At 61.5% G+C, this 57,671-nt stretch carries 48 protein-coding genes, 1 pseudogene and 1 other annotated feature (2 of these 50 running past the window's edge); of the genes and pseudogenes, 36 read left to right on the top strand and 13 right to left on the bottom strand.

Features of this window, described 5'->3' with window-relative positions:
* Positions 1-871: the 5' portion of a thioredoxin-disulfide reductase gene (trxB, locus tag IFO71_RS01755; RefSeq protein WP_192027798.1), read on the bottom strand. 89 nt of this gene lie to the left of the window's left edge; the window shows 871 of its 960 coding nt (coding positions 1-871); its start codon is at positions 869-871; its stop codon lies off the left edge, out of view.
* A gap of 184 nt (positions 872-1,055) precedes the next feature.
* Between trxB and IFO71_RS01750 the strand changes: the two genes are divergently transcribed.
* From IFO71_RS01750 to IFO71_RS01705, 10 genes and pseudogenes are all read left to right on the top strand, one after another.
* A complete protein-coding gene (locus IFO71_RS01750) occupies positions 1,056-3,374 on the top strand; it encodes a DNA translocase FtsK (RefSeq protein ID WP_192027797.1) in 2,319 nt (772 codons plus the stop codon).
* A gap of 135 nt (positions 3,375-3,509) precedes the next feature.
* On the top strand, positions 3,510-5,048 hold the full coding sequence (locus IFO71_RS01745; protein ID WP_192027796.1) for a carboxypeptidase-like regulatory domain-containing protein: 1,539 nt from the start codon (positions 3,510-3,512) through the stop codon (positions 5,046-5,048).
* A 114-nt stretch (positions 5,049-5,162) separates the two neighbouring features.
* Positions 5,163-5,810 carry an outer membrane lipoprotein periplasmic chaperone LolA gene (gene lolA / locus IFO71_RS01740; RefSeq protein WP_192027795.1) on the top strand — a complete coding sequence of 216 codons (648 nt, stop codon included), beginning with the start codon at positions 5,163-5,165 and terminating at the stop codon, positions 5,808-5,810.
* A 160-nt stretch (positions 5,811-5,970) separates the two neighbouring features.
* Positions 5,971-6,357, top strand: a pseudogene (locus IFO71_RS01735) (AAA family ATPase); the annotation flags it as partial.
* Between the two features lie 604 nt (positions 6,358-6,961).
* Positions 6,962-8,773 carry a hypothetical protein gene (locus IFO71_RS01730; protein WP_192027793.1) on the top strand — a complete coding sequence of 604 codons (1,812 nt, stop codon included), beginning with the start codon at positions 6,962-6,964 and terminating at the stop codon, positions 8,771-8,773.
* A 316-nt stretch (positions 8,774-9,089) separates the two neighbouring features.
* Positions 9,090-10,865, top strand: coding sequence for a hypothetical protein (locus tag IFO71_RS01725; RefSeq protein ID WP_192027792.1), 1,776 nt, complete (start codon positions 9,090-9,092; stop codon positions 10,863-10,865).
* 164 nt (positions 10,866-11,029) lie between these two features.
* Complete coding sequence (locus tag IFO71_RS01720; protein WP_192027791.1) at positions 11,030-11,428, top strand: hypothetical protein; 399 nt, start codon at positions 11,030-11,032, stop codon at positions 11,426-11,428.
* The gene (locus tag IFO71_RS01715) at positions 11,421-12,857 is read left to right on the top strand and encodes a tyrosine-type recombinase/integrase (RefSeq protein ID WP_192027790.1); all 1,437 of its coding nucleotides are present in this window, start codon (positions 11,421-11,423) and stop codon (positions 12,855-12,857) included. Before IFO71_RS01720 ends, IFO71_RS01715 begins: the two co-directional genes overlap by 8 nt.
* Positions 12,858-12,891: 34 nt before the next feature.
* Complete coding sequence (locus IFO71_RS01710) at positions 12,892-13,236, top strand: hypothetical protein (RefSeq protein ID WP_192027789.1); 345 nt, start codon at positions 12,892-12,894, stop codon at positions 13,234-13,236.
* A gap of 104 nt (positions 13,237-13,340) precedes the next feature.
* The gene (locus tag IFO71_RS01705; RefSeq protein WP_192027788.1) at positions 13,341-13,850 is read left to right on the top strand and encodes a hypothetical protein; all 510 of its coding nucleotides are present in this window, start codon (positions 13,341-13,343) and stop codon (positions 13,848-13,850) included.
* A 37-nt stretch (positions 13,851-13,887) separates the two neighbouring features.
* On the opposite strand, the gene IFO71_RS01700 is transcribed toward IFO71_RS01705, so the two are convergent.
* Complete coding sequence (locus IFO71_RS01700; RefSeq protein WP_192027787.1) at positions 13,888-14,562, bottom strand: hypothetical protein; 675 nt, start codon at positions 14,560-14,562, stop codon at positions 13,888-13,890.
* Between the two features lie 138 nt (positions 14,563-14,700).
* Here IFO71_RS01700 and IFO71_RS01695 point away from each other — a divergent pair.
* A protein-coding gene (locus IFO71_RS01695; RefSeq protein ID WP_192027786.1) for an IS3 family transposase occupies positions 14,701-15,812 on the top strand; the annotation gives its coding sequence in 2 pieces (ribosomal slippage) (positions 14,701-14,953 and positions 14,953-15,812; 1,113 coding nt in all).
* Here IFO71_RS01695 and IFO71_RS01690 read toward each other — a convergent pair.
* From IFO71_RS01690 to IFO71_RS01680, 3 genes are all read right to left on the bottom strand, one after another.
* A complete protein-coding gene (locus tag IFO71_RS01690; protein WP_192027785.1) occupies positions 15,773-16,408 on the bottom strand; it encodes a hypothetical protein in 636 nt (211 codons plus the stop codon). The genes IFO71_RS01695 and IFO71_RS01690 overlap by 40 nt on opposite strands.
* 96 nt (positions 16,409-16,504) lie before the next feature.
* Entirely contained in the window at positions 16,505-17,446 is a 942-nt protein-coding gene (locus IFO71_RS01685) for an HNH endonuclease (RefSeq protein ID WP_192027784.1), read from the bottom strand.
* 40 nt (positions 17,447-17,486) lie between these two features.
* Positions 17,487-17,915 (bottom strand): energy transducer TonB, encoded by a 429-nt coding sequence (locus tag IFO71_RS01680; RefSeq protein ID WP_192027783.1) that lies wholly within the window; start codon positions 17,913-17,915, stop codon positions 17,487-17,489.
* A gap of 215 nt (positions 17,916-18,130) precedes the next feature.
* Between IFO71_RS01680 and IFO71_RS01675 the strand changes: the two genes are divergently transcribed.
* Both IFO71_RS01675 and IFO71_RS01670 read left to right on the top strand, forming a co-directional pair.
* Positions 18,131-18,967: an exonuclease/endonuclease/phosphatase family protein gene (locus IFO71_RS01675; protein WP_225444289.1), complete on the top strand. Its 837-nt coding sequence runs from the start codon at positions 18,131-18,133 to the stop codon at positions 18,965-18,967.
* 91 nt (positions 18,968-19,058) lie between these two features.
* Entirely contained in the window at positions 19,059-20,645 is a 1,587-nt protein-coding gene (locus tag IFO71_RS01670; RefSeq protein ID WP_192027781.1) for a hypothetical protein, read from the top strand.
* A 49-nt stretch (positions 20,646-20,694) separates the two neighbouring features.
* Here the strand turns inward: IFO71_RS01670 and IFO71_RS01665 are convergent, their stop codons facing one another.
* Positions 20,695-20,967 carry a hypothetical protein gene (locus tag IFO71_RS01665; protein ID WP_192027780.1) on the bottom strand — a complete coding sequence of 91 codons (273 nt, stop codon included), beginning with the start codon at positions 20,965-20,967 and terminating at the stop codon, positions 20,695-20,697.
* Between the two features lie 890 nt (positions 20,968-21,857).
* Here IFO71_RS01665 and IFO71_RS01660 point away from each other — a divergent pair.
* The 3 genes from IFO71_RS01660 to IFO71_RS01650 all read left to right on the top strand — a co-directional run bounded on the left by IFO71_RS01660 (position 21,858) and on the right by IFO71_RS01650 (position 30,875).
* A protein-coding gene (locus IFO71_RS01660; protein ID WP_192027779.1) for an IS3 family transposase occupies positions 21,858-23,089 on the top strand; the annotation gives its coding sequence in 2 pieces (ribosomal slippage) (positions 21,858-22,146 and positions 22,146-23,089; 1,233 coding nt in all).
* Positions 22,136-22,252: a sequence feature (AL1L pseudoknot), on the top strand. Its footprint overlaps the gene before it by 117 nt.
* Before the next feature lie 296 nt (positions 23,090-23,385).
* The gene (locus tag IFO71_RS01655) at positions 23,386-29,958 is read left to right on the top strand and encodes an NACHT domain-containing protein (RefSeq protein ID WP_192027778.1); all 6,573 of its coding nucleotides are present in this window, start codon (positions 23,386-23,388) and stop codon (positions 29,956-29,958) included.
* 290 nt (positions 29,959-30,248) lie between these two features.
* Entirely contained in the window at positions 30,249-30,875 is a 627-nt protein-coding gene (locus IFO71_RS01650; protein ID WP_192027777.1) for a hypothetical protein, read from the top strand.
* A 4-nt stretch (positions 30,876-30,879) separates the two neighbouring features.
* On the opposite strand, the gene IFO71_RS01645 is transcribed toward IFO71_RS01650, so the two are convergent.
* Together IFO71_RS01645 and IFO71_RS22420 are read right to left on the bottom strand one after the other, a co-directional pair.
* Positions 30,880-31,491 (bottom strand): DUF6988 family protein, encoded by a 612-nt coding sequence (locus tag IFO71_RS01645; RefSeq protein ID WP_192027776.1) that lies wholly within the window; start codon positions 31,489-31,491, stop codon positions 30,880-30,882.
* Between the two features lie 8 nt (positions 31,492-31,499).
* A complete protein-coding gene (locus IFO71_RS22420; RefSeq protein ID WP_192027775.1) occupies positions 31,500-32,417 on the bottom strand; it encodes an endonuclease NucS domain-containing protein in 918 nt (305 codons plus the stop codon).
* Between the two features lie 209 nt (positions 32,418-32,626).
* On the opposite strand from IFO71_RS22420, the gene IFO71_RS01635 reads away from it, so the two are divergent.
* The 4 genes from IFO71_RS01635 to IFO71_RS01620 all read left to right on the top strand — a co-directional run bounded on the left by IFO71_RS01635 (position 32,627) and on the right by IFO71_RS01620 (position 35,339).
* On the top strand, positions 32,627-33,988 hold the full coding sequence (locus IFO71_RS01635; RefSeq protein ID WP_192027774.1) for a hypothetical protein: 1,362 nt from the start codon (positions 32,627-32,629) through the stop codon (positions 33,986-33,988).
* Positions 33,989-34,044: 56 nt separating this feature from the next.
* Positions 34,045-34,512 (top strand): hypothetical protein, encoded by a 468-nt coding sequence (locus IFO71_RS01630; RefSeq protein ID WP_192027773.1) that lies wholly within the window; start codon positions 34,045-34,047, stop codon positions 34,510-34,512.
* A gap of 420 nt (positions 34,513-34,932) precedes the next feature.
* Positions 34,933-35,100 carry a hypothetical protein gene (locus IFO71_RS01625; RefSeq protein ID WP_192027772.1) on the top strand — a complete coding sequence of 56 codons (168 nt, stop codon included), beginning with the start codon at positions 34,933-34,935 and terminating at the stop codon, positions 35,098-35,100.
* Positions 35,101-35,126: 26 nt separating this feature from the next.
* Complete coding sequence (locus IFO71_RS01620) at positions 35,127-35,339, top strand: hypothetical protein (RefSeq protein ID WP_192027771.1); 213 nt, start codon at positions 35,127-35,129, stop codon at positions 35,337-35,339.
* Positions 35,340-35,846: 507 nt separating this feature from the next.
* On the opposite strand, the gene IFO71_RS01615 is transcribed toward IFO71_RS01620, so the two are convergent.
* Positions 35,847-36,557: a hypothetical protein gene (locus IFO71_RS01615; RefSeq protein ID WP_192027770.1), complete on the bottom strand. Its 711-nt coding sequence runs from the start codon at positions 36,555-36,557 to the stop codon at positions 35,847-35,849.
* A 162-nt stretch (positions 36,558-36,719) separates the two neighbouring features.
* On the opposite strand from IFO71_RS01615, the gene IFO71_RS01610 reads away from it, so the two are divergent.
* From IFO71_RS01610 to IFO71_RS01595, 4 genes are all read left to right on the top strand, one after another.
* A complete protein-coding gene (locus IFO71_RS01610) occupies positions 36,720-36,995 on the top strand; it encodes a helix-turn-helix domain-containing protein (RefSeq protein ID WP_192027769.1) in 276 nt (91 codons plus the stop codon).
* A gap of 820 nt (positions 36,996-37,815) precedes the next feature.
* A complete protein-coding gene (locus IFO71_RS01605; protein ID WP_332309288.1) occupies positions 37,816-38,190 on the top strand; it encodes an antitoxin Xre/MbcA/ParS toxin-binding domain-containing protein in 375 nt (124 codons plus the stop codon).
* 423 nt (positions 38,191-38,613) lie between these two features.
* Positions 38,614-39,447, top strand: coding sequence for a WYL domain-containing protein (locus IFO71_RS01600; protein WP_192027768.1), 834 nt, complete (start codon positions 38,614-38,616; stop codon positions 39,445-39,447).
* Positions 39,448-39,628: 181 nt separating this feature from the next.
* Entirely contained in the window at positions 39,629-42,589 is a 2,961-nt protein-coding gene (locus IFO71_RS01595) for a Tn3 family transposase (RefSeq protein WP_192027767.1), read from the top strand.
* Between the two features lie 52 nt (positions 42,590-42,641).
* Here the strand turns inward: IFO71_RS01595 and IFO71_RS01590 are convergent, their stop codons facing one another.
* From IFO71_RS01590 to IFO71_RS22605, 3 genes are all read right to left on the bottom strand, one after another.
* Positions 42,642-42,974 carry a YnfA family protein gene (locus IFO71_RS01590; RefSeq protein ID WP_192027766.1) on the bottom strand — a complete coding sequence of 111 codons (333 nt, stop codon included), beginning with the start codon at positions 42,972-42,974 and terminating at the stop codon, positions 42,642-42,644.
* A 51-nt stretch (positions 42,975-43,025) separates the two neighbouring features.
* Positions 43,026-43,394: a MerR family DNA-binding protein gene (locus IFO71_RS01585; protein WP_192027834.1), complete on the bottom strand. Its 369-nt coding sequence runs from the start codon at positions 43,392-43,394 to the stop codon at positions 43,026-43,028.
* 192 nt (positions 43,395-43,586) lie between these two features.
* Positions 43,587-43,955, bottom strand: a complete 369-nt coding sequence (locus IFO71_RS22605; RefSeq protein WP_192027765.1) for a helix-turn-helix domain-containing protein — start codon at positions 43,953-43,955, stop codon at positions 43,587-43,589.
* A gap of 105 nt (positions 43,956-44,060) precedes the next feature.
* Between IFO71_RS22605 and IFO71_RS01575 the strand changes: the two genes are divergently transcribed.
* The 3 genes from IFO71_RS01575 to IFO71_RS01565 all read left to right on the top strand — a co-directional run bounded on the left by IFO71_RS01575 (position 44,061) and on the right by IFO71_RS01565 (position 47,108).
* Complete coding sequence (locus IFO71_RS01575; protein ID WP_192027764.1) at positions 44,061-44,801, top strand: DUF5131 family protein; 741 nt, start codon at positions 44,061-44,063, stop codon at positions 44,799-44,801.
* A gap of 14 nt (positions 44,802-44,815) precedes the next feature.
* Positions 44,816-46,102 carry a three-Cys-motif partner protein TcmP gene (locus IFO71_RS01570; RefSeq protein ID WP_192027763.1) on the top strand — a complete coding sequence of 429 codons (1,287 nt, stop codon included), beginning with the start codon at positions 44,816-44,818 and terminating at the stop codon, positions 46,100-46,102.
* Positions 46,103-46,682: 580 nt separating this feature from the next.
* Positions 46,683-47,108, top strand: coding sequence for a hypothetical protein (locus IFO71_RS01565; protein WP_192027762.1), 426 nt, complete (start codon positions 46,683-46,685; stop codon positions 47,106-47,108).
* Positions 47,109-47,207: 99 nt separating this feature from the next.
* Here the strand turns inward: IFO71_RS01565 and IFO71_RS01560 are convergent, their stop codons facing one another.
* Entirely contained in the window at positions 47,208-48,152 is a 945-nt protein-coding gene (locus tag IFO71_RS01560) for a tyrosine-type recombinase/integrase (RefSeq protein ID WP_192027761.1), read from the bottom strand.
* A gap of 1,118 nt (positions 48,153-49,270) precedes the next feature.
* Between IFO71_RS01560 and IFO71_RS01555 the strand changes: the two genes are divergently transcribed.
* The 9 genes from IFO71_RS01555 to IFO71_RS01515 all read left to right on the top strand — a co-directional run.
* Entirely contained in the window at positions 49,271-49,780 is a 510-nt protein-coding gene (locus IFO71_RS01555) for a MerR family DNA-binding protein (protein WP_332309287.1), read from the top strand.
* A gap of 58 nt (positions 49,781-49,838) precedes the next feature.
* Positions 49,839-50,111 (top strand): DUF2933 domain-containing protein, encoded by a 273-nt coding sequence (locus IFO71_RS01550; RefSeq protein WP_192027760.1) that lies wholly within the window; start codon positions 49,839-49,841, stop codon positions 50,109-50,111.
* Positions 50,112-50,121: 10 nt separating this feature from the next.
* On the top strand, positions 50,122-50,778 hold the full coding sequence (locus tag IFO71_RS01545) for a methyltransferase family protein (RefSeq protein ID WP_192027759.1): 657 nt from the start codon (positions 50,122-50,124) through the stop codon (positions 50,776-50,778).
* Positions 50,779-50,869: 91 nt separating this feature from the next.
* Positions 50,870-51,274 (top strand): hypothetical protein, encoded by a 405-nt coding sequence (locus tag IFO71_RS01540; protein WP_192027758.1) that lies wholly within the window; start codon positions 50,870-50,872, stop codon positions 51,272-51,274.
* A 105-nt stretch (positions 51,275-51,379) separates the two neighbouring features.
* Positions 51,380-51,634: a DUF5676 family membrane protein gene (locus IFO71_RS01535; protein WP_192027757.1), complete on the top strand. Its 255-nt coding sequence runs from the start codon at positions 51,380-51,382 to the stop codon at positions 51,632-51,634.
* Between the two features lie 236 nt (positions 51,635-51,870).
* On the top strand, positions 51,871-53,826 hold the full coding sequence (locus IFO71_RS01530) for a heavy metal translocating P-type ATPase (protein ID WP_225444288.1): 1,956 nt from the start codon (positions 51,871-51,873) through the stop codon (positions 53,824-53,826).
* Positions 53,827-53,845: 19 nt separating this feature from the next.
* A complete protein-coding gene (locus IFO71_RS01525) occupies positions 53,846-55,234 on the top strand; it encodes an MBL fold metallo-hydrolase RNA specificity domain-containing protein (RefSeq protein WP_192027755.1) in 1,389 nt (462 codons plus the stop codon).
* Complete coding sequence (locus IFO71_RS01520) at positions 55,231-56,742, top strand: thymidine phosphorylase family protein (RefSeq protein WP_192027754.1); 1,512 nt, start codon at positions 55,231-55,233, stop codon at positions 56,740-56,742. Before IFO71_RS01525 ends, IFO71_RS01520 begins: the two co-directional genes overlap by 4 nt.
* On the top strand, positions 56,739-57,671 hold the 5' portion of the coding sequence (locus IFO71_RS01515; RefSeq protein WP_192027753.1) for a ribose-phosphate pyrophosphokinase. 15 nt of this gene lie beyond the right edge of the window; only the first 933 of its 948 coding nucleotides appear in the window; it begins with the start codon at positions 56,739-56,741; the stop codon falls past the right edge of the window. The genes IFO71_RS01520 and IFO71_RS01515 overlap by 4 nt, the downstream gene beginning before the upstream one ends.

The following is a 57,671-nucleotide window of genomic DNA, read 5'->3' as shown; positions in this document are numbered from 1 at the left end:
CCTGATCGGCGACGTCGCCGGCGGCGAACACGCCGGGTACCGAGGTGGCGGTGGCGTTGCCTTCGAGGCCGCTCTTGATCGCGATGTAGCCGTTGCGCATGTCGAGCTGGCCTTCGAACAGGCTGGTGTTCGGGGTGTGGCCGATGGCGACGAAGAAGCCGGTGAGTGCGATCTCGCGGGTGCCTTGGCCATCGGTTTCGCGGATGCGCATGCCGGTCACTCCGGACTCATCGCCCAGCACTTCATCAACCACGTGATCCCAGATCATCTCGATCTTACCGGCTTGCACCTTAGCAAACAGTTTGTCCTGCATAATTTTCTCGGCGCGCAGGCGGTCGCGGCGATGCACCAGGTAGACCTTGCGGGCGATATTGGAGAGGTACAGCGCTTCTTCGACCGCAGTATTGCCGCCGCCAATCACGGCGACGTCCTGTTCGCGGAAGAAAAAGCCATCGCAGGTGGCGCAGGCCGACACACCCTTGCCCATATAGGTTTGCTCAGAGGGCAGGCCTAGATACTTGGCGGTGGCGCCGGTCGAAATGATCAGGGCATCGCAGGTGTATTCGCCGTTGTCACCCTTGAGCTGGAAGGGGCGGCGCGACAGGTCGGCCGAATGAATGTGGTCGAACACGATTTCAGTTTCGAAGCGTTCAGCATGCGACTGCATACGCGCCATCAGGTCGGGGCCCATCAGGCCGTGAGCATCACCGGGCCAGTTGTCGACTTCGGTGGTGGTCATCAATTGACCGCCTTGCTGCAAGCCGGTGATCAGCACGGGCTTGAGGTTTGCACGGGCGCCGTAGACGGCGGCGCTGTAGCCGGCCGGCCCCGAACCCAGAATCAGAAGTCGGCAGTGTTTGGTAGTGCTCATGTAGGATTGCCCGCGGCCCGCAAAATGGTGAGCTGCGAAGCATGCGGGCGCAGACCTTGGCTTTCAAGACGAGTATGCTGCCGGCTGGCATTTCGGTCGGCCTTGCGAGCTTCTCTGGGCTACTTTGCGAACTGCAGCCAAATTCCAATAGAATCAATTATTAGCATCACCTATTTAAAGTTGTTTGCCGGTGCCAAGATCCACTCCTGACAGCCCCACCGTTCCGTCAGCCCGACAGCGCCTGCTGCGTGAGGGCGCCATTCTGCTGATCGCTCCCTTGCTGGTGTACGTGGCCGCCTGCCTGTTCAGCTACGCACCGGAGGATCCGAGCTGGTCGCACTCTGGCAGCGTGACCGGCAAGGTGCAGAACCTTGGTGGTCTGGCCGGTGCCTGGTTCGCCGATCTGGCCCTGGTATTCGCTGGCGTTGCCGCCTACCTGCTGCCGCTGCTGCTCGGCTTGATTGCCTGGTACGGGGTGCGACCTCGGGCCGAGGGCCGGGAAGCGCCGTTCACCCCGGCTCTGCGCCTGACCGGCTCGGTCGGCGTGTTGTTGGCGGCGGCCGGTCTTGCCTTTATTCAGGCACCCGACCTGGGCAATGAGTTGCCGGCCCGTGCTGGCGGCCTGCTCGGGCTTTGGATCGGCGGCGGCTTGCAGCAGGTGGTCGGCGCGATGGGCGCCAGTCTGTTCCTGTTCGCGCTGCTGCTGGTGACGGTCACCCTGGCGACTGGGCTGTCCTGGTTCTGGCTGATGGATCGGCTGGGCGCTGCGGTGATGCGCCTGTGGCAATGGCTACAGCAGCGCGCACAGCGCAATGATGAGCAAAAGTTTGCCCGCGCGGCGATTGCCGAGCGCGAAGAAGTGCGCAAGGTCGAGAAGATCAAACGTGCCAAACGCGAGCCAGTGCGGATCGAGCCGCAGTTGCCGCCGCCGGAACGAAGCGATCGGGCTCGCCGTGAGCAGCAGATTCCACTGTTTACTGGAGTCACCACCGGCGAGGGCTTGCCGCCGCTGTCCTTGCTGGATGATCCCAAACCGCAGCCGGCTGGCTACTCGGAAGAAACCCTCACCACGCTGTCGCGGCAGATCGAATTCAAGCTGAAGGATTTCCGCATCGATGTGCAGGTGGTCGGGGTCTACCCAGGGCCGGTGATCACCCGTTTCGAGTTGGAGCCGGCGCCGGGCGTCAAGGGCAGCCAGATCAGTTCTCTGGACAAGGACATCGCCCGCGGTTTGAGCGTGAAGTCGGTGCGTGTTGTCGATGTGATCCCGGGCAAGTCGGTAATCGGCCTGGAAATTCCCAATGCCAATCGGGAGATGATCTTCCTTTCCGAGATCCTGCGCTCGAAGGAATACGACAAGGTCACCAGCCCGCTGGCGCTGGCCCTGGGCAAGGAGATCGGTGGCCGGCCGACCGTGGTCGATCTGGCCCGCATGCCGCACTTGCTGGTCGCGGGAACCACCGGTTCAGGTAAGTCGGTGGCATTGAACGCCATGGTGCTGAGCCTGTTGTACAAGGCACGCGCCGAAGACGTGCGCATGCTGATGATCGATCCGAAGATGCTGGAACTCTCGGTGTACGAGGGCATTCCGCATCTGTTGGCGCCGGTGGTCACCGATATGAAGGAGGCCGCCAATGGCCTGCGCTGGTGCGTTGCCGAAATGGAGCGGCGCTACAAGCTGATGTCGGTGGTCGGCGTGCGCAATCTGGCCGGCTTCAATCGCAAGGTGACCGAAGCCGAAGAAGCTGGCCATCCGCTGATGGATCCGCTGTTCACCCCGAACCCGGAGCTGGGTGAAGCGCCACGGCCACTGGAAACCCTGCCGTATCTGGTGGTGATCATCGACGAATTTGCCGACATGATGATGATCGTCGGCAAGAAGGTGGAAGAACTGATCGCCCGTCTGGCGCAGAAGGCGCGCGCCGCTGGTATCCATCTGATCCTGGCGACACAGCGGCCCTCGGTTGACGTGATCACCGGTCTGATCAAGGCCAATGTGCCGACCCGCATTGCCTTCCAGGTGAGCTCGAAGATCGATTCGCGCACCATTCTCGACCAGAGCGGCGCTGAGACCCTGCTCGGACACGGTGACATGCTGTATCTGCCGCCCGGTACCGCCATGCCCGAGCGTGTGCATGGTGCTTTCGTCAGCGATGAGGAAGTGCATCGTGTGGTTCAGCACCTGAAGGAGTCCAGTGGTGGTCCGGACTACTTTGATGGCGTGCTGGACGAAGTGCAGATGCTGGCCGATGGTCAGAGCGTGGGGCCGACCGGCCTGCCGGAAGCCGGTGGCGGGGGTGATGAGTCCGATGCACTGTACGACCAGGCCGTGGCGATCGTCACCGAGTCGCGGCGGGCGTCGATATCCGGTGTTCAGCGCCGGCTGAAGATCGGCTACAACCGCGCCGCGCGCCTGATCGAAGCGATGGAAGCTGCCGGCATCGTCAGTCCGCCGGAGCACAACGGCGATCGCAAGGTGATTGCTCCGCCGCCGCCGCGGTGAGCTCAATGGCAATCCCAACACCCGGCTTGAGCGAGCTGGGCTTGATTTGCGTATTGAAAGCGTGAAGACTTTCGCCGGCGCAAGCGGCTCGTCATGACGGCGTGCCCGGGCTGCGCACTTTGGAGGCATCTCGGAATGCGACGATTGAATGGGGCTTGGGCGATCGGAACCTGTCTTTGGGCGTTCGCCGGCGCGGCGCTGTGCAACACCGATCTGGAGCTTGAGCGCAGTTTTGAAACCGCCATTGCTGCGGCGGAGCGCCCCAGCGGCCGCATGCCGAACGCGGTACGCAAGGGGGCGGGCACGGGTGTCATCAGCGGCATCGTGCGCGATGCAGGGACCACGATGCCCATAGCCGGCACCACCGTCGTGTTGCACAAGTTTGCTGCAGGACAATCCAATCCTTCCGGATTCATCAGCCAGGCAACGGATCCTGATGGCCGGTTTGAGTACGCCGGTCTTGAGCCCGGCTATTACTTTGTCAGCGCCTTGGGGCGCGATGATCTGAGTCGGCAGCGCAATTTTCAGCCGCAGATATACCCCGGCGTGGCCTGCGATTCGGCCTGCGCCAACCTGGCTGACGGGCAGGTGCTGTCGATTGGCCTTGGCCAGGATCCAGCTGATCTGCAGATCAATCTGCAGCCGGGCGCGAGTATTGCCGGCCGACTCACGGCGCAAGGAGACGCGCGCATTCGGCATGCACTGATCGTCGCGTATGACACCGCCAAGCGGGCGGTAGCCAACGAAATCGTCAGCGCCGGCACGGTGGACGGGCAGCAGATCCTGGATTTCCATCTTGGCGGGCTGCCGGCTGGCAGCTACTACGTCGCCGTGCGTGCCCGTTCCGCCGGCAGCAACTATGTGTTCGCGGCGCGATCGCTTACCGATGACAGCTGCGGCCTCGGCACCTGCATGCAGCCGAGCGATGCCTTGGCCCTGGCCGACCAGGAACAGCGCAGTGGGGTTGATCTGACGCTGAGTGATTGGCCGACACCGGGGCCCGATTTGGGAGTGGCGGTGGCCGATGGCTCGGCCGAGGATCTAGCGGTCAATATCATCAGTCTGTTCGATGCTGATGGCGACCTGGTCGGTTGGACTCAGCAGCAGTTAGTACAGGGTGGAACACCCGGTTATGTGATGACTTGGCCTGCCTATCAGTTCTTCACTGTCCCGTCTGATTGGCGAGCATCGGTGGTCAGCCCGTTTCGCTTCACTATCGAAGGTGGGCGTAGCTATCGAAGTCGGGTCTTTCCCGACATCGATTGCGGCCCGGAAGACTGCGATGTCACGGCCGGTTCCACGCCCGGGCCGAGTTTTGTCGCCACGCTGACGCCGGCGGGCAGCATCCGCGGTAGCGTCAGTGATCACCTGTTGCGTCGGACCTTGCCCGGTGTTGATGTGGTGGTGTTCGACAGCAATGGTCTGCGGGTCGGGGCCGGGCGCACCACAGATGACGGGAGCTATCTGGTTACCGGGCTGGCAGACGGCGAGTATCGCGTGGCGACCCGCAATATCTACGGTTTGGATGACCGTGCCTGGCCGGATAAGCGTTGCCAGGGCGTCTGCACGGGTCTGGAAGGGCGTACCGTGACCGTGGACGGGGCCGAGGATGTACTCGGCATCGATCTGACACTGAACACCGGCTTCTTTGTCGACAGCTTCGAGAACGAGTGAGTTCGGTCGACGCTCCGGGCCGCCCCCGGAGCGTTGCGATTCAGCTGAGAACACTCACACTGTGCGCCATTCGCCGCAGCTCGCTGCGTTCGCCCTGACCCTGAGTGGCCGCACATGTCCCGAGTTCTTCTTGTCAGTTTGGCTGTCTTTCTCGCCGCGCCGGCTCAGGCCGAGCTTCCTTCTTCGCTGCAGTCCTTCAGTCAGGGGTTGAAGACCTTGCAGGGGCAGTTCGAGCAGCAGGTTTACGATACTGACGGACAGCTCAAGGAGCAGACACAGGGTACGGTAGCCCTGGCGGCGCCGCGCCAGTTTCGTTGGGATTACGTCGGTGAGTTTCCGCAAACCATCATCGCCGATGGCGATCGGGTATGGATCTATGACCCGGAGCTGGAGCAGGTTTCGGTGCGGCCGCAAAGTCACGAAGAACAGTCGAGTCCGCTGGCCGCCCTGATTGATCCGGGCGTGTTGGAGCAGCACTACTTCGTATCGGCTGTGCCCGATGGAACCGGAGGTGAGGAGATCGAGCTGTCGCCGAAACAGGAAGGTGAGGGTGGTTTTTCCAAGGCACGCCTGCGATTGAAGGAAGGCGCCTTGCTGGAGATGGAATTCAGTGACCAACTGCAGCAACGTTCTTTGATTCGATTCTCCGGCTGGAAGCGCAATCAGGCGTTCTCCACCGACCTGTTCCAGTTCACCCCGCCGGACGGAGTCGATGTGATCGGTGACATCGGCGAGGGTGCCGAGGTGTATCCGATCAATTAGCAGGCTGCCGTTTGGTCTGGCGATGGACGAGCGTTGCACGATTGATTCACAGCTGACCCCTCCCGACCCAGCGGAGGGGAGGGTTGGGGGTGCGCTCAGGTCCGTGTCACCCGGCCCCCGACCCGGGCCTGTGGCGAGGCACCCATCGTAGAATGCGTTGATGAACGCAGGAACCGGCCGTCGTTCTGGCGGCGCAACACCTTCTTTGTTTCAAGCCGATGCCAGCCAGCGGCCGCTGGCCGAACGGATGCGCCCGCGGGTCTTGCATGAGGTGGTGGGGCAAGCTCATCTGCTCGGCCCCCAGGGGGTGATCCGTCGCGCGTTCGAGAGCGGTCATCCGCATTCGATGGTGCTGTGGGGGCCGCCGGGGTGTGGCAAGACCACCCTGGCCCGACTGCTGGCGCAGAGTGCCAGCCTGCCCTTTGTCAGTCTTTCTGCGGTGCTGTCCGGGCTGCCGGACGTGCGCAAGGTTCTGGACAGCGCACGGCAGCGTTTTCCGCACGAAGGCGCGACCCTGCTGTTCGTCGACGAGGTGCACCGGTTTCACGGATTGTGATTGGTTATCAAATTGGCAAAAAGCTGTTTGCGCGTAGGCAGCTAGGTTCGACGAAGCGCCAATTTTCCCACAGAGTTTGTGGTTGGGTACGGAATGGATATGATCCGTCAACACGGAACGGATCTCCATTTTGATAATTGTCAAAAATATAAACCTTATCCTCGGTCATAAGTTCCTGAGGCTAGGGGAGGACTTGAGGCTGGCTCTCCACGAAGCCTCGAAGCCCCGCCACTCGACCGTTGCCTCATGGCTCCCCCTTGAAGCCCTACTGCAGGTCGCTCGGAGACCGCCTGCTGGACTTGCCGACTTGGAGTCCTCCGAGTTCCGACGGTCAATCGAGCTTTTTGTGGGGGCACTCCATTCCGATCGCTTCATGGCAGGGAAAGGCAGTGCGAACTATCAGAGGGCGCAACTCATCCTCAAGCCTCTCGCCGTACTTTGTCCGAGGGGTGGGTGGAATCAGATCCCTCTCTCCACCTCTCACACGTATGAGGAGGTGGCAGCGTGGCGTGACGAGTTTGTGGCGCTCGATCTCGATCCAGAAGCTGTGTGGCTTTGGAACGGATGGGGAGGAAACTCCAAGCACGGAGAGGGGGTGTCCTTTCCCCTCTATAGCTTCTATGAGCGTCTAGGAAGATCGTTCACAGAACGACTCAATTTTACCCTGCAGGGCCTCGTGTCCGGGCGAACACGAAACTACTTGAAAGGGCTCTCCTCGTTCGCCAGATTCGTTGCCGAGTATCCTGGGCCGATTAGCCCGTCGCACTTCGAAGATCCCTACTGGAACGGCATCTTCTTCAACGATTTCGCGCACTACTACTTCAAGCGTGTGGACGAGCGCGGAAAGAACATTCGACACGCGGCCCGCGCTTGGACGTCTCAGTTTTTGCCTGCCGTAGAGGCAATGATCGAGTCTCGTCTGATTGCGGCACCAGAGCCTCCCGTCGGGGTGCCAAGAGGCGGTGTCGTGGTTGGCGGCCGAGAAACGCGGATTACTAAAACCGAATGCGGTACAGAAGTTAAGTCGACCTGCCTAACTCCGATCCCGCTAAGCCTCAGCGATGGTGCAGCTAAGGAGATCCTCTTTCGTAACCTGATTGATGATTTCGCCGCAATCGTTACTTGGGCAGAGGCAGAGGTTGACGATATATGGAAGCGATATCGGACTGGGATCGATGCCGCTAAGACGGGGCGCATCCGGGAACCTATTGGCGTTGGGCAGTGGGGATCTCTCATCTCGATGACAGATCCGGGAAACCCCGAGGCCTTCGCAAATTGCGCCGCAACGTACTGGGCAAACGGCATAGATTCAACGCCGTTTGCGAATGTGGTCTATGGCAAATATGGATTGGTGAAGATCGCTCGCGACCTTGGCGTGCCAACACCAGACTCTCTTCTACCTCACGCGGCGCTTATCGTCGCGAATCACTGTGAAGTTACCACGCGATTTCTCAGCCGCCTCGAACTGTTCGACAAGGATGGGAAACGGGTTGGCTTTCAAGAGCTCGACGGCGGTTCGTATCTAGTCGGGTACAAGCCGCGAAAGGGTGACGTACTGGCAGAGCAGAGAATTCTCCTCAATAAGCGCACAGAGGCGGTAGTCCGACAAGTTGTCGAGTTAACTGCTCCGCTGCGCAAGTATCTTAAAGACCGAAATGACGACCGATGGCGGCTGCTTTTTCTCACCGTCTCGAGCATCAAAGCTAAGCCTAGGCCGCCAAGCTTCGACAACCTGTGCTCAAAGCCAGAGCGTTTCGGGGTCAATGGGCTGGATAGAAGCCTCGCGATGCGTTCACGTATGGCCCCAGATCACGCGGCCGCGCTCGTAAGAAACTTCAGTCTTCGCGCATTGAGGGCGAGCAGCGCACTTGTCGTATATTTAAACACAGGAAGTTCGCTCAAGATGTCTGAGGCGCTTGGGCACACGCACTATTCTCCAAAGCTGCTCGATCACTATTTGCCAGAGCCAATTCAAAGGTTCTTCAAAGAGCGATGGATACGGATATTCCAAACCGGACTTGTTTGCCAAGCAATGAAGGGCAGCTCCCTTCTTATCGAAGCGACTGGTTTTCAGTCGATGAAACAGTTGGACGATTTCCTTAACGAGCACGCGCTTAAGGATATTCCCACGCTCAGTCGGTCGACTGAGCGTCACAGACCGCAGCAGACTGCCGAGATCGCTATCGACGTGGGAGAGCAAATGCTTACTTTGCTCCTGTCTGTTACGCGCGCAGTAGCGAGCAATGCGGCAGTGAGCAATGGTCGTGCTGTTTACTGGGCCGAAATTGGTGCGCGCGTCGATAGCTACTTGCGGACGCTCACGGATAGGCCTGACCTCATCGCCTCCCTAGAGGCAGCTGAGCGCAATGCATCCTGCGAAGGAATTTTGGAGCTTATTAGTGAGTAATGCTGCGCTCGCGGATCTGTCCTTTCTCGATACCGTGTTTCCACGTCTCGATCGAGCGACGCACGATCGGTACACGTTCGCTCATTGGTTGCGGAACGAATTTGCCTCTACGGTCTGGAGGTGCCAGTTCGGCGATAGGTGCGTCACAGTCAACTGGGATGTCGCTGTCGGGTCTTCTGGCGAGCGGCTTACAAGTCCGAGCCAGGCCTCATTGCTGCGAACGTTCAAATGTTGGCTTGTGCTTTCAACTCACCCTGATGTCCATCGAGGTGCGCTCTGGAGTCCAAAAACCGAAAACTATCGGTTTTCAAGGACCTTGGATTGGATCGATTATTTCCTCGTCAGAGCCGACGAACTCAATCTGTCCACATCTGGGCTGGCATGCTTGTCGCGAGACGAGTTGGCGGCCGCATTGTTCACAATTGCTGCAGCTTGTCGAAAGAGCGAGAGTATCTACGATTTTAGTGCTCGCCTCAGCGCGTATTTGCGAATCTTAGGGCGAGAGATTAGTGCCACGGATTTACGGGAACTCGTCAAGAAATTTCCGTTCCTGGCTTGCGATATCCCACACTCCGATGTTCGGGTCACCGATTTAGCGGAAGAAGAGATAGTGCGCGCGCGTGCCGCACTGTGGCGGCAAGGGATGTATACAAACCGGTCTCGTAGCACAGAATATGAATGGCATGTGCCACTTACTTTGCTGACACCTCGACTGTACTCCGGCATGCTTCGCCCCCGCGGCGGCGGACGCTTGCCTGTCGAGCTGCACCTGGTCCCGGACGATAGGCTAAGTCGTGAGTATCAAGGCGTTCCGGTTAGGAATGTGTCCTCGATTGGCATAGATAAGTCCAACTTCCGCCAATACGTGCGCTCGTTGCGGGAGCTTGGACTCCTTCACAGCGTTGGCCTCCCTGTGCCGATCACGAGCTTGCGTACGTTGGACACCGAGCTCACGGTCCCAATGTCGTCATTGAGAGGTGTTGGGCGGTTCAAGACAGCGCCTCCAGACATTGTCTTTTTTGCCCTTCGGAGTGCGATTGAATTCGTACTGACAAAGGGCGACAAGATCATTGACGTCTTCCTTTCGACAGTGAAGGAGGCAGGAGATCGTGGCCTTGCGCCCGGCGCTGTGCTCACCGGCGGGCTTGGCAATTCAGAAGCTGCAGCGACTGCCAAGGACCTGGGTATCTGTAGGTGGACCATACGCTACACCGGTGCGGCGCGAGAACGCGGTCGAGGTCTGTCCCGGTCGGACTATCACCCCCAGCTGCGGGCCAATGTGGGGCTTTGGGACCTTTTGCGTGTGCTTTACGGAGCAGTGCAACTCGTCGTAGGTGCGGTAATGGCTCGCAGGGTAAGTGAGCTTGTTCACCTTCGCGCTTTGTCATGCATTGATGTATCGCGTACCTACTTGTTGTTTCACAATGCGAAATCAGGGGTGATGGGTAACAGGCAGGAGCTTGCCCGGCCGATTCCCCCGATTGCCGTTCGGGCCATTGGATTGATCCAGCGCCTCCAGCAATCCCTCCTTGATGCAGGTCTTATTGACGGTCAGCACCCTCTTACTGCTCATCCAACTTCGCGGGGAATCTCTTTCGCTAGAGCAAGCGGAGAAACGTTCGGGGACAACCTGGACTACTTCTTTGACTACATTGAGATGCCGCTGGATGACAGCGGATGCCGCTATTACCTGCGACAACACCAGTTGCGCAGGTTCTTCGCGATGACCTTTTTTTGGTCGAATTCCTTCGGCGGCATGGACACGCTGCGAGAGTTTCTCGGTCATACGGATGCAACGCATCTCTACCACTACATTACCGAATCGACGCCCGGAGAGGTGCTGCGCAGTGTTAAGGCCGAGTGGGCGGCAGAAGCGCTCCGCACACAGCTCTCTGCGGCCGATTCGCTGGCCGATCTCGTTGAGGAACATTTTGGCACCAGGCAATTTCGACTTCTCGACACTGAAGACCTCACCGAGTACATCGACAACCTTCTCGAAGCGGGTGGCGTCCAGATCGAACCAGAGTTCTTGGACACTCGCGGAGCGTACCGGATCGCGGTTCGCGTCCTTTCGACGGGGCATTACGCATGACTTCTCCCGCTGTTCTGACATCACGCCAGCGACGTGAGGGTTCTGTGAAAACGCTCGTTGCGACACTCGAGCGCATCGTGGCGAAGGATTCGGAGTTCTCTCCCACGCGGGAGCTAACTGAAGCGCTTCGCTCCCAAGGAGCACTCGCTAGGCACGCAGACGAAATGTTGGGCATTGTCGCAATGTCGCTAAACACCCAAAAGGTGATTGCCGACGAGTGCTGTGGTGGTTACGAAAAACTAGATGCCCTTCGCATAGCGGCAATTGACACTTTAGCGGCAATACAGGCCAAGGAGGCAGGGCCAAATAGAGGTACCAAGGAGGCGCTGCAGCAGGAAATCGATGAGCTGATTGTGCGAATTGCGTTGCTCGAGCAGGACCTCGGCCAACTGACTTGGGCTTTTGGCCGCATCGTTGCCTACGCTCGATCCCAAGCACAGGAAATGAATGATCCGCACGCGATGACGCGTTTCAAGAAGGAGTTGAGCGCAGTCGAATCTGGGCTCTCTTTACTCCGAAAGCCGCTCGGGACAAACGTCATCCACGGGGGGTTCGGTGGCTAAGAAGCTCTACAAATGCGCCCCAGGTTCATTTCGACTTCCACTCTTTGCCGATTCCAACGGCAAGTTGAAGTCACGCAAAGCTGATGGCGTTCCATTTGTACACTGGCCTGACGGAAGTTGGTGCCTGCCTGCCAACCTGTATATGCAGGAGCTGTATCGCCGAGGCCTTTCTACCAAAAATGGTGGTGGCACACTCGCGACGTATGCCGCAGGGATTAGTCATCTGATCCGATTTTGCTGGGATACGCGCAAGGATCCACGTGAACTATCGAACGATGATTTCGCTAAGTTCATCAAACAACTCTCGGATGAGCCGTGTCGGCGACATCTTGGGCAAAAGGCTAGAAATGCCAACCGTGTCGTCGACGTCGGGCGCGTGTGCCTAGATTTCCTTGATAGCTACGCGCGCCATCTGGGAGACGCGTCAATGGTGGGGCCGGACGGACGGATCCGCTGCGAGAGGAAAACGGCGCGCATAAGAACTCGCCGCAAGGATGGATCTGCAGGTGAAATCCAACGCCAGTACTGGCATCACCATGCATTCCCACAACGCGATCCTCTTCGAAAGCGCCTTCCAATCAGCGCGGCCTCGATCGCACTGCTGCAAGCGGCAACGATTGAGTGCAGCGTATCGCGCCATCAGCGCAAGCGCCGCCTGGTAATGCTCAAGCTTCTGGAGATGACAGGCGGCCGACGGGGGGAGGCTGGGCGCTTGACAGTCAAATCTGTTCGTGACGCCGCAGCAATGGAGCATCCAATGCTGCGGTTGCCAACGCTCAAGAAGCGGAAGGACGAAGACAGGCTAGTTCCGGTGCATGGTCATGATCTCCGGCTTGTGCTCGAGTACATTGACGTGAATCGGTCACGTGTTATCCGTGACAAGTTGGGTAAATCCAATGATCACGGGATCGTTCTCATAGGCGAAACGACTGGCCAGCCGCTGGATGTTGGAACTATTACGCGCGAGATTTCCACTCTTGCAAAACAAGCAGGCCTCACGGGCAAGGCCTGCGCCCACATGTTTCGTCATAGGTTCATCACGAAAGTTTTCGTTTCGCTCATTGAGTTGCACCGGTGCGCAAATACTGACGAGTTCCGTCGCTTCCTTCTGGATGGTGAAGCGATCAAGCGGAAGGTAATGGAATGGACTGGGCATGGAAGCATTGCGTCGCTTGAGCCTTATATACATCTGGCGTTCGACGAGTTCGCTAACATCAAGAAGACCTACTCGCAGATGAACACGTACCTGGTGATCGACTCGTTCGCATCAACGATCGAGCAGACGCTACTGGAGATCAAGAGTGCGGGCAGTCACCGAGAGCAGGCAGTTGCCATCTTGGCGACGTTCTCTTCGCAGCTCGCAGACCTCAAGCGAGAGCTTCTCGGGCTGGATCGAATGGCCGAGGATGCACATCTCGAGGCGGCTTAATCTCGAAGGGGCTTGAGGAGTACTCAGACCTCGGATGCGGCCCAAGTGGATGTTGAGTGCCTATGTGTCAGGAAAACCCCTGCTCATTCTGCCTCGCGGTGACCAGGACGAGTGGGCAGACCCCGAGCCGATCGTGTTGGACGGCACGCTCGCCGACCTCAGCGCCACGCCCGATATTCTGAAAGCCCTGATTGCTCAGTACCCCTCCCTGCAGTACGACGAGTCGGCGCAGCGCCTTACGATCGAACCGGTGAACGGACCGGCGCTCAGCGCCGTCAACGCGGTGCTGAGATCGCCGCTGTTCGAGATCCGCGAAGTGAGCCGCGACGAACTGTTTCGGATTCAACAGCAGGTGCTCGGGGATCCGGCCGCTGCGTAGGACGCGCATGCCCCCGGCGCGGCGCCGTCCAAGTGACCTAGTTCACTGCCGCGGCGTCCCGCGCGGCGCGTATGCTGACGCCGTCGATTGTCTTGGAGGTAGGCATGCCCTGGCACGGTGACCGGCTCGATTCGTCCACCCCCGCGCCCCCGCCTGAACGGCCGGTTCCCGCACCGCCGGTCAGCGATCCCTGGCTGATGTGGAAAATCGCCGGCGGCATTCTGATCGCCTTGTTTGTCTGGCGCGCGTTTGAGGCCTATCAACAGCGCGTGGCGATGGAGATGTTCTTGCGCGAGATGCAGGAGATCACCAAACCCGGCGCCGATCCCTTGGGACTGCAGGCGGCGGCAGCGCGCCAACGGCAAGCAGAGGCCGCCCGCCAAGCCGCCCACTCGCGTGCTGTGGCCGCGTCCCGGGCCGCCGCCCCGGCGTCCACCACGCCCGGCATTCGCGCACTCCCGGCGGGCTACCGCTGCCTGCAGGGCACATTGCTCTACCAGGCCGAGGACGGTGCCTTGAAAAACATCACGGCGCAGACGAACCACTGGCATTGTCCCGGCGGCGGCGTGCAGAACTGCTGGCAAGTCACGCCCGCGGCAGTGGGTTGTCGATAGGGGAGCTGGGTGTTTAGTGACGAGGGCAGGGTCCGCCTCACTCGTTGGACCAGTCCTCCGTCGAGCCTCGCGCCGCTAACGGCACATACCGTTCGCGTGGCGTCTTCCACTCCAGAAAAAAGGCGAGTGGATCTTGTGTGCCAATGAAGTCGCGCGCGAGACGAAGGCGCTCGTCCACGGTCTCCCGCTCCGCCGCCGGCAAGTCGCTCGCGCGCTGCTCGACGCCGCGAAAAAACTGCTCCAACGACGTCGCCTTGGCCCACGCTTGAATGACCTGTTCAAGCTGCGCGTGGCTGTCTTTGATCGATTGGGCCTCGGCGCGCTGGTCGGCTTCGCGGCGCTGGCGTTCCGCTTCGATCAACCGCTCTTGTCGCCAGCGCTCGCGCCGCTCCGCCGCCTCGTCGATTTTCTTCAGCACCACTGGGGTGGCGTCCTCGAGTGATCGGATGATGCGGCGAATGTCGGTGGTCAGCGACCGGGTTTTGGTTTCGTCAAACGTGGTGGTCCACGCCACGTCATAGTGCGGCGCGTAGACCGCCAAGCGGAGCCGCCCCGAGGGGAAATCGCGCATCGTGGTCCAGTCATCGAACCGGGCGCGCGACGACCTGGGCGAGGTGAGCACCGTGTCACGCACGTAGCGGCCGTCGACATAGCGCGCGCGGACCGACTCGCTCATTTCCACGATCGTCAGTCCAAAGGCCACATCGTGCATGTACACGAGCGTCGGACGGTTCGGGGCCCAGCGACGGTGGAAATCGAACCGGTCGTCACGGTCATCCCGTAAGCTTCCCCTGATTCCGCACACCTGAGAAGTAGAACTTTCTGGCATCTTTGCAGCCAGGAGGTTCAGATGAAGAAGTCACGATTTACCGAAACCCAGATTGTTTCGATCTTGAAGCAGGCTGACGCGGGCATTCCGGTCAAAGACCTGTGCCGGCAAGCCGGAATCAGTCAGGCGACCTACTACGTGTGGAAATCGAAGTACGGTGGGATGGACGCCTCAGATCTGAAGCGCGTCAAGGAGTTGGAAGCTGAGAATGCGCGGCTCAAGCGGATGTATTCCGAGCTGGCGCTGGACAACGCAGCGATGAAGGATCTGATCGCAAAAAAACTGTAGGGCCGGCGCAGCGGCGTGAGGCGGTGCGGTTCCTGGTTGAGAACCATCAGCGCCCTTTGCGTCGTGCCTGCGACTGCGTCGGCCTGTCACGAACGGCTTGGTATGAACCGCCACTCGACTGGACTGTGCGCGATGCCGAGATCATTGCGGCGCTAGCAAAACTGGTCGAAGAGCGCCCGGCGCGCGGCTTTTGGAAGTGCCGCAAGCTGCTTCGGCGGCTTCACCCGGAATGGAACCACAAACGCATCTATCGAGTGTACAGAGCAATGAAACTCAACTTGCGTCGTGCGACCAAGCGTCGTCTTCCCAAGCGCGAGCGGGTCCCGCTCTACGTGCCGCGACTTCCCGACACGGTGTGGTCGGCGGACTTCATGGCTGACGCGTTGGCCTGCGGCAGACGATTCCGCACGTTCAATGTGGTCGACGACTTCAATAGGGAAGCGCTGCACATCGAAGTCGACACGTCGATTTCGTCGCTACGGCTCGTCCGCATTTTTGAGCACCTCAAAGAGCATCATGGACTGCCTCAGGTGCTGCGTACCGACAACGGCCCTGAGTTCCTAGGCGAAGCATTCGTGCAGTGGGCAAAAGCCAATGGCATGGCCATTCAGTACATCCAGCCAGGCAAGCCCAACCAGAACGCCTACATCGAACGTTTTAACCGGACATTTCGCGAGGAAGTGCTCGACCAGCACCTGTTCCAACGGATCGATGACGTACGCGAAGCCGCGTGGTGGTGGATGATCGAGTACAACGAAGAGCGACCACATGACTCACTGGGCGACATGACGCCCAGCGAATATCGTCAACACGTCAGGAGTTCTACTTTAGAAGTGTTCGCTTGACGGGGAAGCTTACGATCCGGCAGGTTCGGGGTCGCTTCTTTTTCGGATAGGCGCCGACGGCTAAAGCCCGAATCAAACGCCGCCATGACCACGCGGTGGCCGGCCGACTCCAGGGCATTGAACAGGTCGTTCCCGAAGGCGAGGGCCTTGTCGAGCCCAGACCGCGAGGCGTGGAGGTCGACCAGGAGTTTCTTGTACGGCCGCAAGTACCCATCGTCGTCGACCGGGCGACTGTTGAGGCAATGGGCCTTGGCGCCCTGGATCAAGGGATGCGTGCCCGTGATCTGGCGCTGTCGTACTGGCGCGGGCGTTGGGGGCCTCGGGATCACCGCCGGGCGGGGGCGGGGCTTGGGCGGCGTGGGCAGGGTGCCGGTCAGCGACCAGGTTTCCGGATCCCCGGGCAACGGAGGGGGTAGAGGCGGCTGCTTGGGCGCCCGGCCGACGGCCAATTTCGCCCAGTAGCCGCGCTCGGGTCGGGGGACCTTGAGCACGCTGCAGACGCGCGCCATGTAGCTGCCGGAGACCTTGAACTGAGCGGCAACCTTCGTCATCGGCATCGACCACACCAGGTCGTAGAGCGCTTCTCGGGTGATCACGCGTGTCTACCCATGTTCGCTCTGCGGCGGGCCAAACCTTCCGACACCCAAGGCCCGTTAAGTGGCTCGGCCTGCGCTCGCCGGAGAGTGGGCGGTTCAGCCGCCGTGCTTGAACACATGGTTTCGATGATAGTGAAGGTAGGCGTGCTGTCGGTCATTGAAGGGGCCTGCGTTCCATGTGCCGGGGATGCTCCAACGTGTGAGGATCGATCGATCCAACCGCGGTGAAATGAGCAGCTTCCCTTCGTCGGCAAACGAAATAAACCCTTGATCAAACAAGTGATCGATATGCGGTGCCAATAACAGGCCGTTACACCCGTCCAATTTCTCGACGTCATCGCACGCGCGCCACGGTTTGATGTGGCTGGCGCGCAGGTGGCGCGGGTCGTTTACGCCGGTGACCCGGCATCGTGTTTCGTTGAGGCGCACATTGGCCTTGAACACCCCCTGACCTCGGCGGGCGAGGAGAAGCTGGCGTTTGGAGGTCTCGCCAATATCCGTGCGCCCGCTCATCGCCTCCGCGTGGCGAAACTCATCATCGCTGCCTTCGGCGTCGATCTTCGATTGGAGGATGGTCAGTGAACTCGCGTATGCCTCGCCGATGACGGCGATGAGCGCGGTCGCCAGGGGCGGAGGCAGTTCCGTGAGGTACACCGACTGAAGGCCGTCGCCTGAGTGTTGGAGCGGGGAGTACTTGCCGGGCAGGTGCGGTCGCAGCGCTTCGATGTGGTCTTTGGGTCGGATGGGGTGGCCAAATTCCTCAAACTCCACCGGCACCAACCACCCTTCGGACGCCCATGTCGAACCGGCGCCACCGAAGTCGGGTTTCGGCGACGACTCGGCGCGACCGACGGCGAGTCCGATCGCCTTGATGCGCGTGTCGCAGAAGGAGAACACGACATCGCCGGGGGCAACCTCTCGCATGTTCTCGTAGAAGTGATTTCGAGCCCCGTCGGCGCGCGTCTTTGGTGACCACAGAAACCCGCCGGGTACTTCGCTTCGGTACGTCTGATTTTGATTTACCCACCAATGGCGCATGCCTGCTCCCAACATGGGGTTCAACATCCGGCCGGCCGCCTTATTGACGCGGCTTTTGTTCCGGTGTCGCGTATCGAATTGGCGGCGTGGAATTGCCGCAGCGGCTGTCCGGGCGATTGAAGCAAAACTGCACGGTATGCTCGCAGTCGCGCTGGGTGGGACTTGGCTTGAATTGCAGGGCAAACACGGCGTCCCAAGCCGCCTGATCAAGATGGGGCGACTGGCTCGACGCGGTGATACGGTGATCCGAGGCATGGCCTGATTCGTCGAGCACAAACGCAATCGTGACGTTGCCTTCGTGGTTATCGCGCACCGCGAGCGGCGGATAGCGCGGTGGGGCGGGCGGTGACGCCCACCGATCACTGCAGGACCGGGGGGCCTCTGAGGGAGGCGTTTTCGCCTCCGCCGCGACAATCGAAGTGCTGGACATCCAGGCGGCGGCCAAGAGGCCAATGATCCGTTTCGGCATGACGAGCGCGCTGTCTGCAACGTGGGGGCCGACAGCTTAGGACACGCGGCAGGGTAGGTGCACACTCCGCGGCCTGTTGAAGGGCGCTGCCAGGGGTGTGATGCCTCCCGTCAGACGGTCGGGTCGACGCGCCATTCCGTCATGAAGCCGTCGTACACTCGCCCCGCCATGGGGCACTTCTCTGGGGAGTGAATTCAATGAAGGCAGTGTTGCGAGTGGGCGTGGCGCTGGTGCTGGCAGGCGTGGTGGGGACCGCGTCGGCCGGATCGTACTTGCGCGTGATGAGTTGGAACACCCTGCACTCGGGGTGGAGCGGATCGACCGATTGGCCTGGCTACGCCAACCAGGCCTGGAAGCAGTTCGGGTCGTCGTCGAGTTCGACCAACGGCGTGGACCTGATCTTTGCGCAAGAAGTGATGTACGACACCGCGGCGGCCAACATTGCGTCCGCACTCAATGCGGCCAGCGGCCAAACCTGGGCGTACCGCGTCACCGCGCCGATCGGCCGCAGTTCCTACAAGGAACGCTACGCGGTGTTTTACCGCACCGATCGCGTGCAGCTGCTCTCCGAATACGTGTGGAGCGATGTTGGCGACAAGTTCGAGCGCGAGCCGCAAATCGTCAAGGTGCGCCACATTCAAACCGGCGCCGACTACACGTTCATCAACTGGCATGCGGTGTTTGGCACCACGGCGGAGCGTCAGCAGGAAATCGCCGACATCGCGACCGTGTTCTCGTCGATTCAAAACGGCAGCAGCAGCGATCAAGACGTGATCTTGCTGGGCGATACCAATCGCGATGCCACCTCGCCGTGGTGGAACACACTGACCGGCCTCTCGCCGGCGGTGAGCCACAAGGTCAACGACCTGACGTCCATCAACACGAGCTGTCAGTTCGCCAGCCCCTACGATCACTTCTTTTTTCAGTCGAGCTACGTGACGGAGTACTCGAGTTCGGGCCGCGACTACATCGCCAATATGTGCGTCATGCGCGATCTGTCGGATCACGCGCCGATCTGGGCGCAGTTCTACTCGTCCTCCGACACGGACTAATCGCGTGAGGCGAGGTGGGTGGGCCAGCGCGACGTTGATCGCGCTCGGCTTAATCGTGTGGGCGACCTGGCGCTCCGCACCCGAGCGCCCCGTGCCGGCCGCGGTCGAGGCGGCACCGGCGGCGACCACACCCGCGCCGGTCGGCGACGCGCCGGTCCTCCCTTCGCCACAGGAGCAGGCGACCGGCGGGCCGTTCTCGACGCTCCTGCTTCCGGACGGTGGCATCGAGGCGTTGCCCGCCAGCGTCGAGATCGGCTTAGCGTTTGTCTCACCCGAGGACGCCGCGCGGCACGACGCCTTACTTGACGAGGCTGCGGCCGAGGCGCGCGCGGATGACTTCGAAGACCTCGCGAACGTCGAATCGTGGCGGGCGGTGCCGGCCGTTCGGCAGTCCGACGGCGCCGTGCGCGTCGGGCCTGTGGCGTTGCCGCCGGCGGACGGGGTCTGGGTGCGCGCGCGCGGCAGCGACGGCCTGCGCTACTACGCCCATCGATTCGTTGTGTCTGCACCGCCGGCGGCCATTCAACCAATCGTCGGGGCAGGCGTGCGGATCCAACGTGAGGTGGTGGATGACAGCCGAGTATCGGTGCTACTACGTCGGCGCAGTGACACGCCCGACGGTATTGCTTGGCAAACGCTTCAACGGCAGTTCGCGCCGGATGTTCTGGAAGCCTTCTCCGAGACGCCCATTCCCGCTGATGTGGTCACGGTCCTGCGACCGTTGGAAGCGCAGCCGATGGACGTCCAGTTTCTAGTGAATGGCATTCCTGCGCGTCGCGTGGAGGTGCTGCTGCACCCGGGCGCGATTACCGACGTTGTGCTGGATGAACAGGCTCAGTGGGTGGCCAGTAGACTCGCGTTTGATCTCGACCTGCGAGTCGTCGATGCGGAGACGCAAGCCCCCATTCCTGACGCACGAGTGGAGTGGGCCGGCGATCGCGGACTCGTGGAAAGGGTCATCAATTCGCTGGGTAGGGCAACCTTTGTCGAACTTGATCGGCGCCGACCTCAGCGTTTCACCCTCATGATTTCTCCTGATGCCACGGGGCGACCGACATACGCAGAGCGCGTTCCATTTGAGGTCAACATCGAAACCGATCCGATTCTGATCGAGCCGACGCCACGCCTGGAAAAAACGATCGCGCTTGCTCCTCTCCATTGGATCGAAGTGGACTTGAGTGCTTTAGGACCGAACCCCGTTGGCGAGCAAGACAGCGCCTATCCGATATTTGTGCTTCAGCGTCAGTCGGAGGGCGAATGGACCGATGTCAGCGCTGAATACTTCCTGCCGATCGAGCGGGGATTGGCCGTGTCGATAAGCGAATCCGGCACCTATCGCGTGGCCATGGCGCTCTCGCCTTGGCGCGTGGCGTATACACCGAACACGCAGGTGGCGGGTGGTATCCCTTCACGCGTCGCCATGCAGCCCGCGGCGGGCGCCAACGCCCAGATCCAGGTGCTTGATGAAGGCATTCCCCTAGCGAATGCGATGCTCACTGTGCGCGGCTCGTTGAAGGGGCTGCCACCGTGGTCGATGAAGACCGATGCGCTGGGCCGCCTGTCCCTGCCTCAAGCGACGGAACACGTGGTTTGGCTTGAGACGGATGAGCAGGGCGAAGTAGCCATCGATCTCGAACGAGGCCAACGCGAGGCAAGGCTGGAACGCATGACGCCGTGAGCGTCTGCCTGTTGGAGTGACTAAACAGGAGACTGCGCGGATTCGCCGCTCAGCGTACCAGCACACGGCTGTCGCCCACCGGCAGGACGCCAAAGGGTAGGGCAATAGGATCGTCTGGCGTGAAATTCGCAGCGAGCTCGAAACGGTCAGGCTTAGCTTCGAGATACACCAGGGCGCGCTCGTTGAGCTTGGCGGCCTCGACGCTGGCCATGAACTTCGCCGCCTGCAGCGCGCGCACTTGTAGTGCGTGCACGCCTTTCAGGCGTCCTTCGCGACGAACTTCGAATCCCTCAGCGGAATGAATGACGTAGTAGCGGGTCACGGGCGGCTCCAAGTGAAAAGGGCGCCCCGCAGCGCAGCTTATTCCGGTGCTTGCCTGCCGGACCAGGGGTCGCGCTCGGGCTTCTGCGGGGCGGAGCCAGTGTGTGACGGCGGACGCGTCAAATCTGTCGGGTAACGCTGGCGCGTGGTGTAGGACTTTTCCTACATCCACACTCATCGAGAGTGATTAGCGGCGCTTATCGGGAGTAGGGAAGGGCGACCTTCGGCCAGAAGCAGTCGGTCAGACAGCGGGTAATTTTGTGCCCCAGATTTAGTTAGGGAATAATGTCCCCTCCTGGTTGGCACGCAAGTCTCTGAAACGTATGAGCACGCGAGAACACAAAGTTCTCTCCCGACAGGATCGACGTTGTGTCTAGAGCCGTCGATGGGCGCTAACAAACTCGATCCCTCAAGTCGCCCAACCTATCTCGGAGCGATTTCCATGTCGTCCACTATCGAGTCCAAATCACCGCGCGAGTTCTCGTCGGAACAGGTCGCCGAGTTTGAGCAAGCCGTGCGGGAAGGCGGGGAAGTCGTACCCGCTGGCCTCCGTGATCGACTGATGTCGGCCCGAGCACTCGTGCTACTACACGAAGAGAAGAAGCTCGCTGCAATTGCCGCTCTCAAGATGCCATTGACGGCCTATCGGACTCGCGTTTCTGAATCCGCCGGCGTTGATCTCCCGGCGTCGACCTATCCATTTGAACTCGGTTGGGTCTACGTCTACCCGTTCGCTCGGGGAAGACGGTACTCCCAGGCGGTGTCTAGCAAAGCGCTAAGCAAGTGCGACGGAAGAGGTGTCTTCGCTACCTCCCGAGCAGACAACGCGGCTATGCATGCGTGAACCGCCCCGGGATTCGTGGAGGCTCCAACTCTTGAGAGAATGGAGCCATGAACAAGACGAACAAATTTTCTCCCGAAGTCCGCGAGCGGGCGGTTCGGATGGTGCAGGAGCATCGGGGCGAGTATCCCTCGCTCTGGTCGGCGGTTGAATCGATCGCACCGAAGATTGGCTGTGTGCCGCAGACTTTGCTGGGCTGGGTTCAGCGTCACGAGATCGATAGTGGCCAACGATCGGGCGTGACGACGGCGGAAGCCAAGCGGGTCAAAGAACTCGAGCGCGAGGTCAAAGAGCTGCGCCGGGCCAACGAGATCTTGAAACTGGCCAGCGCGTTTTTCGCCCAGGCGGAGCTCGACCGCCGACTCAAGTCCTGAGGGACTTCGTGGATACCCACCGTGTCACATTCGGGGTCGAGCCGATCTGCAGTGCTTTGCAGATCGCCCCATCGGGCTACCGTCGACATGCAGCGCGTCAACGAGATCCGGATCGGTGCAGCCATCGAGAAAGGCGCGATGTGGTGCTGATGCCGGAGATTCAACGGGTCTGGCGCGCGAATTTGCAGGTCTACGGTGCCGACAAGGTGTGGCGCCAGTTGGGACGCGAGCGGATCACGGTGGCGCGATGCACGGTCGAGAGATTGATGCGGAAGCTCGGCATTCAGGGCGTGCGACGTGGCAAGGTGGTGCGCACCACGATCAGTGACAGCACGGCGCCGTGCCCGCAGGACAAGGTCAATCGACAATTCCGCGCCGATCGGCCGAACCAGCTTTGGGTCTCGGACTTCACCTACGTCTCAACCTGGCAAGGATGGCTGTACGTAGCGTTCGTCATCGACGTGTTTGCGCGCCGCATCGTCGGCTGGCGGGTGAGCGATTCGATGTGTACGAACTTCGTGCTGGATGCCCTGGAGCAGGCGCTTTACGCCCGTCAGCCGGAGCGTGATAGCGCCTTGGTCCATCACAGCGACCGCGGTTCGCAATACGTATCGATTCGCTACAGCGAACGCTTGGCCGAAGCAGGCATCGAACCGTCGGTCGGCAGCCGGGGCGACAGCTACGACAATGCCCTGGCTGAAACCATCAACGGCCTCTACAAAACCGAACTGATCCATCGCCGCGCGCCATGGAAAAGCAAAGCTGCCGTTGAGCTTGCCACGTTGGAATGGGTGGCCTGGTTCAACACCCAGCGACTGCTCGAACCCATCGGCTATATCCCGCCTGCAGAAGCCGAGGCAAACTACTACCGGCAACTCGCTGAGAAGCCCGTTGCTGAAACAGCGTGACTTAAACCAAACAGCCTCTACGAAAGCCGGGGCGGTTCATGCGACTCTCATGCGGCTGGGTTTTGGGCCGGCTGGTTCAACCTATCGCTCGCTGCGTGGCGATCTAGCACTCCAATTGTTCTTGCGGCCAGCTGGAGTCCGTTAGGAATTCGGGGTCACCGCCTCATTTGAGTAAACGACCTCCTGCCACAGTCAAACGAGGTCGATGAATGACCCATCGATGAGCCATCGAATTTGGTTAGCTCCTGGCCGGTGCCGCCCCGGTATCCTTGGATGAGGTCTTGGCGGAACGGGTAATGGCAAAGGCGAAAAAGAAGTCCACGGCGACGCGCAAGTCGGCAACCCCGCGGAAGGCCACGCCGAAGCCCAACGCATCGCCCAAGCCCAAGGGGAAGGCCAACCCCAGAACGCGCCCGGCCGTAGATACCGTCCGCGCCTCCCGCGACGGCCACGAGTTCCACGAAGCTTGGATCGCTCGAAAGTGTCTGGGCTTGCTACTGCCCGGGTCCGAGTTGGTCGGCATTGCGGTGGAGGGCTTTGCCAACGAGGATCAGCGCGGCGTCTCGAAAGAAGGCAATGAGATAGCCGACGCGGTCATGTACTTTGGAGGTCGGCCCAACCTCCAGCATGCCAAGCGCGCGGTCGTGGTCCAGGTGAAGTACTCCAAGGCGGCCGAGCACAAGCCGTTTCGGGCGGCGGACGCGAAGAAGACGATTGGCAAGTTCGCGCGCACGTATCGCGCCTGCAAGACGTCGCTTGGGACCGACAAGGCGCGGGCAAAGTTGCGGTTCGAGCTGGTTACCAACCGGCCCATCGAGCCCGCGCTGCTTGAGGCCATCGAAGGTCTGGCGGCGCAAGGCCCGCTCAAGAGCGACGCGAAAACGCAGGCCAAGCAGGTGGCGGACGCCTGCAAGCTGACGGGCAAGGACCTCGCCGAGTTCGCCGCGCGACTAGACATGATCGGCCTGACCGGCGACCTGCGCGAGAACAAGCAGCAGCTCGCACTCACCCTGGTGGACTGGTCAGACGCGCGGGACCACATGGCCCGCCGCCGTCTCGCGGATATCCGGGAGATGGCACGCGACAAGGCAGGTTTGATCAAGCAGCACCGAAACGTCATCGTGCGCACGGACGTGCTGGCTGCGTTGGGCCTGTCCGACGACAAGGATCTGCTCCCGGCGACGGCGAGTTTTCCGCCAATTGGAAAAGTGGTCGATCGCGTGCAGCTGGACGACACGGTCCACCGCATCCCGCGGCTTACCCGACCGTTAGTCGTGCACGCCGAAGGCGGCTTCGGAAAGACGGTCTTCATGAACTCGCTGGCCGCCCGCCTGGGTCACGAGCACGAGACGATCCTGTTCGACTGCTTCGGCATGGGGCAGTACCGCGCCTCCGACGACAGCAGGCACCTGCCAAGCCGCGGCCTAGTGCATATCGCCAATGAGCTCGCCTGTCGAGGCTTGTGCGACCCCATGCTGCCCTCGACCAGCAACAGCGAAGACATCCTTCGCGCATTCCGAGTCCGCCTGGAGCAAGCCGTCGCGACGTTGCGCCGCGGCTCGGCGGACCGGCAACTGGTCCTGCTGCTCGACGCGATCGACAACGCCAGTGAAATCGCTCGCGATCGCAATCAGGATTCGTTCCCGCGCCTGTTGTTGCAGAGCTTGGAGCACGGTGCAGCAATCGCAGGTTTGCAGGTGGTCGTCAGCGCCCGAACGCACCGGCGGATTGCCGCGACCGGCGAGATTTCCGCCGAGGAGCTCGAATTGGCGCCGTTCGTCGAGCGAGAGACACGTGCGTTCCTGCGCACCCGCGTGAGCACGCTGACCGAGACGATGGTCCAGGTGGGCCAGGCGCGGTCCAAGGGCAATGCTCGTGTGCTGGAACACTTGGCCGCGGAGCCTGGCCTGCTTGCGCCGAGCGAGATCGACGAGCCGATCGCGCTGGACGACCTGATCCAGCACCGTATTGACCAGGCCCTGGTGGAGGCACGTAAGCTGGGCAATGCCGATCGGAGCATCCGCGCTTTCCTGGCGGGGCTGGCCACCTTGCCGCCGCCCGTGCCGCTCAAGGAGTACGCGCAAGTCAACGGCATGGCCGAAGGCGCGGTCGTCAGCTTCGCGGCAGACCTGTCTCCGCTTCTGGAGCAGACCAAGCATGGCCTGATGTTCCGCGACGAGCCGACCGAAACCCTCATCCGGCGCAAGTACGCCGGCGACGCGGCGCCGCTGCGTGAACTGGCGGCAAACCTGTTCGCCATGCAGGGCGAGTCGGTCTATGCCGCCACGACGCTTCCCGACCTGCTGCTGCAGCTGGAGGATGGAGAGAAGCTCTTCCAACTGGCCTTCGACGATCGACTGCCCGCGAGCATCACCGGCATCGTGGGCCAGCAGACAATTCGCCATGCGCGCATCCGCGCCGCCGTGGCGCACGCCGTTAGCGTCAACGACTTCGATCACCTCGTGCCTTTGCTGGTTGAGTTGTCGACCCTCGCTGCGATGGACCAGCGGGGAACGACGTATCTGCTGGACTATCCCGATCTCGTGGTTGCTTCCGCCGATCCAGATTCGCTTAGGCGCATCTTTGAAGCGCGAACCCCGTGGCCCGGCTCCCGCCACGCCCGTCTTGCGATTGTGCATGGGCTGATGGGCGAGACCGCCGAGGCAATCTGGCACGCCAGGTGGGTCGCCGAGTGGCTGCAACACTACTTCGACCAGACGAGCGACGCGCATGACCGCGCGCACCCGACGGTGCTGGACTTGGCGGCGCGCCCGTTCTGCTACCTGCTCGAGGGCGATGGCGAGGCTGCGGCTCGAGACCTGTCGGGCTGGGTCAGCGCCGAGTACGGGTACGACACCGCAAAGGCGATGTTCCAGCTAGCACGCCATCCCGAGGCGGCGCGCTTGATCTCACCCGAAGTGATGTTCGCCTGCGTCGATGCGCTGGCATCGATCGGGCCGATCGCCGCGGCAATCTGTTACACCACCGGCAGCCCAGAGCAGCAGCGCGCCCAGCTCGAGTCACTCGCGGCGGTGTGCACGGCGGGCGGCCCGGTGAAACTTCGGGATCACTATCGACCCGACGAACGCCCGTTGGTACAGGGTATGGTGGAGGCCGCGGCAAAGGCGGTGCGCATGGGGATGCCCGCCCAGGCCACCGCAATCCTCGCGGCGCTGCCTTTGGCGTCGCCGGGCCTGCACGTGTTCATGGACTCCTCGTACTGGATCGGTGAGGTCGCCACATACATTGCGCGGCAGGTCATCACCTGCTGCGCGACCGGCACTCTGGTTGGTCCCCGCGACCTGCTGCCGCGTGAACTGGCCGAGCACGCCGCAACGCTGCCTCCGAATCTGCCCGAGTCGGAGTTCCTCACCGCGCTCAAGGAGGCTCTGGACGCGGACTACCAGGCTAGAGCCAAGGCCGCCAGGGACGCCCAGGAATATGCGCGCCACGACTACAGCCACCACGCATCAGCGGTGCAATTCCTCAAGGAACGAATGCCGCTCTGGCTCGATATCGCACGTGACTTCGCACAGGCTGTTGTCGGTTCCGGTTCGGCAGCACCTAGCTTGGCGCCGTTGACGGCCCGCTGGATGACGCTGCGCAACACCTCCGATTACCACTCGGGTGGCCGCTTGGCGCAACATCAGCACAACACGGTCGGTGAGCGCTTGTTGGCGCTGGCTCTCGCGGCGAACGACGCATTTCCTACGGGCGAAGTCGCGGCCCACATCGAAGCGACCAGCGAACCGGACACCACGCCCGTGTCGAACCTGATCGGGCTCGTCGACTTGATGGCGTCCCGGCCGGCATTCCATGAAATGGCCGGGGCCCTTGCGATCAAGGCGAGCGCGGCCATCGAGAAAGAGCATGATGTCACCGACCGCGCTACACACTTCGCGCGACTCGGGCAGGCGATCACGTTGGCCAGCCCCGTAGAAGCGGTCGCGTACTTCCGGAAAGGGATCGAGCAGATGGACGCGATCGGCTCGGGCGACTATCGCTTCGTGGAGGGTTTGATGCACTTCGCCGGCGCGTTGAACGGCAAGGGTCTCGGCCAGCGCGAGAGCCACACCCTTTCCAACATCTGCGAGCTCAACTTCGGCGAGGAGCAGAAGTTCGGCTGGGGTTCCTACGGCGCCGCGATGAGCCGGGTATCCGGCGTGGCCGGGCTTGCAAGGCTGGCGCGGTGGCAAGACCGCGGGCGAATCTCGTTGGACTTCACGCTGTTGCCGTATGTGCGGGCCCTACTGGAGGACAACAAGCTCGATGCCGAGCTCGCCCTGACGGTCTTGCGACTGTCGAATCCAGCTGAGCTCTACGTGTGCGGAACCACGCAGCTGGTCGCCACTCTTGAATCCAAGCCGTCCGCACGCGTAGCCGCCGTGGCCACCGAGCTCGTCGCGCAATACCTGCAGAACAACCCTGGTTCGCTGGGGTCGGAAACGCCCCGCGCGCTCGCCCGCTTCGCCGGCTCGGTGCTGGGCAAGGACGCATGGCAGCCACAGTACCTTGAAGCGGCGGCGGATCGGATCGAAGTCAAGCGCGAGGACCACAACCGGCGCGCCAACTGGCGCGCGTCCGGAGACGACGCCGCACCTCGAACCTGGGAGGAAGAGCAGAACAAGGCGAAGGTGCAAGTTCTGCAGCTCGCCGCGGCCACCGATCCGCTCGATGAGGTCGCGGTCGGGCGCGTCTTTGATGCAGCCCGCACGCAGCACCGGAACATGTGCTTCTCGGGCGATGTCCTCGATGCGCTGCGAGCGAAGGTGGCGTTCAAGCAATGGCCTGACTATCTCGCGCTGATCGCGCGGCTCGAGATGTTGGACCTGTACGAGAAAGAACGGGAGCTGCGCACCTGCAAGGAGCAATGGGTCGCCTCCTCGCTCGCCGTAGCCGACGCGCTCAAAGCATGCGCTCCAGTCATCGCACGGGTGAACGCACGCGAATACATTTCCTTCGACTATCTGTCGGGCTCACACGTCCGCACCCTCGAGGAAATCTGTGGTTTGGCGCGCCGCGACGTGCTGATGCTTCTCATCCGTGAGTTCACGCGTCCCAAGATGGCGGTGCCGGCCTCGGTGTGGCTCAACTTTGCTGCGGAGTTCAACGAGAAGACGACGCATGGCGTGGGCGAGGTGGCGCTGACGCGCTTGCTGCAGAGTGGACCCGCGAAGCTTGCGTCCAACACGGAGGACGGGGCGTGGCAGGATGCGATGACCTTTACCGGGGATGCCGTTGAGGCCATTGCGGGAATGATCTGGCTCCAGCTTGGTTCGCCAATCTCCCGGCAGCGGTGGCTCGCCGCCCATAGTCTGCGCACGGCGGTCCGCCTGGGACGCGCCGAGGTACTGGATGCGGTCGTTGCGAAGTATCGGCGCCGCGACGCGGCCCCCTTTCAGGCGCTGGAGCTGCCGTTTTTCTATCAGCACGCCCAGATGTGGTTGTTGATCGCGATGGCGCGTATCGCGCTGGAGGCGCCGAAGGTCATCGCTCGGCACGCCGATTTCCTCGAAACGATTGCGTTGGACGCTGTGGACCGCCACGTGCTTCGCCGGCATTTCGCGGCGCAGGCCCTGCTGGCCTGCGTGAACGCGAGCGAGATGCGCCTGTCGAAGGCTCGGGTCCAAAAGCTGCAGCGCGTCAATAGTTCGAGCTTCGCCGCCCGGAAAGAGAAGGACTACTACGGAAGCGACTTCTCCCCTATGCGCCCCAAGGGAATGGCCGAACCCCAGCCCGAACTGCATCTGGACTACGACTTCAGCAAGGACGACGTTGCACAGCTGGCGAGTCTGTTCCGACGGCAGCATTGGGAAACGGTGGATGCCCTCGTCGCCAAGGTGCGTGAACACGACGCCGAGATCGAGTTCATGAGCGATTGCAAGGGGCGGTCGCGACCCGGGCGCGACCACTACAAGCGCGGCATCGACCCCGAGTATCAGGCTCACGGCGAGCAGCTGGCCTGGCACGCCTTGTTTTCGGTGGCCGGCGATCTGCTCGCCGCGCACCCATTGGTCTGGCGCGGCTACGAGGAGGAGGATCCGTGGGAGGACTGGCTCTCGCGCAGGGTCCTGACGCACCCGGCGGGTTTGTGGCTCGCGGACGGCATGGACCACCAACCGCTGGACTCCTGGGGCTCCTTGATGGCCGTGGGCAACACCGCGATTGACCTCACCGGGGATCCGGCAGCGTTGAAGGCATTGCTCGGAATCGGCGATTCGGTTGGAGACTGGCTCATCGTCGATGGCAGCTGGCACTCCAACGAGAACGTCGAGATCCGAGTGATGTCAGCGCTGGCGCCACGTGATCAGAGCGCCGCATTGGCCGAGGGGCTGGCCGCTCAGGGGCCTTTCCAAGCCTACTTGCCGCAGCTGCGGATGTACGAGGACGACGGGCCGGCCTCGAAGCGGGATGCGCCGTACCTGCCGTGGATCGTGCGCAAGGAAGCCTATGCGCATCTGGACGAGACCGATGCCTTGGGCGCCGACGGCGCGGTGCAGCGCCCGCGCTTGAGCCGGGACACCACCGCGTTCGCCAAGCTGCGATCTGTCGATCCGTTCGACCGGACTTGGAAGAATGCCGCCGGCGAGACCGTGGTACGGGCCGACGCATGGATCGAGTCCTGCCGACATGAGGAAGGTCCGAGCGAAGGTTTGCGTCTGCGGTGCCGGACCGATGTCGTGCGAGCGTACCTGGAGGCTCGCGACGCTGACCTGATGTGGTTGGTGTACCTGCGCTACCGCGACGAAGGCTACGGAAGTCAGCGCACCCGTTACAGGCACACCACCGCGGTCATCCGGATGAGTTCCTCGCTGGAGGTGAGCTACACACCAGGCCGAACGAACGAACTTGAGGAGTCTAAGCACTAGCGGCCACTCTGGCGCAGCGGCGTTGCCAGTACGCCCGTATTGATTCGATGGCCGCCCCACAACGCCGTCACGCGGAAGCACGAGCAAGATTCCTGGGTGTCGGCGAATGTCAGTCCATGGCCGATCTCGCACTGAGGAAATTTCGACCCAAAGCCGATATCGTGCGCCAGTGATTGCCCCCGAGTCGGCCAATCATGAGACCGTAACCGTTGCTCGCTCTTGCTCCGGCTTCGCTGTTCAGGCGCAGTTTCATCGCGCTACCCTGAGTTACTACATTCGGGAGCATGCCGATGAGACAGCTGGTCGTGGCGTGCGCCGACATCGGTTCGATGAAGAACACGAAGAGCAACTTCGGCTGGCATTCGAGCGCCGGTGCTGAGGGATGCTATGCATCGGAGCTGGTCGCCCATCTCGCTGACCTGCTTGCCCAAGGTTTGCCGGTGGCGCTTGGCTTCGAGTGTCCTCTGTTCGTGCCTCTGCGCTCCGATGAGCGAGCGCTGACAAATCAGCGGGCTGGTGAGGAAGGGAAGCCGTGGAGTGCCGCCGCTGGCTGCGGAGCCATGGGCACCGGTCTGGTGCAGGTCGCCTGGATTCTTCGGCAGCTGAGAGATCGCTTAAGCGGAGTGCCAGCGTTCTCACTGACCTGGTCGGAGTTCCAGCAGGCTAGGGGCGGCCTTTTCTTCTGGGAAGCCTTCGTCACCGGCACGGGCAAGCGCGACGGTCACGTTGGCGATGCGCGGTCGGCCGTGGAAGCGTTCCAGGCAGCCCTTCCGACCGTCGATTCGGCCAACGCGCTGCCGAACGATGGTGCCGTGCTGTCGCTCCTCGGAGCCGCTCTGATTCGTGCTGGGTGGACGAAGGATGTTTCGGTGTTGAGCCAGCAGCTGGTGGTGATTCGCACCTCAGCTCAGGTGTGATGCCTCAGGCTTCTACACGCGCGTGCATGCAGTCCTGAAAGGCGTCGTAGACACCCAAGAGCCGGCGACCCACCTCCTCATCTTCACCTGCGTGGAACGCGGTTCGGGCCCCGTACCAGACGAGGGCGTTCACGGTGCGCATGACCTCTTCCAGCATGTCGTCGTCGTACCCACCGATGTATCGCGCGACCTGGCGCTGCCCGCCGTGGGTGTAAGAATTCATAGCGCTCCAAGCGCGTTGTTTCAGCTCCGACAACGCGGTCGCTAGCCGGCAAGCCGGTATCTCCGCAATGCGATCGAGCATGGCCCCCATCCGAGGGAAGTCAGGCTCGTTGTTGTCGACAATTGGGCCGGCGAAGGTCTCAACCCATGCTTCGTCGGCGCTGAACAGCACCCAGTTGGCACGTACCAAGGCCTCGTAGTTCAAGCGGACCAACGCCATGGCGACAGTCGGATTGTCCACGAGCATGGCTGCCACGCCATGACCATGCGAGAACGCTATGCCACACAGAGCCAGCGTGACGCGGGAGCGGTCGTTGGCGGGCACGCGCTCCCCGAGCGCATCGAGGATGTCGTTGTGGAAAGCATTCGAACGTTGGACCAGTTCATTCGGCATCTTCGGTCTCACGCTCCACTGCTGATGAAGTTGACGCGCAGCTGGTGAAACACGAGCTCGACTCCGTTTCTGCGCGCGTACTCGGCCACCGTTGGGGCCACTCGGCTTGCTCCACCGTGAACAAGGATCGAACGCACTCGGCCTTCCGGGCACCAGTCGGTGTTGGCCGCGAACAGGTTGCGATAGCGAAGCAGCTGGTCGACGTCGACGGTGGAAGGCGCGTGCTGCTTGCACTCGACGATGACCGGCGTGCCAGCGCGATCTTGCAAGAGCGCATCGATGCGGCCTCGGTCGGGCATCACGAGCTCGCGGACGTTCAAGCCCGTGTGCGAAATCAGTCCGGGTTCAAGTTGGTCCGGGTGGAGTGCGATGTAGTCGGATAACGCAGTTTCCATCGCGAAGGCGCCGATGATAGGTGCCCAGTTACGCTCGTCTCGCATCGCCGCTCGTATGTGTTCGAGCTTGCCGATGGGGATGGCACGGATAGTTGCGCGGACTTCGCCAGGCGAGAAGCGAACCGCTTTTGGCAATGTAACCACGACACTGGGGTCAATCGGACCGACACCCAGATCCCAGCGGACGAGGATGCGCCGACCGTTCTCACCGTGAGGCAAGTCCTTTCGAGGCGGAACGATGGGATCCCAGACCGCGTCGTCGACTGCGAGGCGGAAGATGCGCCCGAGTCGGCCCACTCGATGCTCGGGCATGCTGGCGACGATCCAGTCACCCTCTCTCATCCGAGCCAGCGCGTTGCGCACGCCTGACCATGACTGGTCCTTGCTAGAGCCTTGTAGGGTGTAGCCAGCTCCGGGCGGATACCCTACCGCGCAGATCTGCTCGCGATACCAGAACTGCCACTGCCCAGGGTGGTGCCCGATGTGGCAGTGGACCCGCCAGAATCCGGGAGCATCAACAACGTCGGTCACGGTTCCACCTCATGCCCGCCCATGCAGGCTTTGTCCAACTGTCGTCGAACTGCTCTGCCTCGAGCAACTCGCGCTGTTTTGCTGCGGCGCATCTAGGACTTTCTTGCCTCCATCATGTCTAGGATTGTGGCACCACGCGGCAGTTGTTCTAGCACCCCTTGCCCTGCACTATCGTGGTTGCTCCCGCTGAGGCCGAAGACCAGGACGGTATGGACAAGAAGGAACAGGATGCGTTGTTCCACGGCACATTCGAGATACCGCTTGCAGACTGCGAGCTTCGCCAACTGGACACCGATGAGCCTCGCGTGTACGCCGGCCCAGCACTCCTGACACAGCGGCAGGACAAGTCGCTGCACCTGCGGCTGTTCGCGGCGCCACGCGGCGAGATTGAAGGCATACGGGAGTTCTTCGACGCCTTGGAGGTCACCCCGGGAAAGATTCACCCGGATTCGAACTACTACGACTTCACGGGAGTCGACCAGCACGGGGTGACTTGGAAGGCCGAGAGGCTTTCCATCGAATGTTCGTACGGGGTCAACAGTACCTATGTCCAAGCTCGCGTCCGAGCCATCGAAGCCAGCGAGGACTACGGAAACAAGGTACCCAGCTCAACAGCACATGCGTTCGTGCCTGGGACCTTCAAGCTGCCGTGGCACAAGGTCACCAAGACCGAGAGCTCGATCAAGACAGACATCTTCGAAGGCGAGAGTGAGCGTTACGCCTGGAAGCTACATCAACGGGAGGATCAACTCGACATCTCGTTCACCGTCAAGGGCGGCCCAGTTGGCGATGATTTCTGGCGTTTCCTTGGAGCGATCTCCGTGCTGTGCGGAACGGCCATCGATCCTGTCCTGGTGATGATCGGTGAGGCCGGCAAGCGCATCCGACGATTGAGGACGCAACGTCGTCCTGGCTGGACGGCTTCCCTGGCAAGGCCTCTCTCTGACCTTGCGCCGGATGCTGCACACTCGCACCACTTCATCGCAAGGTACCTACGCGGAACCAAGCACTCACCCCCAGCAGAGCAAGACTCCTTCGACACACTGCAAACGGTTTGGCACCGAACGCTTCGGACGGCGAGCGACCTGGACATCGGGCCATTGGTGATTGGCGTCAACATCGAGGCGGTGGTCATGGACCTGTTCGCGTCGGAGGTCGACATGGACACCGAGTTCATCGATGCCATCGAGAAGGCCAAGGACATCGTGCAGAGATCAGGCATGGCAGAGCGTGTTAAGCACCGGGCGCTTTCCAGTCTTGGTGGGGCTGTAAAGCCTGGGCCGAAACAAGTCCTCACGCGGATTCAGGAGCAAGGATTCATCACCGCAAATGAAGTGAAGGCATGGGTCTCGTTGCGGAACCATGCAGCGCACGGCGGCGACGTTGACGACTCGTCGTATGAGGCCTTGCAGGGCGCTGTCGACAAGTATTACAGGTGCCTTGGGCTGTTCTATCGGTTGCTCTTCGTCGTTGTTGGCTACCGCGGACAGCATCGTGACTTCACCGCACCAGGCTGGCCCATCGCTTGGTTTGGTGATGGGCCACCAGCTATCAAGGGTTCGGTCGCATGAGTACGGAGATCCCAGACCACAACATTCGCGGCGCTCTGCTGCTATTGCTCGCAGACATGCACTGCTGGAAGTGCGCCGGGACGCTCCGGGTCGGCGCCCTCGCGGGCCAATCTCACACCGAGGCCTGGCTCGACGAAGCAGAGCCGCCGCGCTGGTTGCCGTTCGGCGATCCGGCTGCGTTGCAGCGGGTGACATCGATGTCGCCCGAGCTCGAAGCTCTGGTGCATCGGCATCTGCCGACCTATCACCTCGCTTTCAGTCAGACGTCAGAGATGGGCTACTTCATGAATCACTGTCCGCATTGCGAGGCGAGCACGGGCGACTTCTACGCACAGGCACCAGATGGTCCATTCTTCGCTTGGCCCAGGCCAGGAAGAGAAGGCATCGAGATCATCGAACTAGATGACGGCGAGATCACGGCGGAGCCGCCCTACATCATCCCACCAGAGTTCAACGCCACGCCTCGCCAAGCCAGAGAGCGCATGCCGAAAGCTATCAAGGCCGCCGAGAGAGAGAAGGAATAGCCATGCCGAGCTCGATCGTACTCGCCACCACCGAGAGCACCGTTCGGTGGTATTCCTTCGACGATGCTGCTGCCAGTGCTTGGCGCCAAGGCGATCCGCCTATCCCATTCACGCTCAGCGAAGTGCTCAATCTCCGAGGCCGGGTGTTGGCTGGAGACAGGGACACTGCCAAGCACTGGGCCAAAGCGATGGGGCTGACCACTTGGCGGTACGTCCGAATCTAACTCCACAAGTCAGACGAGGCGTGAGCTTTGTGGCGATTGAGCTTTGACTCTTTGACTTCGACAACCCTTCTGCCCCCTTCGGGGCTGAGGTGGGCTAGGCGAGGCCAACGCAATCCAGCCACTGCTGCAAACAGCCGCGTCATCGGTGGTGCGTGATTGGGATGCAAGACTCGATGCAGGCCGGAAGGAACAGTGTTTGCGTGAAGAGCTTGCTAAGTGGCGGGGCGAGCAGGCCGTCGAATCGTTTGGCGAACTTGGCGATGCCGTGGCCGACATCGAACGGATCATGCAGTCAAACAAGCCCGACGCTGTTAAAGCGCCGAACACCAAAACGCCGGCGCGGCACTGGAACTACCCTTCGTAAGGCGCGTAGAGGGCGGGGAAGCGGTATTGGGTCTACGCGAAGTGCACTACGACGGCGGCAAGATCGCCGCTTGGAGGTTGCGCGAAGCCCGTCCCAGCGGCGAGTCGTTTGCCGAGCTGCGCCGCAACCTGCAGCGCATGACTGAAGCGCTGCAAAAGTCGGTATTGGAGGAGCGGCAGATGGACGGCAAGAGCACGCCGGTGGAAACGGAACATCAACCTCATCAGCCACGTCTTTGAAGCGCGACTCGAAATTGGAACTGGTCAAAGATCTTGGGGCGAGAGGCCGCGGCGCCGCGATGCTAACTGACGACCAGTTGATCGAACGCGACTCCCGTCGCGACCTCGGTGCCGAGTTGCTTGAGGCCATTCGCCTGGTCAAGGCGGGCAAATTCGGGGCTACTCATAGAATCACGATTGGCGCAGGTCATCCTGACACGGACGCTGTCGAGCGGTAACGCGAAAGGCCTCCCTCAGCTGCTGGGCCAGAATCCGATCCGACTGCTGCCAAGGATTGACCTGACCTCCGGGGTTCGTTGATCACGCTGGTGGTCTTGGATCAGTACCCACCGACGCTGGCAGACGTTGCCTCGTATACATCAGCGAACTGGCGATCTACGCGAAAAGTTGGCGTCTGGATAAAGTCTGCTCCTGGAATCGCCAAGCTACGGCCAGGGGTTTCAAATCATTCGAACGGTGAGACGGACTCGACGCCACCCGATTTGAACACTCCGTTGGGAAAGTCATTCAAACGACCCCGGGGGAGACCATCATCGACTCCGCCCAGTCGGAAGGCACGACTGTCCAGTAACTGTCGCCAATGGGCAGCACGCAAAGGACCAAAATCTCACATAGAACCGAGAAGGGGCGCTTCTGGTTTGGCACGAACGCGCCAAAAGTCGAGTCTCCTTGAACGAAGTCCTGGCGCCGAATGTACTCTGTTCGAATGGCTTGCCGGATGGACAAATTTGTAGCACCTACCTTCGCTTTTTCCTGGGTTCCGCGCCTCACCCCAGCCCAAACGATGTACTTCCAACGAGCAAGCGATCTGCGTCCGACCTGCCGCCGCATCCACTCAATATCGAAAGCCCACTCCGGATCCATCTGGTGCTTTTCCAACTGGTACGCGGCGTAGTTCTCAATCTCTGCGAAACACAGTTCTGACCAGAGCTCGAACCGGCTTTCAGGGCAATCAACTCGCCAATCGTGCTCTTTGAGTTGTTCCTCCAGCAGCTCTGCCAGTCCAGCCTCGGGGTACGCCGCCCAGCAATACCGCCAGTCCAACAATTCGAAGGGCAGCGTATGTTTGCCTTGCGACGCCGTCAGCCAGCGCTTGTCAGGCCAAGGCAGTTCTATCACCCCCCTAATTGCCAAACGCTCCAGCAGTTCTGCTGTCAGTCGAAGCGTGGGAGCGAATGAGCGGTTGGGTTGGTGGTTGGCACTGATCAGGGCGAGCAAACACGCGACCTCCAAGGGGGTCAGACCATCCAAGGAACGAGGGGGATCGCCGCAGCGCTTCGGTTCGGTGAATCTGGTCAAGGCTGGACACTAAGAAAATCTTAGTATCGCATCTCGCGTGAGATTGGGAGCCTCGTCCGGAGTATTCCTCTGGACAACCGCTTGTCACGTCGCCCAAAGTCGATCAGCCCACTTCCGAGCCGTATTCGCGAAGCCAGGGAGGCGATTGGCCTATCTCAGTCCAGATTGGGAGAGTTGGCAGGGCTTGACCCGTCGGTTGCGAGTGCCCGAATTAACCAGTACGAGCGTGCCGTCCACGAACCGAAGTTTCAAATGGTCGTGCGGATGGCGGAGGCCCTTGGGGTGCCAACTGCCTATCTCTATTGTCAGGAAGATGAAATGGCAGAGGTGATCTTGAAACACTGGCGCCAGCATTGAATGGGCGGGGAAATACCGACCCTTGTCGATCACACCGCGATGCCAATTCCGGATCGGTAGCCGAAAAGGTTTGCAGTGGTAGGAGCTTTCCGGTGGAAGACTCAACCACGACCTCGCAGTTCGTTGTCAATTTGCTCGCTTCAACGGCCGCCATGAACTTAGCGGCTTGGATGGCGCGAGCCTCGGACGGGTGCAAGCCCTTGGCGACGCCTTCTCGGCGCACGCAATACTGATCATCGACACGGAGAACGTAGTAGCGAATCATGGGATCATCCTGCTAAGTAGGAGGATGCCCAGGCACAGCTTTTCCTGGTGGTTGCCTGCCAGGTCAGGATTCCTGCTTGGGCTTCCGGGGCGGTTTCAGAATGCCAATCCGTGCGGCCAAGATCAGTCAGGCAACCTGGGCAATCGATGTAGGACTTTTCCTACGTTCTGAGCAAAAGTCCGGAATGAACGAGCATTGAGGACCGGAAGACAGCCCCGCGGCGAAGAGGTATAGAGTTGGGGCTGGCCACGTGAGATTTCCTGTGACTGGTGACCGCCACACGACATGCTCCCCAACCACGTCCCAACTTTTACGCATTGCGCCGGACATCCTCGACGAGTCGGCGGTGCCGCAAGCAGTGCGCTTCGACGTTGCCTCTTGACTGGCTCGCTGGCCGGAGATGCCGCAGCCGGCGTAGCAGGAGTCGCGTGGGTCTTCGGCGACATTGGCGCGGAGCCTATCGATGACAGCTGAGCCGAGAGCGGACAGGCTGCGCGACACCCTCTTCCCAGACGGGCCACCGACGACCACCAATGACACATTGAGAGTTCTCGAGTGAACCTGCCCTCCGCCCCTTATTTGGCTCGCTCTGCTTTGACCGCTTTCTTTCGACTCGCCCAAGCCTGGCGTCTCGATGACAACGAAGCCAAGGCCCTGCTTGGTCATCCCGACCAGCGAACTTTCGAGCATTGGAGACACTCAGCGCTAGACGCTGTATCAGCCGACACCCTGACCCGCATTTCCTATCTGCTCGGAATCTATCGGTCGCTGAACACGCTATTTGAGCAGCCGACCCAAGCGGACGAATGGGTGAGACGACCTAACAGCGGGTCGCTCTTTCAAGGCGCATCGGCGCTGGAATTCATGCTGAGCGGTGACATCAGCGCATTATCAAGAGTGCGCGAATACCTCGATCATGAAACCGCGTGATTGGCTCATTGGGGGAATTGCTCGGCGACTGGCCTCTAGGCTGTCGGCCATCGCCAATTTATTGGGCGACAATGTCGTGATCTCTCAAGCAAAGTCGGCCAGACTCGATTCACCGGCTGCAGCGGCGGCGCTTCATTAGACAGCCGACGGGCAGTTGCCTGTCCTTTGGCAGTACCGGTCATTGCGCCGCGGAGAACCTTTGCGGAACGTTTGCTTGCCGGCGACGGCACTCAAGAACTAGCGGTTGAACCGGCAGAGCAATGGGCGAACCCGAGTGGACTGAAGGTGCCGTTCGGCATCTGATCGAACAGGGGCGCTACCAACTCACGCTCCACGTTGGCGCTCAGTACGTCCAATTAGATTAGGGACGCATAACGCTACCGATAGTTTTATGCGTCCTGAAAATCATTCGAAGGGAACCTGATGCCCAAGAGTTCAATCGGCCATCAAGAACGACTACGAGCGGTTGAGAACCTGCTGCTGTGGGCAGGGCAGGTGTCGCGCGCTCGTCTGGCCGAATTGTTTGAAGTTCACGGCACGGTTCTGAGCCGTGACATGGCAGCGCATGTCGAGTCGGTGCCGGACAACTGTAGGTACGACCTTACGGCGCGCGCGTATATCGTGACGCCCTATGCGAGACCGCACCTCACTGAAGGGAAATTTGAGGAGTACGAAGGTTTGGTGGGCTCGCTGCCGGCAAAAGGGTTGCGAGCGGGTGTCCAGCTAGTGTCGATTCAGCAGAACGGCACCGATGTCAAACGCTGGAGTTTTTCGCGGATTCACATCGCGATTCGTGAGGGAAAGCAAATTGATATCGAATATCGATCGCTGTCCAATCCAGTGAAGCATCCGCGCACGATTCGTCCACACGCATTTATTCAGGCGGGACCGCGTTGGCATGTTCGTGCTTATTGCGGAATGGCGGAGGGGTTCCGGGATTTCAACTTGGGTCGCATTGCCAGGGTGGAGGACCCCGTGGCAACCGAAATGCCAGGGCCAGAGAGCGATCGAGAGTGGAACAGGGTGATCGAGCTTAGGTTGCGACCGCACCCGCATTTGAACCGGGAGCAAGAACAGTTGGTTCGGGATGAATGCCTGGCCGGGACCGTCATGCGTGTCTTCGAGGTACGGCTACCGCTATCGAAATTTGTGATTCAAGCCCGAGGCGCCGCGATCGATGTGGACACCCAAGCACCGCCTGAGTACCTATTGGCCGTTTACGAACCAGAAGCACTTCCTCACGGGGCGTTGCTGTAGCGGGTCTCGCAACCAGATGTCGGGACGATTGTGAGACGCTGTTCCATGTGGGCCCAGTGACAGGGAAGCTGCAGTAGCCGGCCAAAACCGCTGTAACCTATTGCTCTGATGAGGATTCTGGACAAAGCGCTAATCCTGACCGATCCTGCGCGCTCTGAGTCAGAACTACACGGATGGGCGCATGAAGCGGAACTGGAGCGATGATGAGCTACAGGAGTTCTGGTCTCTAAGCCCCGACGAGTTGGACTTGCTCCCGCCGAAATCACCCGCCCGGCGCCTGGGCTTTGCGCTGCAACTGAAGTTTCTGCAGATCGAAGGCCGCTTTCCAGAGGGCCGGCGCGATATTCCCGCAATCCCTGTTCGATTCGTCGCCGAGCAGATCGGCGGGCACGCCAAGCACATCTCCGGCTACGACATCGACGGCCGCACTGCCCGTAGGGATCGCAGTCTGATCCGTGAAGCACTGAAGTACCATGCCGCAAACGACAATGACAGCCGCCGGATGTTGGATTGGCTGGTTGCCGACATCTTGACGCGAGGGCCAGAGCCGACCCGTCTCGATGACCTCGTCATCGGTTGGTTCAAAGAGCAGCGCGTCGAGGTTCCTGCCGAGGCCAGCCGCCAGCGCTTCGTCCGCTCTGCCCTCAAGAACTTTGAAGACGGGCTGTGTGCCGGCATCGCCAGCAAGCTCTCAGATTCCGCGAAGGAATTGATCGACCGCTTGGTGAGCGCCGATAGCGGAGAAGACACCGTCGCCGTTGTCGACAATACGCGCCGTGCTGCGACCCTCGGGGAGATCAAGTCGGACCCTCGACGTCCCAGCCTCGATACGATGTTCGAAGAGGTCGCCAAACTCAGAACCATAGATCGCTTGGAGCTTCCCAAGGACCTGCTTTCCGACGTCGCCCCTCGGGTCATCGATCAGTATCGGCGACGCGTGGCCACCGAGCCGCCCAGCGATCTGCGGCTTCGCGTGGACTCCGTTCGCCACGCGATGTTGGCTACGTTCTGCTGGCAAAGGCGCCGAGAGATACTGGACGGACTGGTGGAATTGCTGATCCACACTGTTCACCGCATCGGCGCGTCGGCCGAGCACCGGGTCGAAAAAGAGATGTTCGAGGATTTCCGGCGCGTGCGCGGCAAGACGACCGTGCTCTTCAAGCTTGCGGAGGCCGCGGTCGACCACCCCGACGGCGTCGTGCAGGAGGTGCTGTATCCGGTCGTGGGCGAGCAGACCCTGCGCGACCTGGTCAAGGAGTTCAAGTCCAGTGGCCCGCTGTTCCGGACCGTTGTCCATACTGTGATGCGCGCCTCCTACAGCAACCACTACCGCCGCATGCTGCCGCTGCTGCTCGACGCGCTGCCCTTCCGAAGCAACAACAGTGCGTATCGCCCCATCATGGATGCGTTGGCTCTGCTGCAAGCGAACCGCGGCAAGCGCTTCCAGTTCTTCGCCGTGAGCGACAATCTGCCGGTCGATGGGGTGATCAAGCCGAAGTGGCAAGAGATCGTGATCGAGACCGCACCCAATGGTGATCGGCGCATCAATCGCATCAACTACGAGATCTGCGTGCTGCAGTCCCTTCGTGATGCCCTTCGCAGCAAGGAGATCTGGGTCGAAGGAGCGGATCGGTTCCGCAATCCGGACGAGGATCTACCGAAGGACTACGCCGAGAATCGCGCGGAGTACTACGCGGCGCTGAAGCTGGTCGATGCGCCCGAGCCGCTGATCGCCGATCTCCAGCGTGCGATGAAGGAAGGGCTGGCGCTGCTCAACAAGGGAATGCCCAGCAATCCCGGTGTGAGAGTCCTGCAACGCGGGCCGCACCGATTGAGCGTTTCGCCGCTTGATCCCCAGGTCGAGCCACCCAACCTCGCGGCGATGAAGGAGCGCATTCTTGCCCGGTGGCCAGCCACCGGTCTTCTAGACGTGCTGAAGGAAGCGGAACTGCGCATTGGGTTCACTGCGGCGTTCAAGACCGCCGCCTCGCGCGAGGCTTTGGAGCGCACCGAGATTCAGCGTCGGCTGCTGCTCTGCCTTTACGGTCTGGGGACCAACGCGGGGCTAAAGCGTGTGCTGGCCGGCGACACCGCCATTACCTACAAAGAGCTGCTCTACACGCGTCGCCGCTTCATTCACAAGTCCGCGCTGCGCGATGCCATTGCCCGTGTTGTGAACGCTATTTTCGCCATTCGCCAGGTGGAGCTGTGGGGGGAAGGCACCACGGCCTGCGCCTCCGACTCGAAGAAGTTCGGCGCCTGGGACCAGAACCTGATGACTGAGTGGCACATTCGCTACGGCGGGCGTGGGGTGATGATTTACTGGCATGTCGAGAAGAAGTCGGTCTGCATCCACTCGCAGTTGAAGCGCTGCTCGTCATCGGAAGTCGCCGCGATGATGGAGGGGGTGCTGCGGCACTGTACAGACATGACGGTCGAGAAGAACTACGTCGATACGCATGGCCAGAGTGAAGTGGCCTTCGCGTTCAGTCACCTGCTCGGCTTTGAGCTCCTGCCTCGCCTGAAGGCCATCAATCGGCAGCGACTGTATTTGCCTGAGTCGGGTGCCGGGTCGCTGTATCCAGCGCTCCAGCCCATTCTGACGCGCCCGATCAACTGGGAGCTGATCTCGCAGCAGTACGACGAGATGGTGAAGTACGCCACGGCGTTGCGCCTGGGTACCGCGGATTCCGAGTCCATCCTGCGTCGATTCACCCGAACGAACGCCCAGCATCCGACCTACGCAGCGCTAGCTGAGTTGGGCCGTGCGGTGAAGACCGTCTTTCTCTGCCGCTACCTGCATTCCGAAGGCCTGCGCCGAGAGATTCACGAGGGCCTCAACGTGGTGGAGAACTGGAACAGCGCAAACGGCTTCATCTTCTACGGCAAGAGCGGTGAGGTCGCCACCAACCGTTTGGAAGACCAGGAGATATCAGTGCTGGCGCTGCACCTTCTGCAGTTGAGCCTGGTGTACGTGAACACTCTGATGATTCAATCGGTGATGAAGGAGCCTGCGTGGCGCCAGCGCTTGACGACTGAGGATCGTCGCGGCCTCACGCCGCTCTTCTACGTGCACGTGAATCCATACGGTCGCTTCGATCTTGACATGGACGCACGATTGCCACTCGATCGTGCGTCTTGACTGAACACCGCACCCGCGATTGAAGCAGCAGGTAAGGTCGAGGTGCTCGCAGCTACGCGGACTTCGCGCCGAGCACGATGATGCCGGCACCGAGCAGGCACACCGAGGTGCCGAGGGCGTCAGTCCATGTCGGGCGAACGGCGTCCACGACCCAAAGCCAAACCAGGGCAACACCGATATAGACGCCACCGTAGGCGGCGTAGACACGGCCAGCGGCATGCGGGTGAAGCGTCAGCAGCCAGACAAACAGCGCCAGGCTTGCCGCCGCCGGCAGCAGCAACCACGCCGAGCGATCGTGCTTCAACCAGAGATAGGGTAGGTAGCAGCCGACGATCTCGGCCAGCGCGGTGGCGACGAACAGCCCGAAAATCTTGAACAGTTCCATGGGTGATCCTTGGGTTGCCGGGCTTAACGACGCCGCCCGCATGGGGAGAGATCAGGGCGCGGCCGGAGGCTGAGTCTGACGAAGCGATGCGATCAGTGGGCATGACACTGATCCATGTGTCGAACGGCACTGCTTGAGCAATCGCGCCAATGCTGACTCGATGCGGGACAAGTCATCCAGTTTGGCGCGCACGTCCGCCAATCGAAGTGCGGCCATGGCGGCAGCCTCATCGCAGTGCGTGCCATCTTCCAGTGCGAGCAATTGCGCCACTTCCTGCAGGCTGAAGCCCAGGCTTTGGGCCGATTTGATGAAGCGAACGCGATCGACGTCATCCGCCCCGTACTTGCGCACGCGACCAAGCGGGCGCTCTGGCTCGGTCACGGCACCAGGCTCACCGGCTGTCTGCACATTGTGCCCCAGGGGACAACCTAATGCTGGCCAACTCCTTCGATACGACCCACTTTCACCGTGCTCGAATCTGCAGCAACCGCAGTGGGTTACGCGGCGACAATCTCCCGAACCACGGGGTTGCGTCTGAATTGAGGGTAAGAGGTTCGTTCGATCGATGCCATAACGCCTCGTTTAGCCAAAGGTGTTTTCGGCCGCGTCCTTCTAGGGACTTCGTAGAGCCCTCGCAATGCCCAATAGCCGTATCAGCTCGCGAGCATGCTGCGGGGTACCGTCCCAACTTCGGTGAAGGGCCCGCTCAAGATTGGCGCCCCAGTCTTCTCGTATCGAGTCTGAAAGGCGTTGTGACAAGTCGATGCCGGCGGCGCGACACAGTCGATGAACCGCGGGTGATGCGCGTCTAAAGCGGCCCGCGAGAATGCGACTGAGTTGCCCCTGCGACACTTTCGCTGTCTGCCTGAGTTGCGCTTGCGTCAGTCCCTGGGAGTTTCGCCAGCGATCGATCGCGTGCCCTAAATCTTGGGCCTGCGATGCGGCGACAGCCACATTGAGTTGTTTAGACGAAATGCGCATAAGCTGTTATAAGTATGCGCATAGAATCCATCTTGGCGCCACCCAACGTCGCAGACGATGAGATCTCCGTCTTGGATTGTTCGGTGTAGTCTTGGAGCGGCCGTCATGACCACCACCTCGAAAATCGAATGGACCGAGCAGACCTGGAACCCGATCGTTGGGTGCACAAAACTCTCTGCCGGCTGTAAACACTGCTATGCCGAGACGATGGCCAAGCGACTACAAGCTATGGGCACCGCCGGCTACGAGAATGGCTTTGCGCTGAGGCTCATTCCGGAGCGCTTGGCGGATCCGCACAGGCGCCAGAAGCCGACGGTGTACTTCGTCAATTCGATGTCGGATCTGTTCCACGACAAGGTTCCCGACGCCTACATCGAGCAAGTCTTTGGCGTTATTGCTGATACGCCACGGCACCACTATCAGATTCTGACTAAGCGCGCCGCGCGCATGGCTCGGTTCTTCCGCACTCGGGCGGTTCCTTCCAATGTATGGCTCGGGGTATCAGTCGAAAACCGACGCCACGGCGTGCCTCGCATCGACTACTTGCGTGAGGTCCCTGCGCGAATTCGGTTTTTGTCGGTTGAACCGCTGCTGGAGGATGTGGGTGTTCTCGACCTGCGCGACATTCATTGGGTCATCGTGGGCGGAGAATCCGGCCCCAAGGCTCGGCCCATGAAACCGGAATGGGCGGACGCGGTGCGCATTCAGTGCGCAGACCAGGACGTGGCGTTCTTCTTCAAGCAATGGGGCGGCTGGGGCGCCGACGGCAAGCGTCGAGCCAAATCCAAGAATGGGCGATTGCTCAACGGCCGCACCTGGGATGAAATGCCCGCTCACGCGTTCTAGCCAGGGAGCCAACGATGGCGCGAAAGCCCTACGAATGGCCGGCGGATGGTTCACCCGCCATCATTCAGCAACACAGCGTCGCCAAGCATGATGTTCTGCGGGCCTACTTGCTCAACTACATTCAAACGCTGGTAGTGTCACCACAGCAGGATCAACTGCGCGTGACCTTGGTCGACGGCTTTGCGGGTGGCGGAATCTACAGACACGACGCAACACGGGAAACCATTTATGGATCGCCTTTCGCGCTACTTGAATCCGCCAAGTCAGCGGCCGAGATGCTCAACCACGGTCGCCAGAAGCCATTGCACATGGATATCGACTACTTCTTCGTTGAAGTCGACCGCAACGCGCACGCCTCGCTGCAGCGGACGCTGATCGATCAAGGGTACGGCGAGCGCATCGGGCGCGATATTCACTTGATTAACAGCGCCTTTGAAACGCAGATCGAGCCCATTCTTCAATTCATCGCCAAGAAGTCACCCAAATCAGGGCGTTCCATCTTCCTGCTAGACCAATACGGCTACTCTGAAGTACCCACTGCGCAGATCCGTGGCATTTTTGATGTGCTTCCAGCAGCTGAAGTGATCTTGACTTTCAACGTTGATTCGTTTCTCACTTACGCGAGCGATTCCCCGGCGACAAGGAAAACGCTCACCGACATCGGAATCCCGGACGTACTTCGGGGGCGCACGATAGACGACATCAAACGAAACGAGAAAGACTGGCGGCTGTACATTCAAAGCTGCCTCTACCGAGAATTGGTCGAAGCATGCGGCGCGCGCTTCTACACGCTCTTCTTCATCCGAACCGAGGGCCACGGCGACTACTGGCTCGTGCACTTGTCGCAACATCCGAGGGCCCGGGACGTGATGGCCCGAGTGCACTGGAGCAAGAACAACCATTTCATTCACTATGGTGGCGCTGGCATCGATATGTTTCGAGTGCTGGGCTACAGCGCAGATCGCGATCGAGCTTTCACCGGGCAGGCAGCATTTGGTTTCTGTTTTGATGACATCGCAGGCGAGTCCAGTGTCAGCAGCCTAATGGAGCAGTTGCCTCAGCTCATCTATGCGCACGATGAAGGGCTATCATTTGGCGAACTGTTCGCCACGACCTGCAACTTGTCGCCTGCCGACAGCGCTCGTTACAAGCACGCGCTGGAGCGGCTCGTTCAGCACAAGGAAATCGAAGTCGTTGGAACGGACGGCGCCAGGCGCTTCAAAGCGTCCACCATCACCGACAAGGATCAACTGCTCCCAGCGGCACAGAAGACGTTTCACTTTCTGAAGCCTCTGGATTAGTTGTCGACCTTGATGGCCGCGAGACGAGATCAGTTTCAACAGCCCTGACGTCTACGTGCTCTCGGCCCGCCTACGCTGCCCTCCGATCTACTGACGGCGGCAGTTCCGTGCGCTATGCTGGCGGCACAGCCGCGTCACGCTGAACCTGCTGCCGGGTTAAACGACGTCGATGCAACGCAACGTCTCGCGACCGTGCCTATCCTCCGGTCGATGCGTAATCGGCAGACTTCGACCATGCATTGAGGAATTCGGCATGCCTGGAAGTACTTTCTTCGTTACTGAGTCGGCTCTTCGCAACTTGAAAGCCCGCGCCCAGCGAGGCGTGTGCGGCGTGTCCTCGTCTCACATGAGCGAGGCAGTTGCTGCAGCTCTGGGGTTCAAGTCGCACGCGGCACTCCGCGCTGCGCTATCGGTCGGGGTCACCGCCGAGGTTCAGAAACCCGACAACGCCCGTTTAGCGGGCCGTCTGCGTCAATTGGGCTACCAGGTCCCTGATGGGCTCAGGCTACTGCCTGAACTCGACCGATCGTACTCACCGTTTCGAACGTATTCGCTGCGCAAAAAGCGAGGGGTTCGTTGGATGGCTTGGCGCAATTTGATGGTGTCCGCCATTAACGCTGGACTTCAACAACGCGTGTTCGGGCTGGCGCCCCGCGAGGATTGGTGGCCTGGTAGCGCGCCTGGCCGGAATGGCGGGGCACCCGGGAACTATGAGTTTGAGTTTGCCGACGACATTCCTGCTGCCGCGACTGTCACCGCCATCAGCGGAGACGAATTGGCTTTGCACGTGGTGTTTCAGCCACACAGTCGGGACGTCATGCCGGACCGTGCTTATGGTCTTGGAGATGGCACTGCCATTGCGCATGGGTGGCTGGAAAGGCGACTGGGCGCGTGGTTGATGGACGGTGGTGAGGAGTTCAGCTGCAAACGCGCAGCGCTGTCAGGCTTGGCTGACGCTACCGTTGAGCCGTTGGGCTATGCGGATCAAGGCGCCTTCATCATGTGACGGCGGCGGAAATTCCGAGCGTGCTATTTGAACACTGATCGCGTCGCACAACCGTTGCCCGCAACTAGGTGGGCAGCGGTTGTTGTGTGCGTGCTTCCGCTAACCGTTACGTTTTTCTAAACCCGCCTCAAGTCGTTGCTTGTCGCTGAGGATGGGATCCACATAGCGTGCGGCAGACTGGATGTCGCGCCATCCGACGTACTCCATCAAAGTCTTGAGATCCCAGCCATTGCCAGTGGCCCAGCCGGAAAACCCACGGCGAAGGGAGTGGCTTGAGTAGCGATCCGAGGCATCCACACCCGCTTCGGCAAGCAGACGGCGCAACAATGGGAGGAAGCTCTTGGGGTTCATCGCCTGCCGACCCGGCCGTCCCCATCGATCGACACGCCGAAATACCGGTCCGGCTTGAAGTTCGGACGCCGCGATCCATTCGGCCATCGCCTCCACAGGACACAACCTCGTCAGCGCGGGCACTTGGATAGCACGTCCCAAATTCTCGCGGTCCGCCTTTGACGTCGGGACGAAGAGTGCCATGCCCTCACTGGCACGCATGCTCACGTGCTCAATCTGGAGGTTTGCGAGATCGTCGGCCCGAAATGCGCGCCAAAAGCCGAGCAGGACCAGCGCTCGGTCGCGAACGGCTCGCAGCTTGCAGCTCCGATCGCCGCACTCACGGGCTTCGTGGGCCACCTCTCGACAATGCGCATCGATGCGTTCGAGGACGACCAGTTGGATCGGCTTAGCTTGCTTTTGCGCGCGCGGATGGATCGCACGAATTCCGCGCAACGTCTTTCGCACGAGTTCGTCTCGAGTCGGGTCGACGAACCCATGGCTGCAGTGCCACTGCGCCAACGCGGACAAGCGCTGGCGCAGTGTGCTGTCGGATAGGAGGCCCGCATAGGTCGCGAGATACTGCGCGACGATCTCTGAACTGGTCGGCAGAAGTCCGCCAAACTCCCGCTCGAAATGTCGGATCGCTTGCGCGTAGCTGATCTCGGTATTCTTCCGAGTCGCGGCAGCCAAGTAGCGTTCCAATGCGGTCATGACGCTAAGCGCGGAAGGGTACGTCATGATGATACAAGGCAGGCCGGATACCGTTTAATGACTGCCTGACCTGTAGGCCCTTGGTTGGGTTGGCAAACCCTTGCCGTGTATACCACTGCCCCAGTGCTGCCAGTCGCCGTTGGAGGGTGTTGTTAGCACGCGAACCTGCGTAGTGCGCCAGAAATTCAGCAATGGCAGCCGGAGCGGCGGGAAGCAGTCCACCCCTATCTTGCTCAAAGTGCCGGGGCGCCTGTGCGTAGCCAAGTCGCTTGTTCGATCGTGGGGCGGCGGCTAGATAACGTTCCAGGGCCATAAAGAGGGCCATTGAGAATATCGAGAGGCACGATACCACGGGGCCAGACCGCACTCAGATCGCTACCTCAAGCACTTGATCCTGGTCAAATCGCTTTACCTTCATGCGGCGTAAGGTGTCTCCGTCAGCGTAACGAGCATGTCGAAGTGAACAGAAGGCTCGCCCGGTTCCGTACAAAGGTCGCGATCTGCGTACTGCTTTCCCTGCTATTCAGTCAGTGGGTGGCGGCGGCCCATCTCTGCGCAACAGAGCAGGACGCCGGTGGGCACGCGGGCCTCGAAGTGGCCGGTGCTCAGGGCTGTCACCATGAGCATGAGGGCTCGGACCAAGGTCCCGACGACGCGAACGCCGATCTCACGTGCGCGCTACATTGCGCCCAGCCCGACGAAGCATCGGCACCGGTCAAGATTCCAGGGCTCGACGGGAGTCTGGCTGGACACGTCTGGATTCCAGCGCTGGCGGCCGACACCGGCATCCTTCCAGTTCTGTCGACGTTTGACCCCGAGTCATCGCGAGATGCCCGACGGCGTCTCATCGAACGCGGTGCGCTACTGATCTAGCGTCTTCCCCGGCCAGCGAACGGTCTCGCGCACTGCACTCGATGCCGCGCGAGGCCCCATGTGCGCTTGGCTTGGCCAGCGTGCCCGTTGGATCGAGCCTCGTCTGGCTCCTGGACGCTCAATATGAACGTAGTCACTCGTACCAGCGTGCGTCCACGGCCTTCGCAGGTTGCGCCTCACAACACGAAGCTTGACCTGTGTGTCGCACACAGGATTAGGGTTGACGTGAGCTACTGGAGGGCATCGTGATCTCCTCGAACAAACAGGTTTCCACTCTCACAGTGCGACGCCTTGCGCAGCAGGCAGGGGTGACGGTGCACATCGTGCGGAATTACTTGCGGCGCGGCCTGTTGCGCGCAAGCGCGCGAAGTCCCAGCGGGTATCAGCTGTTTTCGTCAGCCGAACTGCAACGCCTGCAGTTCATTCGCACAGCGCAACGGCTCGGATTCACCCTCGGCGAAATTGAGGAGATCCTCCGTCGCAGTCGCCAACGCAAGTCGCCGTGCCCCATGGTGCGCGAACTCATGGGACGGAGGCTTGAGCAAACCCGCTCGCAGCTTGAAGAACTGCTCGCACTGCAGCGTCGCATGACCAATGCCATCGAGCATTGGGCCGACCTGCCGGATGCGACGCCGTCGGGCGACGACGTCTGCGTACTGATCGAAGCGCTGATGCCGATGGAATTCCCCGACGCCTCCCAGCCGGGGACGCGTCGTCCGTTTTGGCAAGGGCCTGTTCCCGGCCAGGACCGCTGAAGGCGACGCTTTGCGCCGGATTCGGCAACCCAATTAACCCATCACTGGAGCCGCACTGATGAACACGCACCCGCAAGCCGATGGCCACAAGCCGCACCGATCGAACATCGTGTTCTGGTTGTTCGCAGGGGTGGCCGTCTATTTCCTGCTGATCGAACATCGCCAACACCTGTTCGGGTTCTTGCCCTTCCTACTGATCCTATTGTGTCCGCTGATGCACATGTTCCACCACGGCCATGGTGGTCACGGCTCCGACGGGAAACAAGGCGAGACACCGGACAAGGGCGCGCCTGCCGACTCGCGTTCGAACGACAACCACCAGGCTCACTGAGGAGCACATCATGAGCGAGATATCCGGCTACGGCCTGTGGATGTACGCCGCGCTCAATGCGGCTCTGTTCATCTTTTTCGCCTGGAGTTTCTACAAGCCGCTCAACGCCCGCGACTGGCGCAGCTTCGGCATGTACTCCGCGTTCGTCGTGGCGCTGTTCGCCGAGATGTACGGATTTCCCTTGTCGCTGTACTTCCTTTCCGGCTGGCTGGGCACGCGGTATCCGGAAGTGAACTGGCTGTCCCACGATGCAGGCCACGTGTTGGAAATGCTCTTTGGCTGGCGCGTGAACCCTCACTTCGGGCCCTTCCACATTGCCAGCTTCGTGTTCATCTTCGGCGGGTTCTCATTGCTGGCGAAAGCCTGGCCGGTGCTCTATCGAGCACAGCTCATTGGTCAGATGGCCACGTCCGGCATTTACGCGCGGATGCGCCACCCGCAGTACGTCGGGTTTGTGCTGATCATGTTCGGCTTCCTGCTGCAGTGGCCGACCTTGCTCACCCTAGCGATGTTCCCGGTGCTGGTTGGCGTCTACGCCGCGCTGGCGCGACGGGAGGAGCGTGAGTGCGAGGCGCGCTTCGGCGAAGCGTTCCGACAGTACCGACTGCGCACGCCGGCGTTCATTCCCAGTTGGGGGCAGCGTCCCGGAAAAGCGGCCACACCCTGATCGAACTTCACGCTCAGCGGCACCGGACCGCGCAGCGCCATTTGGACGGTCTCCGGCAACCGTCCAACTTCGCCAATCAATGGAGCCTTCCATGAATCGCAATGCGTCTTCCATCTCCACAAAGTCCCGGTCGATCCGACGGGTCTTGATCGGACTTGCAATGTCAGGACTGATCGCCTCGTTCGCATCGACGGCGGCTGAAACGCCGTCGATGCGCCACACACACTTTATGCGTGGACAAGTCGTTGAAGCCCAGGACCAGTCACTGGTCATCTGCATCGGCAGCGCCGATGGCGCCAGCATCGGACAACAGTTGGATGTCGTCCAACACCGGCGCGTCAGAACTGGCCCCAAGGGCATGGGGCGTTTCGAGCGCGAAGTTGTGGGCAAGGTACGCATCGACGCCATCGTTGACGAGCATTACGCCGAGGCCACGGTGATTTCGGGAACGGCAGGAAAGAACGACAGCGTTGAACTGGCCCCACCAAAGGAATAGAGACACAGCGCCGGCCACTGAATGGCACTCCCTACCCTGAGAGTTGCGCCCGACCCGCGTCTCCTTGGGACCCGACCGACCCCGCACCAAGAGGAACCCACCATCATGAAGTTGATTCCGTCCAAGTTCGGCCTGAGTTGCGCCTTCACGGCCGCTCTGCTGTGGCTCGCCTGCAGCGTTCTAGTCGCAATGCTGCCGGCAGCCATGCTTTCGCTGTCCGGCGACATGTTCCACATGCAGCTTTCAGCGATGGGCTGGCATCTGACGTGGACCGGCGTGCTGATTGGCCTGATTGCATGGAGCATCGTTGCCGGCCTGACCGGCGCGACCCTCGCTGCCATTTACAACCGGCTGGCCTGACGACCGCGCGGAAACCGCCCCTCCGCTGATGAGCGGATGGCTGTACTCCCAAGGCCCAGCACCAGACAGGACACGCGATGAATCACTCACATCACCATGCTCACCGCGACCATTCCGCCGGTGAGCCTCGGCAGCACGGGAAATCGTCGGCAACGGCGCATTCGAGGCGAAGTGACATCGGCCATGACCATGCAGGCCAGGACGCGCATGACCGCCATGCTGGCCATAGCGTGGCGATGTTTCGCGACCGCTTCTGGATCACCCTGCTGCTGACCATGCCGACGGTCGTCTGGTCTGAGATGATCCAGCATTGGTTTGGTTACGCGGCGCCGAAATTTACGGGTTCGGGCTGGGTGCCAGCCGTCTTCGGGTCCGCGGTGTTCCTATACGGCGGCAAGCCATTCCTGCAGGGCGCGCTGCAGGAGATCCGTGACCGCCTGCCTGGAATGATGACGCTGATCTCGTTGGCGATCACTGTCGCCTTCGTGTTCAGTCTGGCCGTTACCTTGGGCGCGCCGGGCAATGATCTGTGGTGGGAGTTGGCCACCCTGGTCGCCATCATGTTGCTCGGCCACTGGATCGAAATGGCATCGATCACCCAGGCCCAGGGCGCGCTCCGCGCGCTGGCCAAGCTGCTTCCGGATAAGGCGGTGCGGCTCACCGGCGACGGCGGCCACGAGGATGTGCCCGTATCCGAATTGAAGACCGGGGATATCTTGCTGATCCGTCCGGGCGCCAGCATTCCGGCGGATGGCGAGGTCCGTGAGGGCAAGAGCGCGGTCAACGAGTCGATGATCACCGGCGAGTCAAAGCCGGTCGACAAGACGGTCGGTGCCAAGGTCATTGCCGGCACGCTGAATGGACAGGGTTCATTGCGCGTCGAGGTGACCCGCACCGGCGAACAGACCGCGCTGGCCGGCATCATGCGCCTGGTCGAGCAGGCCCAGCAGTCGCGCTCGCGCGCACAGGCATTGGCCGACCGAGCCGCGCGATGGCTCACCTTTGTGGCGATTGCAGCCGCGATCGTGACCGCGGCGGTGTGGACGGCGCTCGGCGCGCCCTGGGCGTACACGATCGAACGCGTCGTGACGGTGTTGGTGATTGCCTGCCCGCATGCCCTGGGCTTGGCCGTGCCGTTGGTAATCGCGATCTCGACGACCTTGGGTGTGCAACATGGGCTGCTGATCCGCGACCGACGTGGCCTTGAAGAAGCCCGCAACCTGAACATCGTGGTGTTCGACAAGACCGGCACCTTGACCCTTGCCGAGCATCGTGTGGTAGCGATCGCGACGGACAGCGAGCTGTCCAACAACGAAGCCTTGTGTTTGGCCGCAGCGGTCGAGCGTGACGCTGAACATCCGGTGGCCCGTGCGCTGCTGCTCAGCGCCGAGGAGCGCGGTTTGCAGGTGCCCACATCAACCGACTTCGCCTCCGAAGCCGGACGCGGCGTGCAGGCGCGTGTTGACGGGCGCGTGTGGTGGGTAGGTGGCCCCGGCCTGCTGCGCGAACGCGATGTGCAGCCGTCTGCGTCGTTGCAAAAAGCCGCGGAGCAAGCCGCCGATGCCGGCCGTTCGGCGATCTATCTGCTTGATGAAGACAGTGTCCGCGCGGTGTTTGCCGTCGCCGATGCGGTACGGCCGGAATCAAAGGAAGCGGTGCGTTTGCTGCACGACGCCGGCATCGAAGTTGCGATGTTGACTGGCGATTCACAGGCGGTCGCGCGCAGTGTCGCGGCCGAGTTGAACATTGACACCGTGCTGGCCGAAGTGCTGCCGCAGGACAAGGCGGCGGTGATCGAGAAACTGCAAGCGCAAGGCAAGCGCGTCGCCATGATCGGCGACGGCGTGAACGATGCGCCGGCCCTGGTCTCCGCCGATGTCGGCGTAGCCATCGGCGCCGGCACCGATGTCGCGGTCGAAGCCGGTGACGTGGTGCTGGTGCGCTCCGATCCACGCGATGTGCCCGCCATCGTGGCGCTGAGCCGCGCGACCTACCGAAAGATGGTGCAAAACCTGTGGTGGGCCGCCGGCTACAACATCGGCGCGATCCCCTTGGCGGCCGGCGTACTGGCGCACTGGGGCCTGGTGCTGGCGCCGGCCTTCGGAGCGGTGCTGATGTCGGCCAGCACGATCATCGTTGCGATCAATGCGCAGTTGCTGCGGCGCGCGCCACTAGACCGCCTGCGCCCCTGAGTATCTAGAAGGACTCATCATGACTCAATCGACCGCCACGTTGCAGTTTCTGGGTGCCACCGGCACCGTCACCGGATCGCGCTATCTCATCGAACACGATGGCCATCGGTTGCTCGTCGACTGCGGCCTGTTCCAGGGTTACAAGCAATTGCGTGAGCGCAATCGCGCCGCATTCCCGGTCGATCCGGCATCGATCGATGCGGTGCTGCTGACCCACGCGCACCTCGACCACTCGGGCTATCTGCCAGCGCTAGTCAAACAGGGTTTTCGTGGCCGCATTCATGCCACGTCCTCCTCCCATGAGCTGTGCGGCTTGCTGCTGCCCGACAGCGGCCATCTGCAGGAGGAAGAAGCCGAGTACGCGCGACGCAAGGGCTACTCCAAGCATGCCGATCCGCAACCTCTGTACACCGAGGCCGATGCCGAGGCGTGCCTGAAACGGTTCAGCGCGCATCGCTTCGATGCCGCAGTGGAGCTGGCGCAAGGCATTAGCGCGCGTTTTATTCCTGCCGGGCACCTGCTTGGCGCGGCGTCCATCGAACTGACGGTAGGGTCATGTCGCGTATTGTTCAGCGGCGATCTGGGCCGCTCGGTTGATCCCCTGATGCGACCACCGCGTCCGTTTGCCGGCGCCGATGTGCTGGTCTGCGAGTCCACCTACGGCAATCGAACGCATGCGAGCAGCGACCCCGAAGCGGAACTCGCCCCCCTGATCCGCGATGCCGCGGCGCGTGGCGCCGTAGTGATCGTGCCCGCGTTCGCGATCGGTCGTGCACAGGGACTGATGCTGCACCTCGCGCGCTTGCGCCAACGCGGTGAGATTCCGCGGGTGCCGGTGTTTCTCAACAGCCCGATGGCGATCGATGCTACCGAGATCTATCACCGCCATCACGACGAGCACCACGTGAGCGTCGAAGATTGCCGAGGCATGTACGAGGTGGCCACCTTCGTGCACACAGTAGAAGAATCCAAAAGCCTCAATCGCCGGCATGGCCCTATGGTGATCATTTCCGCCAGCGGCATGCTGTCTGGCGGCCGCGTGCTGCATCACCTCGAAGCCTTCGGCGGCGATCCGCGCAATCTGATCCTCATGTCCGGCTATCAGGCCGGTGGCACGCGCGGTGCGGCCCTGGCGGCGGGCGCCCGACGCTTGCGCATGTTCGGTCGCGAGGTCGAGATACGTGCCCAAGTGGCCGCGCTGGACAGCTTCTCTGGCCATGCGGACGCAAACGAACTGCTCGATTGGATGCGTAGCGCCGATCCGGTGCCATCCTCGACCTATATCACCCATGGCGATCCCGATGCGTCCGATGCTTTGCGCCGGCGCATCCAGAACGAGCTCGGCTGGCGTTGCCGGGTACCCGAACATCTTGAGCGCGTTGCATTGCCGGATGGGAGCGCGGCATGACGGTCAGCGATCCCGGCAGTTCGAGCCTGCTGCTGCGACGTGCAGGGATCGATACCTACCAACAGCCGGTGGTCTACATGCATCGCGACTGCGCGGTGTGTCGGGCCGAGGGATTCGCAGCATTGACGCGCATCGAAGTGCATGTCGGCGAACGTTCCCTGGTCGCCACGCTCAATGTGGTGGTCGACGATTGGCTGCCGACACATGAAGCTGCGTTGTCCGAAGCGGCGTGGAACCGGTTGCGACCCCAGCCGGGCGAGCGCGCCAAATTCGCTCATCCTGAGCCGGCGCGCTCGGCCGGCGCCCTGCGTCGCAAGGTGTTCGGCGGCAGGCTCGATGACGATGACTATCGGACTCTGATCGAGGATGTCGTCGGCGATCGCTTGTCCGAGCTGGAATTGGCCGCCTTCGTGACCGCCTGCGCCGGCGACCGTCTCGACGGCGTCGAGACGATCTCCCTGACTCGCGCCATGCTGGAGGCAGGTGAGCGCCTGGACTGGGGCGCCGGCCCGGTGCTCGACAAGCATTGCGTGGGTGGATTGCCCGGTAATCGCACCACGCCGATCGTGGTCGCGATCGTCGCCGCCCTGGGGCATCGCATCCCCAAGACCTCATCGCGGGCCATCACGTCGCCGGCCGGCACCGCCGACACGATGGAGGTGATTGCGCCAGTCGCCCTGGACTTGCCCACGATGCGTCGCGTAGTCGAACACGAAGGCGGTTGTATCGTGTGGGGCGGCAAGGTGCGGCTAAGCCCGGCCGACGACGTGCTGATCCGGGTGGAACGACCACTGGACTTTGACAGCGACGGCCAGCTGGTCGCCAGCGTGCTGTCCAAGAAGCTCGCCGCCGGTTCGAGCCATGTGCTGATCGACATTCCGGTCGGCGCGACGGCCAAGGTACGCTCGGACGGCGCGGCCGATGCACTCGCCCAACGCCTGCAGACCACTGCCGACGCGCTCGGCCTGCGCCTGCGCGTCCACCGCTCCGACGGCCGTCAACCGGTGGGTGTGGGAATCGGCCCGGTGCTCGAAGCGCGCGACGTATTGCAGGTGCTGCGCAACGATCCCGGTGCGCCGGTCGATTTGCGTGAGCGTGCGCTCGACATCGCCGGCGCCTTGCTCGACATGGTCGGAAGCGAAGGGAGGCAACGCGCCAAGCGAACACTCGATTCAGGCGCTGCGCTTGCCAAGTTCATGGCGATCTGTGCGGCACAGGGGGGTTTTCGCGAACCGCAACTGGCGTCCTTTCGACATGAGGTCGTCACCGACCGCGACGGGACGGTGGCCGAGATCGACAACCGCCGCTTGGCGCGGGTCGCCAAACTGGCGGGCGCGCCGCTTTCGGCAAGCGCTGGTGTGGATTGCCGGACTCGCATTGGCGATGAACTTCGGCGCGGCGAGCCGCTGTTCACCGTGTATGCCGCGAGTCAGGGCGAACTCGACTACGCGCTTGATTACGTCGCCGCCCAGCCGGGGATCGTGGCACTGCAGGAGCCCACCGTATGAACACCCTGTTGCTGGCACTTCCAGACGCCCACGCGTTGGCAGACGCGCTGAGCCGAGAGGCCGGCGTACCTATCGGCACGCTCGGCTGGCGGCACTTCCCCGATGGCGAATCGCTGGTCACCATCGACGAGAACGTGCAGGGTAAGCACATTGCGCTGCTCAGCAGCCTGCGCGAACCCGATGCGCAAGCCCTGGCGCTGCGCTTTGCGGCGGCGACGGCGCGCGAACTGGGCGCGCGCTCGGTCGGCCTGATTGCACCGTATCTCGCCTACATGCGCCAGGACCGACGCTTCCATCCGGGCGAAGCGATCAGCGCGCCGCTGTTCGCGCGGTTCCTGGAAGAGAGCTTCGATTGGCTGCTCACGGTGGACCCGCACCTGCATCGCAATCCCAGCCTTGATGTGCTGTTCGACATCCCTGCGGTCAATGTGCCGGCAGCACCGGCCATCGCCGACTGGCTGTCCCGCGAGTGTCCCGATGCCTTGCTGATTGGCCCTGACAGCGAGAGCGCGCAGTGGGTGGCCGAGATCGCCGAGCGCGCCGGCGTGCCACATCAGGTGTTGAACAAGCGGCGCCTGGGCGATCGTGACGTCCGCATCAGCTTGCCGGATCCCTCACGCGCTTCGGGACGCCGCCCGGTCATCGTCGACGACATCGCCGCGTCTGGCGAGACCCTGGCCGAAGCCATCCGCCAACTCGCCGCACAGGGTTTGGCGGCGCCGATCGTCATCGTGATTCACGCCGTGTTTGCCAGCGACGCGCTGCAACGCATCGAGCGGGCAGGCGCCGAGCGCGTGTTGAGCTGCGACACGATTCCACACCCGAGCAATGCCATCACGATTGCGCCGCTGCTGGCCCCCGCACTTCGTGACCTGTTTGCCGGTCAGCACGCAACGACTGACCACCCAGTTGCTGGAAAACCAGCGTCG

The sequence above is a fragment of the Pseudomarimonas arenosa genome, from assembly GCF_014841215.1.
Taxonomy (GTDB): domain Bacteria; phylum Pseudomonadota; class Gammaproteobacteria; order Xanthomonadales; family Xanthomonadaceae; genus Pseudomarimonas; species Pseudomarimonas arenosa.
Note: the sequence above shows the minus strand (reverse complement) of the source record. Positions and strands in the feature narration are given on the sequence as shown.

What these genes read in the sequence shown, in the direction of transcription:
- IFO71_RS01540 (WP_192027758.1), top strand. Translation starts at nt 50,870, where the DNA reads ATGAATCGCAATGCGTCTTCCATCTCCACAAAGTCCCGGTCGATCCGA.
- IFO71_RS01635 (WP_192027774.1), top strand. Translation starts at nt 32,627, where the DNA reads ATGGACAAGAAGGAACAGGATGCGTTGTTCCACGGCACATTCGAGATA.
- IFO71_RS01550 (WP_192027760.1), top strand. Translation starts at nt 49,839, where the DNA reads ATGAACACGCACCCGCAAGCCGATGGCCACAAGCCGCACCGATCGAAC.
- IFO71_RS01575 (WP_192027764.1), top strand. Translation starts at nt 44,061, where the DNA reads ATGACCACCACCTCGAAAATCGAATGGACCGAGCAGACCTGGAACCCG.
- IFO71_RS01650 (WP_192027777.1), top strand. Translation starts at nt 30,249, where the DNA reads ATGAGACAGCTGGTCGTGGCGTGCGCCGACATCGGTTCGATGAAGAAC.
- IFO71_RS01685 (WP_192027784.1), bottom strand. Translation starts at nt 17,446, where the DNA reads ATGCGCCATTGGTGGGTAAATCAAAATCAGACGTACCGAAGCGAAGTA.
- IFO71_RS01520 (WP_192027754.1), top strand. Translation starts at nt 55,231, where the DNA reads ATGACGGTCAGCGATCCCGGCAGTTCGAGCCTGCTGCTGCGACGTGCA.
- IFO71_RS01530 (WP_225444288.1), top strand. Translation starts at nt 51,871, where the DNA reads ATGTTTCGCGACCGCTTCTGGATCACCCTGCTGCTGACCATGCCGACG.
- IFO71_RS01525 (WP_192027755.1), top strand. Translation starts at nt 53,846, where the DNA reads ATGACTCAATCGACCGCCACGTTGCAGTTTCTGGGTGCCACCGGCACC.
- IFO71_RS01705 (WP_192027788.1), top strand. Translation starts at nt 13,341, where the DNA reads ATGCCCTGGCACGGTGACCGGCTCGATTCGTCCACCCCCGCGCCCCCG.
- IFO71_RS01680 (WP_192027783.1), bottom strand. Translation starts at nt 17,915, where the DNA reads ATGCCGAAACGGATCATTGGCCTCTTGGCCGCCGCCTGGATGTCCAGC.
- IFO71_RS01535 (WP_192027757.1), top strand. Translation starts at nt 51,380, where the DNA reads ATGAAGTTGATTCCGTCCAAGTTCGGCCTGAGTTGCGCCTTCACGGCC.
- IFO71_RS01590 (WP_192027766.1), bottom strand. Translation starts at nt 42,974, where the DNA reads ATGGAACTGTTCAAGATTTTCGGGCTGTTCGTCGCCACCGCGCTGGCC.
- IFO71_RS22605 (WP_192027765.1), bottom strand. Translation starts at nt 43,955, where the DNA reads ATGCGCATTTCGTCTAAACAACTCAATGTGGCTGTCGCCGCATCGCAG.
- IFO71_RS01630 (WP_192027773.1), top strand. Translation starts at nt 34,045, where the DNA reads ATGCACTGCTGGAAGTGCGCCGGGACGCTCCGGGTCGGCGCCCTCGCG.
- IFO71_RS01710 (WP_192027789.1), top strand. Translation starts at nt 12,892, where the DNA reads ATGCGGCCCAAGTGGATGTTGAGTGCCTATGTGTCAGGAAAACCCCTG.
- IFO71_RS01565 (WP_192027762.1), top strand. Translation starts at nt 46,683, where the DNA reads ATGGCTTGGCGCAATTTGATGGTGTCCGCCATTAACGCTGGACTTCAA.
- IFO71_RS01600 (WP_192027768.1), top strand. Translation starts at nt 38,614, where the DNA reads ATGCCCAAGAGTTCAATCGGCCATCAAGAACGACTACGAGCGGTTGAG.
- IFO71_RS01720 (WP_192027791.1), top strand. Translation starts at nt 11,030, where the DNA reads ATGTTGGGCATTGTCGCAATGTCGCTAAACACCCAAAAGGTGATTGCC.
- IFO71_RS01545 (WP_192027759.1), top strand. Translation starts at nt 50,122, where the DNA reads ATGAGCGAGATATCCGGCTACGGCCTGTGGATGTACGCCGCGCTCAAT.
- IFO71_RS01595 (WP_192027767.1), top strand. Translation starts at nt 39,629, where the DNA reads ATGAAGCGGAACTGGAGCGATGATGAGCTACAGGAGTTCTGGTCTCTA.
- IFO71_RS01655 (WP_192027778.1), top strand. Translation starts at nt 23,386, where the DNA reads ATGGCAAAGGCGAAAAAGAAGTCCACGGCGACGCGCAAGTCGGCAACC.
- IFO71_RS01645 (WP_192027776.1), bottom strand. Translation starts at nt 31,491, where the DNA reads ATGCCGAATGAACTGGTCCAACGTTCGAATGCTTTCCACAACGACATC.
- IFO71_RS01560 (WP_192027761.1), bottom strand. Translation starts at nt 48,152, where the DNA reads ATGACCGCATTGGAACGCTACTTGGCTGCCGCGACTCGGAAGAATACC.
- IFO71_RS01570 (WP_192027763.1), top strand. Translation starts at nt 44,816, where the DNA reads ATGGCGCGAAAGCCCTACGAATGGCCGGCGGATGGTTCACCCGCCATC.
- IFO71_RS01700 (WP_192027787.1), bottom strand. Translation starts at nt 14,562, where the DNA reads ATGCACGATGTGGCCTTTGGACTGACGATCGTGGAAATGAGCGAGTCG.
- lolA (WP_192027795.1), top strand. Translation starts at nt 5,163, where the DNA reads ATGTCCCGAGTTCTTCTTGTCAGTTTGGCTGTCTTTCTCGCCGCGCCG.
- IFO71_RS01745 (WP_192027796.1), top strand. Translation starts at nt 3,510, where the DNA reads ATGCGACGATTGAATGGGGCTTGGGCGATCGGAACCTGTCTTTGGGCG.